Origin of the sequence: Desulfitibacter alkalitolerans DSM 16504 (assembly GCF_000620305.1) — a bacterium.
In the GTDB taxonomy this organism is placed as follows: Bacteria; Bacillota; DSM-16504; order Desulfitibacterales; family Desulfitibacteraceae; genus Desulfitibacter; species Desulfitibacter alkalitolerans.
This window is the reverse complement of the sequence record NZ_KK211100.1, coordinates 845,091-902,761: the sequence shown is the minus strand read 5'-3', so window position 1 is coordinate 902,761 and position 57,671 is coordinate 845,091. Positions and strand designations below refer to the sequence as shown.

The following is a 57,671-nucleotide window of genomic DNA, read 5'->3' as shown; positions in this document are numbered from 1 at the left end:
AGGAGGATGTGAATAGGGTGCTGGCCTGTATTCACAGGATTGCTCTAGATAATTGCCCAATAGAGCCTGTGGAGTTTAGAGTTCGTCATAAAAATGGACAGTGGCGGTATTATGAAACCAGGATATCCATAGTGGAAAAGGATGCCGGACACTTATTGCTTGGTATTGCCCGTGACATAACAGAACGTAAGAAGATGGAAAATGTATTAAAAAAAGAAAAAGAACTTCTTAGAATCACCCTCTCATCTGTGGGAGACGGGATTATTACCACTGACAAAAATGGCAGTATTACCATGATGAATCAAGCAGCCCAAAAGCTTACTGGCTGGAACAAGGGAGAGAGTATAAAAGAATATTTACATGCAGCAGTCCATATTTTTGAAGATAGAGAACAGATAAGCGCAACAAATAAATTTAGTTTTTTATTAAAGAGAGATGCAGCAGAAAAATACATTTCCTGCAGTGCAGCTCCCATAAGGAATGAGCAGGACGAAATTCAGGGTTTAGCCTTTGTACTAAGGGATGTTACAGAGGAAAAGAAAAAGCAGGAGGAAATAGAATTTTTAAGCTATCATGATCAATTAACAGGCCTTTATAACAGAAGATTTTTCGAAGAAGAGTTGAAGCGGCTTGATACAGAAAGGAACCTGCCTCTTTCGGTGGTCATGGCTGACGTGAATGGGTTGAAGCTGACAAATGATGCCTTTGGCTATAAGACGGGTGATAAGCTCCTGAAAAAGGCAGCAGAAGTTATTAAAAGTGAATGTCGGGCTGATGAGATAGTAGCCAGGTTAGGGGGAGATGAATTTGTAATCCTGCTGCCTAAAACCAGTCAAGAAACAGCAGAGAAAATAGTGGATAGAATCAAGCAGTCTATTTCAAATACTAAGATGGAGCTCACTGGCCTATCAGTTTCCTTTGGATGGCACACAAAGGTAAGCACCCATGAGGATGTTAGTGAAACCCTAAAGAACGCTGAGGATTTACTGTTTAGGCATAAACTATTTGAAAGTCCAAGCATCAGGGGAAAGACAATCAGAACAATTATTAGTACCCTGCACGAAAAAAACAAAAGAGAGGAGCTGCACTCTCAAAGGGTCAGCTATTTATGTGAGGCAATGGGGGTGGCAATGCAGCTAAGCAGCAGGGAAATAAAGGAGCTTAAAACAGTAGGGCTGCTTCATGATATTGGAAAAGTATCTATTGATGATAATGTGCTCAATAAAGTTGATTCCCTTACACAAGATGAGTGGAATGAATTAAAGCGTCATCCTGAAATAGGATACAGGATACTAAGCTCAGTCAATGACATGTCTGAAATAGCAGAATTTGTGCTTGCCCATCACGAAAACTATGATGGAAGTGGTTATCCCAAGGGCTTGAAGGGAGACGAGATTCCTTTACAGGCAAGAATTATAAGAATCGTGGATGCTTATGATGCAATGACTAACAATAGAACATATGGTAATATTCTTGATGAAGATAAGGTGATAATTGAACTTCAAGAAGGTGCAGGTACAAAGTATGATGCAGGCCTTGTTTCAATATTTATCAAGCAAGTTTTAACGAATCTAGAGCTTATAAAAAATTTAAATGGAAAAACTTCACAAAATGTTTAAAAATTAATTATTATATTTATGGTAAGCTATAAAGGAAATACAAAATCTTTTAAAGGAGTTGTTTAGTAATGAAGGATTTAAAAGGCACAAAAACAGAAAAAAACCTCTGGGAAGCATTTGCTGGCGAATCACAAGCTCGAAACAAATATACTTACTGGGCCAGCGTGGCCAAGAAGGAAGGCTATGAGCAGATTGCGGGAGTTTTTCTAGAAACTGCCGACAATGAAAAGGAGCATGCTAAAAGAGCATTAAAATTTTTAAATGGCATTGGAACCACAGAAGAAAATTTAGAAAAGGCTGCTGCCGGTGAGAATTTTGAATGGACAGACATGTACAAGCGTATGGAAAAGGAAGCCAAGGAAGAGGGCTTTGATGAAATTGCAGAGTTTTTCCACGAAACAGGAGAGGTAGAAGAAGAGCATGAAAAACGATTTAGAGCTCTTTTGGACAACATCAAAAATGGCAGAGTATTTAAGCGAGACGAAGAAGTAAAATGGCACTGTAGAAATTGCGGCTATGTTCATGTAGGAAAAGAAGCCCCTGAATTATGTCCAGCCTGTGTTCACCCCCAATCCCATTACCAGATCAAACCCGAAAACTACTAGAGGGTCAGGCTTGACAAATTGACAAAAATCTAACTTAATGAATTATTTAACAAAGCAAGCTGTTTAATATAAAAATATAACTGATTAAATGTAGTGAGCTGGGGCATATCTAAATATAGAGGCCCCAGCTTTTAAAATGTTTTGGTAAAAGATGTTTTAAATTTTAGCCGGTACTAATAAAACTGGTATAGGGGAATAGCGAGATACTTGTAAGCTAAGACTACCGAAAAACAACTCTTTTACAAAACCTTTTCCCTGGCTTCCCATTACTACAAGAGAAAGCTCATTATTATTCCTAATGGTATCCATTACAAGATCCACAGGTCTTCCCTTGGGACTGCTCAATTTAACCAGGGTTGATCCAGCAGACTCAAGTCTGGATTTTATAGCCTCAAGGCTGAATTTGACAGTATGTGCTCTTTTTGCAGTAATGTCCTTAAATATTTCAGAATGCAATTCGGGAGCACTCTCGGCAAGCTCTTCCAGTTTATCACGCTCTTGGACATGAAGCAGGGTAACAGGGCAGCCTGTCTGGCGAATTATCACTTCAAGGTAGTCCAGAGCTTTTTCGGCAGTCCTTGAGAAATCTGTTAGGTACAAGATATGATTAAATAGTTTTCTGCATGCGAGAATTACCTTGTCTGCTTCATCAACCTTTACTTTAACTAAAAATACAGGTTTTCTTGCCGTGGTAATTAATTCAGATGACACGCTTCCCCATGTGGCCCTTTTTACTATGTCTTTACCATGGGAGCCCACTATTATTGCTGAAACATTGTTCTTTTCAGCCATTTCATTTAGCACCTTGGCTGGACTGCCTTCTCCAACCTGAATAGAGACACTTAATCCCCCCTGCTCCAAAATGGCCTTTTGTTTTTCCAGCATGTCCAATATATCGGTTGGTAAAGTATCTCTATGGGCGTCTTCGTTAAACCTTACCTCTACTCCTGCAGCGTTAATTGCATGTCCAAGGATAACCTCATGAACGCCAATACCTTTAAGCTCTTGACCACAACCAACTAGAATGTTTGAGGCATCTGAGACATCACTGCAAATTAATACTTTTTGAAACATAAGCATTCTCCTTTATTAGTTTCTAGATATAAATTTAGACTTATAGTTTGTAATACCTTTATGTTCAATGAAAATTAACAAAATATACATAAATATAACAACTTGTTTCTGTTATTATATAATTATGCTGATTAGTTATTCTAGCAAGGGGGCGAAATAATGGATAGGCTAGTGAATTTAAACCTTAGCAGGTACAATCAAAACTGGAATTGGTGAGTAGCGTGTTACCTGCAGGCTCAAGCTTCCCATGAACAGCTCCTTAACAAAACCCTTGCCCTGGCTGCCCATTACCACAAGGGAAAGGTCCTCATTTTTCTTGATAATGTCCATGACTACATCAATGGGCCTTCCATTGGGATAATCCACGCTTACCGTGGAGGAGCCGGCCAACTCTAAGCGCTTTTTGACTTGCTGCAGGTCAGTACGGACTTTCCTGTAATTCTGCGCTTCCACCTCTGCCAGCATTTTTGGATCAAATCCTGGAACCTTGCTTAAATCTCTATAAAGCTGAGCAGTATCCTGAATGTGTGCTACGGTGACTGGAATCTTTGCATACTGAACAATTTGCTCAACATAGTTTAATGCTTTATCTGCTGTTGTTGAAAAGTCAGTAAGATATAAGATGTGATTCAAAAGCTTTTGTCTGCTAAGGACAATCTCGTCAGATTTATTCAACTTTGCTTTAATTAAAAACACAGGTACACGTGCCCTGGTAAGGACTTCTGTAGAGACACTTCCCAATGTGGCTCGTTTCATTATACCCTTGCCATGGGAGCCTGTGACTATTGCCGATACCTTGTACTTCTCAGCAAGTTCAATTATTGCTCGGGCTGGTATACCATTTACAGCTTCCATGGTCGTTTTTAAACCAGCCTCCTCCAGCAGGATTTTTTGCTTTTCAAGCTTGTTCAAAACTTCTTTAATTGCAGGATAATCCTTTTCGAAAATAGCCTGTGTATCCCCGGCGAAAATTTCATTAAAGCCCAAGGGAACATTATCAAATACATGCACCAGTATGGCTTCTTCAGCCCCTATACTTTTTAAATCTCCCACACATGTAAACAAAAGGTTTGATGCGTCAGATTGGTCACTGCAGATCAACAGCTTTTTAAACATTTGGGTCCCCCCTTTTTCCATTAGTATTTTTAATATATATTTATATATATTTTAAAATTATCCTGTATCTTCATAAAAAATTTTTAATATCCACATAATTCCTGTAATATAATCTGTAATTATACTGTATTATATTTTAGTGTCGTTGAAAATCTTGCTGCCTGTAGATAACCTTGCAACTTTTAAACACTACTGCTACAGTGAAATTTAGCAATTAGTGGAGTCATGGGGACGGTTTGAGCGTCACCGCAGCGCAACGAAGGTCCGAAGGTAAGACCATGGAACCTTCCATTGGAACCGTCCCCATGGCAGTCCCATGGCAGAACCAAGTCTTCTTTATGAAGATAATGTGTATATTTAATGATAACACTTGAGGAATTCGGAAAAAAATGTTAATATCATAATACATTCTCTATTGTTTGGCATGATTTTTTATACGCAACATAACTATGGTGCTGTGGGGGAATTTTGTGTGATAGAAGAAAAATGCCGGCTGGATGCTAACAACCTTAATATTATAACCCTGGGTAATTTTAACGTATTTAACTGTGGTCGTAATTTGACAGATGAGTTTAACAGCAGTTTAAAGATATGGGACCTCTTTAAATATTTAGTGACGTTTAGAGATGAATTGGTACTGCCAGAAAAGATCCTGGATTCTTTGTGGCCTGAAGCCGAGTATACTGATCCCAAACGCACATTAAGGGCTCTTATTTTCAGGCTGCGTAAGGTATTAAATGGTCATAATACCAGTGATGCCAACAGTATCATTGTATATTCCCATGGGTGTTACAAGCTTGAAACTAAAAAGGCCTGCGTTATAGATGTGGTGGAATTTGAAAAGACCTTTCATGAAGCTTATTACATATCCAAGGAAGATGCTGATAAAGCCATTGAACAATTTAAAAAGGTTGTGGACATGTATAAGGGTGAATATTTGTCTGGAACCTATGGCCATGATTGGCTGTTACCAGCACGTAACCATTACAGAAGAATTTTCTTGCATAGTGTTTATGAGATGTCGGAACTTTTAAAAGAACAAAAACGTTATCTGGAAATACTTCCAATTTGCGAAAAGGTTTTAAAGCATGAGATGTTTGAGGAAGAGGCTCATTTCAGATATATTGAAGCTCTAGCTGCAGCAGGTAAAATCAAACAGGCAAAAAACCACTATAAATATGTTGAAGATATATTTGAACGTGAAATGGGGGTTAAGCCCTCTGATGCTCTAAGAAAGTTGTACCGACTTTTGTTTGGGGAAATCAGCAAAAATGGAATTGATATATCAACTATTTCAGAAAGCCTGAGGGAAGAGTTCTATTCAAATGGACCCATGTTATGTGAGCCGGACATTTTTAAATTTCTTTATCAGCTGGAAAAAAGACGTTCAGAAAGATATGGCCAAACAGCGTTTTTGGGGTTATTAACCTTATCCATGCCCGACTATACCCTGCCGCCAAAAGGCATGCTGAAAAATGGTGCTGAAGAATTAAGGCAGGTACTTTTATCAAGTCTTCGTAAAGGTGATGTAGTTACGGAGTGGAATGAAGCACAGTTTTTATTAAGCCTGCCTGGACTGAACGTTCAGCAGGCCCATAAGGCTTTGGATAGAATACAAAATAGATTTATGTCAGCAAGAAAGAATATAAATTTAGTTTTGCAGAGAAAAATAGAAGAGGTACTGCCCTCCAGTAATTTTTTTGAAACTAGACCAGGTTAACAGGAATTATATTTTTACTTCATTAAGATTAAAGAGGCCTTCGGGCTTCTTTTTCTTTATGCTGTTATGCAAACCAGCATGTATCCAAGAAATAACTTATAAATAACCAATAAATAACTCCAAAAAAACCATCATATAACTCCAAAAGAACAGTCATATAACTACCAGGTGTTAAATTTATAGTAACTTAAATTTACAGCTTGCCAATACAATTTACTATATAAAAAACCTGATGTTAACACCTTGCTAGGGGGCTAGAATATGTTTCATTCTGATGTCAACAAGTATACATGCAAAATGGGAGGCTCCACTTTTCTCATTAGAATACACTTCAAGCAAAACAGCAACTGGCAGGGGACAATTCAATGGCTGGAGATGAACAAGACCATTCCCTTTAGAAGTGTCTTGGAATTAATATTTCTTCTTAATGAAGCAGTTGAGCAAACCCCATCTGCAAGCGGGGAACTGGACTTTCGTTCCTGGAATAATATAGAACTTGAGAATAGTTACTCAGATGACAATAAATAGCAAAGTGAGGAATTAGGCCATGAGAAAAACAAAACTCGAGAAACGACTGGAAGCGCATAGAAAAAGGGAAGAGACAATGAGAGTTATTAAGGCTACCTTCAAAGGGACACTGAAAAATACATCAGTTTTTGTTATGACAGCGGCACTAATCGCATATCCACTACATTTTCCAAAGACCAGTGCATACTTCACCTCACCAAAAATTCAATCAAATACCATACAGTTTGTTTTTGAAACCCTGAAAATTAATGTATCTGTTCAATTTATTCTCGGCTCATTCTTTGCTCACTTGAATTTTCCAGGATATAACGTAAATGATATTGACTTGACAATAGTAGAACTCAGCTTTAACGGCAAAACAACTTATGCCAAGACCTGGTGGGTTGAGGAGGATAAGATAGTAGTTGAGTTTGAATGGGACGAAGTAGAAAAATGGCTTGAAGAGTTGGGTCCTGAGGAAAGCAATCCATACTTTGAGATTTCTGGAGAAGGCATATATCAGGGAACAAGGTTTTTGTTTAATGGGTCAAACATAGTTCCCTACACTATAGAAGAGCAGGAATTGATTTTATTTATAGAAGGCCCAGACTATATTGAAGTGAATGAAGATGGTGCTGCAGAGCGATACACTGTGGTTGACCAGGAAGGCAATGAGGTTTCTGGAATTGAATGGGCAATTAAAGACCAGATAGATGGAATAACAATCAGCCAAAATGGAGTAGTTACATTGATAAATACCATTTCAGCTGAGGAGTTTATCATAGTTGCATTGCTTATGGAAGAAGGTATTGAAAAGGCAATAGCTGAAAAAACCGTTCAGATTGATATAGTAATGGAAGAATTGTTAGAAGAACCAGAATTATTAGAAGAACCAGTTGAGGAAGAAGAACTAGATGAGGAGTTAATAGACCCAGATCAATTAATTAGAGATGAAGACGGTGAAGAAGTAACAGACGATGGAGAAGGCACAGACGATGGAGAAGTAACAGACGATGGAGAAGGCACAGACGATGGAGAAGGCACAGACGATGGAGAAGTAACAGACGATGGAGAAGGCACAGACGATGGAGAAGTAACAGACGATGGAGAAGGCACAGACGATGGAGAAGTAACAGACGATGGAGAAGGCACAGACGATGGAGAAGTAACAGACGATGGAGAAGTAACAGACGATGAAGAAGTAACAGACGATGGAGAAGTAACAGACGATGGAGAAGGCACAGACGATGGAGAAGTAACAGACGATGGAGAAGTAACAGACGATGGAGAAGTAACAGACGATGGAGAAGGCATAGATGGTGAAGAAGTAACAGACGATGGAGAAGGCGCAGACGGTGGAGAAGGCACAGACGGTGAAGAACGCACAGACGGTGAAGAAGGCACAGACGATGAAGAAGGCACAGACGATGGAGAAGGCATAGACGATGGAGAAGGCATAGATGGTGAAGAAGGCATAGATGGTGAAGAAGAGCCATATAAGCAGACATAAGGGGTGAACTCATGGAAGATAAAAGCAGCATTACACAAATAGCAGAAGAAAATGACCTGATAAAAAATGAGGATGTGAACAATGAAGATAAAAAACCAAAGAAGCTTTGGAAATCAATCTTCAATATAATAGGCAATACGATATTTGTGATTTCTCTTATTCTCATAGGCTTTCTGGTCTTTTCAATGGTGCAGAGCAAGATTTCCGGAGGGCCTCCCACAATAGCAGGGCATCAAATGTATATTGTTGCCGGTGGCAGTATGAGTCCGTCCTTTGAGGCCGGCAGCCTGTCCATTGTAGAGATGGTTGAACCTATTAATTTAGGTGTGGGTGACATTATTACCTATAGAGACAACAATAATGTTGGAATTACCACTCACAGGGTCATGGAAATACACAATGAAAGCGGCAGCCTTAGTTTTACTACTCGAGGAGATGCCAATGATGTTAACGACCCTCATCCTGTACTTGCGGAGAATATTATTGGCAGGGTAAGCTTTACTATTCCCTATATAGGGCTTCTAATGAACTTTGGTCAGTCAAAGACGGGCTTGCTAACCCTGGTGATTATTCCAGGAATACTTCTCATCATATTTGAACTTCGAAATCTCATGAAGTATGCAGCGCAGGCTGAAAAGGAAAAAACCAGTAAAAAAGCCCAAAATACTTTGACCAGCAAAGATACATAATTAAAGGTCTAGGCATCTATGAGATGGCATTTAATATCTGGGTTTTATGAAGGGATGTGATAGTGGAGGAAGATTAAAGAACGTATTATTTAAATTGTCGGCATTTGTACGATGAAAAAGGCAAACTCGTCGAAAGGCGGGGACGCAAAGTCATAGGGCCTTTCTTATATATATGTAGAATGGCAGCCTGACCGCCATTATTAGGAGATGGAGTATTAAAAAAACCAATTTCTAAAAAATGGAGGGAAAGAAATGATTAAAAGTAGAATGTTAGTTAGTATGTTGGTAATTGCTTTAGCGGCTGCTCTTATTGGTGGTGCAACAATGGCGTGGTTTACAGACACAGATACTGCAGGAGAAACTACATTTACAGCCGGCACATTAATTGTGGATGTTAGTAAGGGTTTAACTGCATTTAACAATTTGCTTCCAAATGCATCCAAGCACGGCAACATGAACCCTGGTGATGTTTATGATGAAATAGAAATTATTATTGAAAACGATGGAACCAAGAACTTTGCATGGTTTGGCAACTGGACAGCTACTGCGGTAGATGAAACAAAAACTGACGTTTTATTAGATGCAATCTACATTAAAACCATGAAAATGGAATTTTTAAGGCCTGATGCAACTGCGTGGGAGCCTGCAGATCAGTTTATTACTAACGGCGTTGGCTCTGGACTTTACCCAGGTTGGTATAATACTCTGGCAGCCGGCAGCACATTCGGTGTAGTATCACTTCGCAGCTGGATAGACAATAATGGCATGGGATCTACTCCCTTTGAACACATGGGTGCTTTAAGACCTGGTTACAAGTACAAGTTAACTGTTCAGTTTGGTTTCCACCACCTTGCTGACAATAACTATCAGGGTGATGTAGCCAGTCCAATAAACGTTGGATTTGCTGTAGAAGCACATCAGGTAAATGTGGACGCTCTTAATGCATTCCAGCCAAACTTTGGTACTTGGCATTACAACTGGTTAATGGATCAACTAGCCAAGCAATAGTGTAGGAAATAAACATAGCCCTGTAATTTAAAAATAGGGGATGGTGTGGGGACCATATGGCTTCCCGCACCTACTCCCTAATGTAAGCAAGAAGGGAGGGAAACTAGTGAATGCAAGAAAAGCAATACTAATGGCAGTAATAGTGATAGTACTGGCTGCAGCCATGGTTGGTGGAGCAACAATGGCCTGGTTTACAGATAGTGCTAGTTCAGGAGATGTAGAGTTTACAGCTGGCACTTTACGCATCGATGCCAATACTGCATACTTTTATGGCGTTGAGTATAAAAATCCTGAAAACCAGCGTGGAACCCTTTACGAGATTTTTGTAGACGATGATAATGATACCGTTAGCTACAGCAAATTGTATGACTCGACCAGGACAGCTTTAAATGCCCTTGCATATGATAGGAAAAACAAGCGTCTATATTATGCCGATGGAAACGGGAACCTTTTTTATTATGACTTTAACACAGGTCAAGGTGACAAATCCGCTGGTAAGCTTTTCCCAGCCAACACAAAGATTTTTAACGCTGCTTTTGGCCTTGGATACTACTGGTTTGTCAAAGAAGGAAGCGATGATCTCTACAAGGTAAGCTTCAACTCTAATGGAAGTATCGCCCAGGTAGTCCTGGCCCATGAGAATTTCACTGGTAATCCTAATAGACGTTTTGGTTTTGGTGATATTTCCATGGATATGAGGGATGGGATTATATACGGCAGTACAACAGGTCCCGGCAGTTCTAATAGATTGTTTTTCTCATATAATGTCTATACTCAGGATTATATAGAATATGCAGGAAATGCAAACAGTTTGCAAATCGCCTTTGGTGCAAATGGTGTGCTTTATGGAACAGTGACCAGAGATTATGATTGGTATAGAGTGGACACATCAACCGGTACGAGGACTTTCTTCTATAAGAGTGATCTTATGTTCGGAGATTTAGCATCTAACCATCAAAACAACTGGAACCCTGGAGATTGTGAATTAGTAAATTATGAATTTAAAAACATAGGTACCAAGAATATGGTCTTTAGATTTACCCCCAGTATTGAATGGAGTGGCAATTTAGACCTCAGCAACATTGACATAGAACTATGTGACAATTCTAATGATTGGGTCAGGTTTGGAGATACATTCTATTATGTGGGTGCTCCTCTTGCTCCAGGAGAAAATGCAGCTCTTTGCCTAAAGGTGTGCCTCAGTGGACCAGATACAGACAACGAGTATCAGGGTGCAACATTAACCCTTGGGGGAGAAGTGGAAGCAGTACAATCTTCCAACAATGCTCCATATTATCAGTGGAATCTTGGAGACAGTGGCAATCCAACGCAATTACAGCAGCTTTATGACTATTTACTTCCACAATAACCACTAGAGATAACAACAAAAAAACATGTATTTAGAGTATTTAATTTGAGGAATCCAGGATGCATCTTAAATAACAGATGCGTCCTGTATCCCACATTGTTAAAAATGACAACAACCCCTATGGGATTATATAAATTAAGTTAATAGTGTTTTGTATGAGTTCATATTATAGGTTTATTGGTTATAAAGATAAGTAGAAATTTTTATTGTACTGTTAGAGCTGTTTTCCTTAATACAAGAATAGCTATAAGGAAGGATGAAAATCCATGGAAAAAAGGAATCTATTAATAAGTTTATTGACCATAAGTATTATAGGTTTAATAATTGCTGGTTCTTCTCTTGCCTATTTTACAGACAAAGATAAGAATCCTGAAGTTATCTTTGTTCTTGGGAATGTTCAGATACAATCTATGACAGCTGAAGAAGTCAATCCAGCAAGTGTATTTGAGGAATGCAGAACTGCCCAATGGACAATAAAAAACACCGGCACTAAACAAGCAAAGCTGAGGGCAAGAGTTATCACCAATTGGGATAGGGATAACACAACAGGTGTTTGTTCGTCTGAAAGTGCATGGGCTGTAGATGATAGTATTGTAGATAAATGGCAGGTTAGCACCATTAGCCCACTTTTTGGTCAAGGAAATAGCCAGGCAAGATATAATATTTTTAATAAAGGCGGTACGTTAACCTTAAAGCTTGGTTACGGGGCAAATTACACTAATGTTGGAACAGTGTATATTCGGAATGATGCTAACAAAATATACGTGGAAATAGACACAATAAATGGTTGGGAATTGTCTGAAACACATTTATATGTTGGCTTAACACCACCAACCAATAGTGCTCCTGGACAACTTGGCAATACAAGAGAGCCTAATAGCACCTCATATACTTATGAACTTCCATTGCCTTCAGGAAGTCAGATTTATATAGCACTTCATGCAGCTGTAAGTTCATGTGGCGAAGAAGAAATAAGCACCAGCAGCAATGCTGCTGAACCGGATTATAATATTCAAGTTCTCAGTAATGGATGGACTGAAGTTCCAGACAACAATGGCTGGTATTACTATTGCAGTTCAGTTTTACCTCAGCAGGAAATAGAGTTTAAGGTGAGACTATGTGTAACTGATGAAGACTGGGAAGGCAATTTAGAGCTTTATTTTGAAGCAGAAGCTGTGCAAGCATCAAATAATGCAATGGACCATGAGTGGCCACAAAATTTGTGTAATTAAGCCAAAAACTATAAGAGGATAAAAAAGTAGTTCAGGAGGTAAATATGGATAAATCAGAGAATATTAAAAAATTGATGCTTACCCTTTTTATACTCTTTGCCATGACATTAATAGCTCCTCATGGAGTTAGCGCAAATGTAAATGGTATTAGTATAGAAGGCAATGTTTGTGGGCTTGTAATTCAAGCTTCTGACGAAAAAGTTAATACAGGCAACCTCAACCCTGGGGACCTTAAGAATACAAGTCTTCTTTTAAGAAATACAGGCAGCGTACCTCTTACTCTATACATTAGAACAAACATCCTGAGTGAAGCAACCCTTAATGGGGGTAAACTGGCTGATATCTTAAATCTTTACATTGCAGATGGCAGCAACATAATCAATAACGAACTTTTTAGATCTGCTGCAGGTAGGGGAAACATCCTAATTGGAACAATGCCTGCAGGCTCTGAAAAAACAATTGATTTCAGTGTAGTTTTCCCAGGAGGTGCAGGAAATGAATATCAGGGTGCAACTGTAAAAGCCAACTGGACCTTTACTACTACTTGCTCCACCGGTGGAGGTGGAGGAGGTGGAGGTGGTGGCGATACTGGTGGTGGAGATGACCCGCTAGATGTTCCAGATGATCCAATCCCATTGGGACCTGCTGAAGAAGAACCCTCCGAACCGGAAATTTTAATTACCGTTGATGAAGATGGAATTCCTGCTGGTCCGGCAGCAATGCCTGACACAGGTGAATTATCACCAATATACTTTCTTGGTGCTGGAGCCTTTATAGTAATGCTGGGAATAGTATTAAGAAGAAAATAACAAATATCAGGCTGGGATGCTTTTAAAATCTCAGCCTTTTTACTATAAAAACACGAGGTATAACCTATGAAAAAGAAACTATCAATTTTCATTATACTAATTGGAATAACAGTTGCCCTTTATCCACTAATGGAGCAGGTCTTTGCCTGGTACTGGCAGCAAAAACTGCTGTCAGAGTTGGAAAACCAGGAGGCAATTCAAGACCTTGGTCAGTTAGACGAGCTTCTTTTGATAGAAGAGGAGGAACAAGAGGAAGAGAGAGCTCCACTTACACCACAGGGTGAGGTGTTGGGGGTTTTGATTATAGATTCTATAAAGGTTAGATTGCCAATTATCAGCGGCTTAAATGAAACTAACCTTAAAATTGGCATATCCTTTCTTGAAGACACAACATCCTTTGGTGAGTATGGCAATGCAGTGGTAGCTGGTCATAGGGGACACTCCCATGGAAGGCTGCTGAACAGGCTGAATGAGGTGAAGATAAATGACAGGATTGTTGTCTCTACCAGTAAGGGTGATTATAACTATACAGTTTACAATAAGGTTATTGTTAGACCTGAGGAAATACATGTCCTGCGTACAGATAAGAAAGAAAAAGTTCTCTCAATTGTCACCTGCGAACCTATACGTAATCCAACCCACAGGCTCATAGTCCAGGCGAAACAGAATGACTAGGACCATGGTCCTATAGAAAACAGGACCATGGTCCCATGTTAATGGGATGAAATTTTGATAAAATAATAATCAAAGCAAGGTGTTTTATTTGTTGTAAAAGGTGTAATTTATAACTGAAAAAGGCAAACCTGTCGAAAGGCAGGGACGCAAAGCCACGAGTCTAAAGCAGCAGTGCTATGATGGTCGGGTTGCCAGTAAAGGACAAAATAACAGCCAGTTATGAACACATCTATTTATCCTTATTTGGACAATCCGAATAAGGATTTTTTAATTGTTAAGAAAGTATATATTTTATTATTACAAGTGCAGATTAGTTTGGAAATTCAGCATTAGCTTGTTCTCCTAATGCTCCAAGCAGCACTTGAAAAAGGCAAACCTGTCGAAAGATAGGGACGCAAAGCTTTCGAGTCTAAAGCCCATGTGGGGTGGGCCATGACGGTCGAGCTGCCAGGTTAGTCCAATATTATTGGAATGCTGGAGGTTAGGAAATGAGGAAAATATCATTAATTATTTTTGTTGTATTTTGTGCATTATTATCTGCACCTGCAGCCATGGCGGCTGCAAATACCTATTCCATTGATGCTTCAGAAGCAAGCAATGGAGCATTCTCCATAAGCTACAACATCCAAAATGGTACGAAAGTAAAGGTAATGGTCCAAAAGGATGGGACAAGCCTGTACTATAATATAGCTGGCAGGGGAACTGAAAGGTTTCCTGTTCAATTAGGAAATGGAGCATACACAATAGCCATTCTGGAAAATGTGACAGGCAACCAGTACCGTATTGTTTCCAGAGACACACTTAATATAAACATGAGTAATATATTAAAAACTTTTTTGCATTCTATTCAAATAGTTAAATGGGAAAAGGAAGATGAGGCCATTAGCAAGGCCAGGGAATTGACAGCAGGCATTGAAAGTGATGAAGAAAAAGTAAAAGCTATATATGAGTATATTGTTAGCAATTACAAATATGACTATGCCAAGATAGACAAGCTATCCTATGATTATCTTCCAGATATTAACAAAACCTTAAAAAGTAAAAGTGGAATCTGCTATGATTTTAGTGCTTTATTTGCTTCCATGTTAAGAAGTGTAGGAATTCCTGCAAAGCTTGTAAAGGGCTACGGGCAAAAAATTCAAGGCTATCATGCATGGAATGAGGTTTATATAAATAACAAGTGGGTTACCATGGATACTTCTGTAGATATCCAGTTTGCAGAAAATAATCGAAGTTACACCATGTATAAAGACAGCAAGACTTATGAAAAGGTCAGTGAATTTTAAAGTAATGCCTTTCAATTTCTGCACATTCAGCGTTGATAAATAACAATACCAGCCTTTGGCTGGTATTGTTATTTAGAAGGAGTTATCCTGGACTTTGTAAATGTTTAATTGCTTTGAACTTTCTTAGTTACTGGCTGCCTTAATTCTCAAAATACAAGATTTCATGTAAATCTTCAACTGTTTCTAACCCAATATCAATGTCTCCTGTCTCTTCATTGAAATCTACCCTTTCACCTAATATTTCACTTACAAACCTTATGGGGACAGTAGTTCTGTTATTAATTAACTGGGCAGGTATATCTAACTCATATTCTTCACCATTAACAAGCACAATCCTGGAATCTAGAAAAAGCTCAATTATTTTATCATCCTTGGTAATGGTGATTTTTTTAAGTTCATTGTTCCAATTCACTTCAGCTCCAAGTCCTTCAGTAATTGCTCTAACAGGCACCAGAGTTCTACCTTCTCTAAGTACTGGGGGAACGTCAAAGTCAAGGGTATTGCCTCTTATATAAAGCCTATCTTTTAATTCCCTGTTCCTCATTTCTCTTTTTACCTCATCAGGGAGATTTCTTAGGTATTCCTGATGCTGAATTCTATTCATAATTCTTTCACGTAACTGCATTAAAATCTCTTTTTCATTTGCTTCTACTAATCTTTGAATTCTTACTAGAGAATTGTCATCTATTGTAATGTTTTCATTTGCCAGATAGCTTCGCAGCTCCTTTTCCAACATTTCCAATCTTAAAATTTTTGACTGATATGTGTCTCTGGTATTATATATGTTCTTTAAACTTGCGTAGTACTGCTCTTTAACCTCTTCATCCATGATTCTAGCTATCATGCTTCTTATTTTCCCCACCAGGCTCAGATACTGTTTTTCTATATTTTCCCCTGTGGGTGTATCAGGGGAAAAATTGTTAATAGTTCTCAATAGACTTTCCAGCATGACAATCTTTGTTTCAATTCTGTCCATTGAATTTTCTATAACCTTTAGACGATTTAATAAACGATTTTTTATAGTTTCATCTTCAAAAGCTCTAATTAGTTTTTGGATATGTGTAATAAGTCTTTCGTATTTTTCTAGGTTTTCTTCCTCGAGATTATTTTGGTTTATTAAACTATTTATTTCTCTCAGAAGCACCTCAAGCCTGACTATTTTTTGTTCTATATCAAGTCTTGACTGCCTTATTTGATTAAGCTTTTCTATATATTCAGCTTTTGTGGCTCTATCCTCCAAACTATTTATCTTGGTCTGAATTTTTTGTACTAAGCTTTCATGCTTGACCTGCAATTCATTACTTTCTATATTAGAAGACCTGGAGTTGTCTTCTATAACCTGACTTTTAGAAGAAGATGCATCTCGCGCTTCAGCAGCAAAAGAAATAGTGCTCAATGTAAACATCAAAAGTATTACTAATGAAAGTATTTTTAGATATTTTTTCATGTTATGTTCACTCCTTATATATGTTTTACTTGGAAATAAGACACAAGAACTGTCTACAGAGTCTTTCCAGTCTTTTGTTGGCCTTAAAAAGCTGACTTGAGGGTATGCAGATCTGCTTTTAGCCTTTTGTAAGCATTTAATCTTCGTTCTTGAATTTGGCTGAGGTTATCCAAACGGTTGATAATTTGTGGTTGGTTGCTTCTGGTTAATCTATCTTGTGCCAATTCAATTGTCTGTAAATTTAAATCACCTATAGTGCTTTCTAAAAGGTTTCTGCTGCTTCTAATCAGCCTGATGCTCTCTCTAATTGTACGAATATTTTCTTCTGTCAGAGAGCCAGGGCGATTCTTTAATTCAGAAATCATGGTTCTTAAGTTTTCAAGATCGTTTCGTATTTCTCTTTCAATCTGTAATAGCTCTGCCCTTTGACGTCTAAGCTTTTGAATTCTTTCATTTACCTCATCCCTGTAGTTAATAATTCACCTCAAGTTTGTAGCCAATTCCCCAAATAGTTTTTAGTTTAAAGCCCAAACTATTATTACCAAGCTTTTCACGTAATCTTTTTATATGAACATCCACAGTACGCGTTTCTCCATAGAATTCATGGCCCCAGACCTTTTCCAAAAGCTGGTCACGGGTAAAGACTATATTGGGATTCTTTAAGAAAAAGAAAAGCAGCTGCATTTCCCTTGGCTTTAAATCAATTTTATTATCTTTAAAAAAAACTTCATAGTTATCAATGTTTACTCTTAAGTCTCCTAATTCTATAAGGGGATTTTTTTTAATATTATCAGTTTCTGAAGAGATTCTTTTTAGAAGAGCTTTACTCCTGGCTATAACCTCTTTTGGATCAAAGGGCTTGACCACATAATCATCTGCGCCCAGATCAAATCCCATAAGCTTGTCTTCTAGCCCATCCTTTGATGTAAGCATTAGTATAGGAACATCACTAATCCTTCGAATCATCTGGCACACTTCCCATCCATTAATTATAGGAAGCATTATGTCTAGAATTACCAGGTCAGGTTTAAAATTCCTGAAAGCATCCAAGCCCTTACTTCCATCAGAAGCAAAGGATAAAATATAACCTTCATGGGATAAATACAGCCTTAATAGCTCCAAAATATTTGCATCATCATCTATAACCAGGATTTTATACGTCATGATGTAGACACCCCTTCAATGTAATAATACGTAAATATAGGCCAGTTCACAGCATGCGCGGATTTAGAAATACAGTAGTGCTTTAAACAAATTCAACAAAAAATGCCATTTTCCTTGTAAATCCTCAAAAGCTTAAGCAAAGAATTGATTAATTAATTCTTTACAAATATTAAAATGAAATTAATCAATTATTAATTTATCTATAATAAAATTTAGCTGTAGATAAGGACAATTGTAAACAAGCGAAGTCAAGCAAGTTATAAGCAAGCTAAAGAAGAGAGAACACAAACTTTTAATTAGAAAGGGGTAAAACAATGAAAAAAGTTTTTTTATTGATTATGACATTTATGCTAATTGGCACATTATTTGCTGCTGGATGTACAACTGCTGGAGGAACTGTAAAAGAAGATGGTCCACTAGTTATGGTATGGTATCCAAACGAGTCAGGAGAAGATTTAAAAGGAGCAAGAGATGAAATTGGCAGTGTAATTGAAAAAGCAACAGGCAGAAAGATTGAACATAAACTGACAACAGACTATGTTATTGCCATTGAATCAATAGCTAATGGAAATGCCCATCTAGCATTTATGGGAGCTGCGGGTTATATCGAAGCAAATAAAAGAAACAGCAAGGTGCTTCCCCTAGTTGTAAACAGTGGGGCATCAGGAACCCTTGATGATGCAGTATATTACTCATGGCTTGCTGTGAAAAAGGAAAATGAGGGAATGTATAAAGCTGGACAGGGCTATTCCATAGACAGCATTGCAGGCAAAAGATTTTCCTTTGTATCAACCAATTCCACATCTGGGTTTAGAGTACCAGCTGCTGGGATAACAAATTATTTCTCCAAGAAGAGTGAATGGAAAAGTCTAACTCAGGAGGATTTGCTTGAAGGTGGGCAAGGAAAACTGTTTAACGAGGTATTATATGGTGGTTCCCACCAGGGTGCTGCTGTAAACCTGCTTACCAATAAAGCAGATGTAGCGTCCTTTTGCGATGTTTGTGTTGGCAACTATGTAGAAATTGTTGCAGGAGAACATAATAGGCCGGGTGCTACTTATAAGATAAGCCAGGATGCTGTTGATCCATTTACTAATCTAAGGGGCCAGGAATTTGTTGTAATTGATTCTACACCAGTATTAAATGCTCCATTTGCCGTAAACACCGAGGTAGTTAGCCAGGAGCAGATAAAGGCTATTCTAGATGCCCTTACTAATGAGGAGACTACAAAAAATGAAAAGATTTTTGTGCCCAAAGATTCTCAGTTTAAAGGTTTATGGAAGCAAGGGGAACGCTTTCTTTTAGTAGAAGACTCCTGGTTTAATCCAATTAGAGAATTGTCCAAATAAAGTTTATATATAAAAAAGGAGTTAATAATGACGCTGCTAGCAGTAAAAAGTCTTACCAAGAAATATGATACTGGAACTATAGCCCTGACTGACATTAACTTCTCAGTACTAGAAGGAGAGTTTATATCCATAATTGGCCCATCAGGAGCAGGGAAGTCAACTCTCCTTCGATGTATAAATAGAATGATTGAAGCCAGTAGTGGAGAAATCCTGGTTGACGGTATTAACATATCCAAATTAAATAAGAAAGAATTACGGAATTTAAGAACAAGAATTGGCATGATATTTCAACACTATAATCTGGTAAACAGGCTAAGTGTTATAGAAAATGTGCTGCACGGTCGACTGGGATACAAGTCAACTATTAGTGGAATTATTGGTAATTATACTGAAGAAGAAAAAACATGGGCTATGAATATTATTCATCTGTTGGGATTGGAAGAACAGGTTTATAAAAGGTGCGACCAATTAAGCGGTGGCCAGAAACAGAGAGTGGGAATAGCCAGGGCTCTAATCCAAAATCCAAGAATACTTCTATGTGACGAACCCATAGCTTCTTTAGACCCAAATGCTGCAAAAATTATCATGGATTATCTTCGTAAGATTAATAAAGAAATGGGCATAACCTGTCTTGTAAACTTACATCAGGTTAATGTGGCTTTGGCTTATTCTGATCGTGTTATTGGCATAAAAAAGGGAAATATTGTCTATGATGGTCTGCCAGCAAATATTACAAACGAACAAATCCACGATATTTATGGGTCAGAAGCAGGTGATCTGATTTTTGATGTAGGAGGTAGTCATGGATAAAGAAATTAAAGATATTTTTGTTAAGAGGCGCTGGAATAAAATAATCTTTTTCTCTGTTCTTGCAGCTTTTACTATTGGTTCTATTATTGTTACAAATTTTGATGTTACCAGGGGATTTGCCAGCTTTTTTAAAGCAGTTATCTGGTCTGTTACTAACTTTTATCCCGATGCTGAAGCAATGAAGAGGCTTCCAGATATCTTAATAAAGTTAAGAGAAACAATTTTATTGGCTGTAGCTTCAACAACCTTTGCTGCTGTGGCTGCCCTTGCATTTTCTTTGCTGGGCTCTAATATCACAAAAGTTAATAATTTCTTCAGCCTGATAAGCAGGGGCGTTGCATCTGTATCCCGTAACATACCTGATGCAGTATGGGCCATGATCTTGCTCTTTTCCTTTGGACAAAGTGCTTTGACCGGATATTTTGCATTATTTTTTGTTACCTTTGGGTTTTTATGCAGAACTTTTACAGAAACAATTGATGAAGTTAGCGGTTCATCTGTGGAAGCACTGCAGGCTACTGGAGCAGATTACTTTCATATTGTATCCCATGCTGTAATACCCTCGTCTCTTCCACAAATGCTTAGCTGGATACTCTATATGATTGAAACAAATATCAGAAGTGCTACTTTAATAGGCATGCTAACTGGAACAGGGATAGGATTTAGCTTTGGTATTTTTTATAAGACCATGAATTACAGTGCAGCAAGCCTGGTGGTAATTGTAGTTGTCATAGCTATTTTAATTATTGAATCCATATCCAATTATGTAAGGAGGGTGATCTTGTAATGAGTATGGAACAAGTACTTAAAGGAACCGGCTCAAAATACAAGTATTATAATACTACCAAAAAAATAAACATCAAACCCTTTAATAAAGTTAGCTTGATAATGAATGCAACCCTGATAAGCCTGGCGGTCTTAACTACTTATGGATTTATGACATTTGACTATAAAAATATTAACATTGTTGAAGCACTAGCTCAAACTTTTTATAATTTGCGAATTATGTTTTTTGAACCCCATCTTAAGTATTTTACACTGGGTGAGGCGTTTTATCAGCTTGCAGTTACTTTAGGCCTGGCTTTTTTAACAACTATTATTGGAGCAGCAATTTCAGTGTTTCTTGGGCTCTTTTCTGCAGAAAACTTATCTTCTAGAAAAGTCTCCCATATTATTAAAAACTTCGTGGCTATCATTCGAGCTGTGCCAACAGTTTTATGGGTTTTGATCTTTGCCGTGGCAGCTGGTTTAGGCAGTGTTGCAGCAGTAATAGGCATGACCTTTCATTCAGTTGGTTATTTAGTCAAGGCATACTCAGAGTCTTTTGAAGAAATTGACCATGGAGTTATTGAAGCATTAAAGGCTAGCGGTGCAAACTGGTGGCAAATTGTCTTCCAAGCTGTAATTCCATCTTCTATAACTTACATGCTGTCCTGGACCTTTATGAGGTTTGAAATAAATTTTGCTGTGGCAGTTGCCATGGGTGCAGTTGCCGGTGCAGGCGGATTAGGTTTTGAGTTGTTCATGGCCAGCGGTCACTACTTTGATTTGAGAGAGGTAGGAATGATTACTTACTTTGTCTTAATAACTGCTTTTGTCCTGGAAGCTATATCTACAAGAATGAAACAGAGGCTTAAAGAAAGTATATAACAGGTATAACGGAGGTGTTTCAGTATCAACAATATTATGAACAGGAAAAATAGAACTACCATACTTGTTAAGGGGAATTGGCAGATAGCCGGGTCATTGGCCCAGGAGATAATTTCAAAATATAATGTTAGAACAATCCAAAAGCCCAGCAGGGGTCTAGTTATGATAAAAGTTCGTGAAGGAGCTCAAAATAGTGTTTTTTATCTAGGGGAAATGCTGGTTACCGAGTGTAAGGTCCAGATTGATGATAAACTGGGAGTTGGAATTATCCATGATGACAATCCTGAAATGGCCTATAACTTGGCTGTAATTGATGCAGCATATAATGCCTGTCTTCTTGAAACAAGTACCTGGAAAGCAATTCTATTTGCTGAAGAAGAAAGGATTAGGAACAGGGAAGCAAAAGAAATGGCAGATGTGTTAAAGACAAAAGTCGATTTTACAACCATGGATGTGTAAGGAGTGTCAATATTATGGAATTTGACCAGGTACACCATATACAAAGAGCATACAGAAAATTAATTGCTTGCATCTCTAAACCGGGCACTATCAACTCCCTGAAGGATGTTAGTGATACTCTTAGTCTCCCGCTACCATGTAATAATTCAGTTGTGGTCTTGGCCTTAATGCTTTTGGATACGGAGGTGAGCTTTCATATTTCCGGCAGACACGGGTCAACCCTTTCTAAATACATTTCCCAATTAACCTATTCAAGAACTGCACCTGTTGAAGACGCCGACTATATATTTGTAATGCAGGATAATGAAAAAAACCAGCTTACAGAAATAATAAAAGGATGTAAATCTGGAACTTTAATAAATCCCCATGTTTCAGCTACTCTTATAGTTGAAACCAGGGAAATCAGCAGCGAGAAAATGTACGTTCTCAGTGGACCTGGAATAAGGGAAGAAAAATTTGTTGGTCTTTATCTTAATGCAAAAAATTGGAAAGATTTAAGGAAAGAAAAAAATAGTGAATATCCCCTGGGCATAGATATTTTCTTTTTTGACGAGCATCACAATCTACTAGCACTGCCAAGAACTACAGTTGTCAATGACGCATAATAATATTAACAACTTTAAAGGTGCATAATCTTTGGAAAGAGGTAGTTAAAATGGGGTATATAGCTGTAAAAGGTGGCACGGCAGCCATAGAGGAGTCAATTAAAAGGCTTTGTTATAAAAGGATAAAGGGGAAAAGAATAATTGAAGTAGATACTATAAAAAATACCATGCGTGGTTTAATAGACAAAATCATGTCTGAGGGCAGCTTGTACTCTAAAGACCTGGCTGCTCTGGCTATTAAACAATCTGAAGGCAATCCCGAGGAAGCTGCTTTTCTTATTAGAGCATATCGCTCTACACTTCCCAGAATGCATTACTCCAGGGCTGCTGAACCTGGTGATATGCGGATAGAAAGGCGTATTTCTGCAGCATTCAAAGATATTCCAGGCGGTCAAATCCTGGGGGCCTCGGTAGATTATACTCATCGTTTGTTAGATTTTGGGCTTTATGATGAAGAAATGGCAGACTTGGAACAATGGCTTCGGGAATATGATAAAAACCTAATAATTAGTGATGGTGAGTTCAATACCAGGATTCCCAAGGTTATAGAGTTTTTGCGTAATGAAGGGATTGTAGCTAGAGCAAGTATCAATGATACAGAGCCCAGGGATGTAACTAGAACATCTATAGAATTTCCCACAACTAGATGCGAAAGATTGCAAACCCTAACTCGTGGTGAAACTGGAGCCGTAACAGCTTTGGGCTACGCAGCCATTAGAGGCTACGGTGCTGTCCATCCTACAGTAGGAGAATTAAGGGTAGGTCATCTTTCAGTTTATATTGATTATCCCTTTTCAGGAAGTAATGAACCTGAAGATTCTATATATATTGGAGAAATACAGGTAACTGAGGTAGAAACCTTAATTCCCTATATAGTTGAAAAGCCAGGGGGCAAACAAGAGTTGCAATTTAGTATTGGTTATGGAATTTGTTATGGTCAAAATGAAACCAAGGCTATAGCAATGAGCATACTGGATAATTGCTTAGAAAACTCTCATATTAAATCGCCAGTTCACGACGAAGAATTTGTCTTAATGCACATTGATTGTGTAGAAGCTACTGGCTTTATTTCACATTTAAAGCTGCCACATTATGTGACATTTCAATCAGAACTAGACACTGTAAGAAAGACAAGGTCCCATGGAGGAAATAACCATGAGTAATCCATATAACTTTGCTTTTTTTGATGAAGGTTCAAAAAGGGAAATAAGAAGGGCTACCCTGAAAGCTATTGCCATACCAGGGTATCAGGTACCCTTTGCCTCAAGAGAAATGCCCATTGCTAGAGGATGGGGTACAGGTGGACTGCAGCTGACTCTTTCTTTACTGGGTCAAGATGACACAGTAAAGGTTATAGATCAGGGCTCTGATGAATCAGTAAATGCAGTAAACATTAAAAAACTGATACAACTTACCTCAGATGTAAGAATAACAGACAAGACTTCAGAAGCTACCATTATTCAAAGTCGTCATAGGATACCTGAACATGAACTAACTGAAGAGCAAATTCTTGTCCTGCAGGTTCCTATTCCTGAGCCTCTCAGGTGGGTGGAACCAAGTGAATACAACACTAGAAGGCTGCATGCAGATAAAGACTACAGCGGAATTTGGTTGATGCTTTTTGAACAGATCATGAAATACGAGACCCTTTCCACAGGTGCAGACCATCCAGTAATGGTGCATGGACGATATGTTATGGCTCCTAGCCCCATACCCCGCTTTGATAATCCCAAGATGCATCATTCAAAAGCCTTAATCCTTTTAGGTGCCGGCAGGGAGAAAAAAATATATGCTGTTCCACCATATACCGATGTGGTATCCCTGGCTTTTGATGATTATCCCTTTGAGATTGAAAATTTTGGCAATAAATCATGTCACTTGTGTGGTGCAGCAGGTGTATACCTTGATGAGATAATTGATGATGAAAAAAATGAAAAATATTATCAATGTAACGATACAAGCAGCTGTTTGCATAGGTTAAACGACCAATAAGCTGAGGTGAGGGAAATGGATTCTAATGAACAGCCAGTTTTACTCATAGATAATTTAAATAAACAATTTGGTATGGGCTGTGTGAATTGTGCTAAAGAAAAGGGAAAGCTGAATAAAAACTACTGTCCAGCGTGTCAAACTGTTTATGCGTGTCTGGATGTTACATTTCAACTATACAAGGGAGAGATTCTTGGTGTGGTGGGAGAATCAGGCTCTGGCAAATCTACATTAATGCGCTGCCTGTATTTTGATGAGGATGTCACAAGTGGTGCGGCCTTTATGCTGGATTATGAAGGCTGTAATGTTAATGTTTTTGCCCAAAGCTCTCAGCGGAAGAAATATATTAGGGATAACCTGCTTGGAATGGTCTATCAGAATCCATATTTGGGCTTGCGAATGGATTTTTCTTCTGTGGGTAACATTGCTGAAAAGCTTATAGCCGCTGGCGCCAGAAGGGTTGAGTTTATGAATACAAGAGCAACGGAATTGTTGGACCATGTGAACATCTCTCATTATAGGATGAAAGAGCCGCCAAAAAATTTTTCCGGTGGTATGCAGCAGAGAGTACAAATTGCCAAGGCTTTATCTAATAATCCTCCTGTTTTACTTTTAGATGAAGTAACAACAGGCTTGGATCTTTCAGTTCAGGCTAATGTTCTTGACCTGATCAAGGATATCCAAAGGAAATTAAAAATTAGCATGATTGTGGTTTCCCACGATTTGGCTGTAATTCGTATGCTGGCAGATAGAACCATTGTCATGCTAAATGGAAGAATAGTTGAACAGGGTCTTACTGATCAGATCCTGGAGGACCCTCAACATCCATATACCCAACAACTAGTTTATTCATTGCTGCTATAGTCAGAGAGTAACAAAACGAGAAACTCTTAGGAGGGGAAAACAATGCATTTAATTATTAATGGGCAAATAGTTCTAGAGGATACTATCCTGCATGACCATGAGTTATTAATTGTTGATAAAATAATTGCACTAATTAGGCCTGCGGGAGAAATTTCCCCTGAGGATTTGAATGTTATTGATGCAAATGGGGGGTATGTTTCTCCAGGTTTTATAGATATTCATTCTGATTATATAGAACATATGGCTTCACCCAGACCAACAAGCATTCTGGATTTTAAAATGGCCATCAGGGAAGTGGAAAAACAATTGGTCAACCAGGGCATAACGACCATGTATCATTCTTTATCCCTATTTAAGGATTCCCTATTCCCTAATAAGAAAATAAGAAGTACAGAAAATGTGAAAAGATTAATTGATCTTATTGAAGAGACAAATGGGGCAGGTGGCTTGATACATCATAAATTTCACGCGCGGTATGAAATAGACAATGTTGATGATGTAGAATATATATTAAAGTTTGTTAGAGAAAATAAAATTCATCTGCTGTCATTTATGGATCATACTCCTGGCCAGGGTCAGTATAGAGACCTGGCTATTTATAAAGAAATTATTAAGGGGTACCAGGATATGGAGGACCATGAGGTGGAAAACCATATTTACAATGGTCAAAATGCCCAAAAGCTTGATTTAGAAACAATTATAAGGATTGCTAAAATAACTAGAGAGCACAATATTGCATTAGCTTCTCATGATGATGATACCATTGAAAAGCTAGATCTGGTAAAAAGCTTTGGTACAACTATTTCTGAATTTCCCATAACCATGGAAGTTGCCAGGGCTGCAAGGCAGAGAGGTATGTACACTGTAGCAGGAGCTCCTAACGTTCTGCTGGGTGGTTCTCATTCTGGCAATTTGTCTGCAGTAGAAGCTATTAATGAAGGATGTATTGACGTTTTATGTAGTGATTATTATCCGGCATCGTTATTACATGCTGTTTTCATGCTTCATAAAAAGTTTAAAAAAGATCTTGCAGAAATGTTTAGATTGGTAACAATTAATCCTGCGAGAGCAGTTGGTATAGACAGGGAGTATGGCTCCATTGGTTATAATAAGAAAGCAAATATTATTATCATTGAGGAAATTGAAACCGGTTTTCCAACAATCACAGCGGCTTTTGTCCATGGTAAATTAGTTTCCCAGCTTAATTATCCTCAGAGGAATCTAGCAGTATGATTAGTGAAAAAAGATTATCTGAGGAGCCAACTATCCATGAGGATTAAAGAGCGTTATAATGATTTTCTTTTAGAACCAGAAGCTTTTGTGAATAAATACTATAAAGAATAGGTGAAATTCCATATGGATGAAATAATTAGAATAGAGAACCTAACAAAGGATTTTGAACTCCATAATATAGGCAAAAGAATTAAAGGCTGCAGCAGAATAAATCTTTCGTTATATAAAGGGGAGTTTGTTGGTATCACCGGCAGAAGCGGTTCAGGAAAATCTACAATCTTAAAGTGTATATATAGAACTTATATTCCCCAACATGGCAGTGTGTGGTACCACTCAGATGCTTACGGGCTAATAGATTTAACCATGGCCTCTGAAAGACAGATTATTAATCTGCGCAAAAGAGAAATTGGGTATGTTTCTCAGTTTTTAAATATAATGCCCAGAACCACGGCTAGAGAAATTGTGGAGCAAGCCCTACTTGAAATGGACTGGGATTTAAATCATGCAAAAGGACAGGCACAAAAAATTCTTGAGCATTTTGAATTAGACCAGGAGTTATGGGACATTTACCCTAAATCTTTTTCAGGTGGAGAAAAGCTTAGGTTGAACATTGCCAGGGCAATGGTTAAAAAACCCAGGCTTCTCCTTCTGGATGAGCCTACTGCTTCACTAGATAATGAATCCAAGCTGCGGGTTAAGGTTCTCCTTGAAATGCTAAAAACAGAAGGAACTTCTATCATAGGTATTTTTCATGATCTAGATTTTATGGATGGCCTATGTGACAAAGAGTTTAACATGCAGGCTGGAAAACTAATATGCTAGTGATGGGGGAGAGAGTATGGTATTCCATTTAAGCGAAGCTGTAAACATGGCCAAGTCCATGGTAATTAGAGCTGGTGGCTTATTAAAGCATGCTGCGAGCAGGGAGATAGCATGTAATTATAAAAACCATGATCATAGAGATCTGTTAACTGAATTTGATGAAAGAGTTCAGAGCCTTGTAATTGCAGAGCTTAAAAAAAATTATCCAGACCATAAATTTATTTCTGAAGAAAAACATAATAATGGAGACTTGACAGGTTATGTTTGGATACTTGACCCTATCGATGGAACCACTAATTTTGTATGTTTTAAGAAAAATTTTTCCATATCCCTGGCCCTGTATAAAGATGGCAAGCCTGTTTTTGGCATAGTATATGATGCTGTAAATGACGACCTTTACCAGGGCATATCTGGAGAAGGAGCTTATTTAAATAATAAGAGAATCAACAACTTAACTCGAATCCCATTAAAAAATTGCATTATAAACATTAGTCTTAATAGCATTGAAGAATTATATAATAAATATAGAATTAAAATATTCAATCTGGCCAAAGATGTAAGAGGACATAGATATTTTGGTGCAGCTTCCCTGGAGCTTTGCAAGATAGCTACAGGTGAATTGAATATTTATATTTCAACTAATCTAAAATCCTGGGATTTTGCTGCAGCAGGAATTATTCTTAATGAAGTTGGTGGGTATTATGGGGGTATTGATCATATGAAGTTGGATTTAACAGGTAAGCCAACAGCTTTAGTGGCATGTTCATCGAAAGAGCTTTATCACGTGGTGTTAGAAAAGGTGTTTCAACAACCCTCTCTCTATAAAGGTACAAGAGAATAAACCAGGCTAAGCCTGGTTTATTCTCTTGGCTGAAATGATTGACAGCATGTGTTATCAGAGGTTTCACAAACTCTACTTTCTAGACTTGAACGCACTTCAATATTTGGCGCCTTGCAGCCGCCTACCTGATCATTATATACACATTCCTCTATCTGACAGTTAATGTCATCTGGCATTTCATATCACCTCCTGGTAGTTGTTATTGTTCCGATTTAGCTATTTATATATTCCTGAAAAGGTAAAAAAACAGCCACATTCATTGGAAACTAGCTAAGGGATAGCATGATTTTTTCTATTGAAATGCCGGGCTTTTTTGCGTATGATTAATTAAGTGCATTATAACGGCCACTTAAAGGAGCAATGAATAAATGGAAGGTTCAAAAATAAGTGAAAAAACCCTTGGATTTATCTATGGTCTGCTTGCATTTACTGCATGGGGCTTTTTGCCTTTATACTGGAAAATGTTAAATCAAATTCCAGCTGGTGAAATTCTTGCCCATCGCGTGCTGTGGTCCTTTGTCTTTATGACAGGTATTATCATGGTTTTAAAAAAGCTAGGCTCTTTAAAACAATACCTTTTAGAGAAGAAAAAATTAGTGGTAATTGTCATATGCTCACTGCTTATTTCAATAAATTGGTTCACCTTTATCTGGGCAGTAAATTCTAATTACGTTATTGAAGCAAGCATGGGGTATTATATCTTACCCATTGTATCGGTTTTTCTTGGAGTAGCTTTTTTAAAGGAAAGAATCACATTATGGCAGTGCCTGGCAGTGGGGATGGCTTTAATAGGTATTCTTATAATAACTGTGGAGTATGGAAGAGTGCCATGGGTTGCCCTTGTGCTGGCAGTATCTTTCGGCCTATATGGATTGGCCAAGAAACTTCTTAAAGCTGAACCCATTTTTGGTCTAGTTCTGGAAACTGCAATAATAACTCCCGTTGCAATAGGATATATTATATTCAAACAATTCCAGGGTGTGGGGGCCCTGGGAGAAGCCTCTTTGGCAGTAACCCTTTTACTAATTGGTGCAGGAGTAGCTACTGCCACGCCCCTGCTCTGGTTTGCTGAAAGTGCAAAAAGGATTGAGCTGTCAACCATTGGTTTTATGGAATATATTGCTCCAACAATAAGCCTGTTTCTGGGAATATTTGTATTCAAAGAGGATTTTACCAAAATCCATTTTATCAGCTTTAGCTTCATCTGGATAGCAATAGCAATATACTCCTTTGCCAAGTATTCAGCTTTTAGAAGAATTGAACAACTGCAGTCAAAAGATAAGGTGCTGCAGTCATAAGTGAAAAATTCATAATAATAATAAAAAATTTTCAGGTATTTGGTAGGATTTTACTTTCCCTGTGTAGAAAATAATTATAGCAGGGCATAGAAAACAGGGCTCAGGAACTAAAAGTAGGAGGTGTAATTGGTGACAAAAATTCAAATAATTACAGATAGCATGACAGATGTACCCCAGGATATCAGGGATAGATACCGGATTATGGTGGTGCCTTTAAAGGTCCATTTTGGTGATGAAGAATACAAAGATGGTGTTGATTTGACATATCCTGAGTTTTATAAAAAACTCTCTGAAGCCAGGGACCTGCCTAGAACCTCACAAATTACTCCACCTGAATTTTTGGAAGTATTTCGACAAGGGTTAGCTGAAGGTAAGGAAATATTGTGTATTAATGGCTCTTCCCGGGCTAGCGGCACACATCAATCTGCTGTTTTAGCAAAAAAGGAACTAGATAGTGATAAGATAGACGTGATTGATACTCTGGGTTTGTCCTTTGGTGGGGGTATGCTTGTCTATGAAGCGGCAAAAATGGCTGAAGCCGGGGCAGCAAGGCAGGAAATAGTTGAGCAGCTGAACAGTTTAAGGCCAAAGGTTGACCACATATTTACAGTAGATACATTGGAATATTTGAAAAAGGGTGGAAGATTAAACCCCATGAAGGCTACTATTGCTAACATCCTTAATATCAAACCAATCTTAACGGTAGTTGATGGACTTGTAGAGCCCCTTGACAAGGTTAGAGGAAGTAAAAAGGTCATTCATAAGATGATAGAGCTTGCAAAACAAAGGGGAGGAGACTTCTCTAATAAGACTGTTGCCCTCGCCCATGCCATTATTCCTGAAAAGGTAGAGGTATTCAAGGAGGAAGTTGCAGATGTGTTGAAACCCAGGGAAATAATAGTTGCAGAAATAGGCTGTACCATTGGAACCCATGCAGGACCGGGAACACTGGCAATTTTTTATTATAAGTAATATGCGCCCATCTCATTAAAAACTGAATAAAACTTTGAATATATCGCTGCTCCATAAATCCATAAGGGAGTGAGAAGGTATGCAGTCTTCTTACGATTATAGGGAGATACTTTCAGCAATAAAGCATAAAGAAGGTTTTCCAAAAGGCACTTTTCAGGATATACTCTTTCTATCAGACCTACCTCATTACACTCTGGGACCAAATCCATATATACGGAATTTCATCAACCAGTATGGAAAGCCTTATGATGAAAGCTGTGATAACTATCAAAGCCAGCCCTTTGCCGCAGATGTTGTGGAGGGCAAGAATGACCCTATCTATAGAGCTCACTCATATCACACCAAGGTGCCTTATAAGGCGATAATGAAATATATCCTTCATTATACGGAGCCTGGAGATATTGTCCTGGATTGTTTCTGCGGAACTGGCATGACAGGTGTTGCAGCTCAAATGTGTGGATGCCCTGAAGAGGATCTGGCCAGGCAGATTGAAAATGAAATGGGTACTGTAAGGTGGGGAGGCCGTAATGTTATCTTAAATGATTTATCCCCAGCAGCCACATTTATTGCCTATAACTATAATATTCCTGTAAACATCCCAGCACTTCAACAGCAGGCCAGAGAGATTTTAGAAGAGGTAAAAGCAGAATGTGGCTGGATGTATTATACCAGGCATCTAGTAAACGGCTGCCTGCAGCAGGATGATGCAGGGGAGCCTCTTATGGGCCGGATTAACTATACCATCTGGTCAGACGTATTTATTTGCTGCCATTGCACCAGTGAGCTTATTTTTTGGAAGGAAGCTTTGGATGTAACCACTGGGAAAGTAAAGGCAGATTTTTTGTGCCCCAACTGCAAAAAATCGGTTAATAAATTTAAAATGGAAATGGTTAAACAGATTCCAGCAGCAATCAATTACTCAATAAAGGGAAAAAGATACGAGAAGGAACCTGACAGCCACGACCTGGAAATTATTAGACGTATTGAAGCAATGGAGATTCCCTACCCCTACCCCCAATGCAAAATGCCAGAGGGTCACAATACAGCCCAACCAAGAAAATCCCATGGCTTAATCCATGCACGTGACTTTTATACAAAAAGGGCCCTGTATGTTTTAGCTGCCTTTGCTGATAAAGCCAGGAAGAAATCAAGCAGATTATTATGGTTTGTTACAGCTGTTACTGAGGGCTCATCCAGGCTAAATCGCGAAAGACCGTCAGGTCTTCCCAGCAAGCTCAATGGAACACTATACATCAGTTCAATGATAAGAGAAATTAATGTTTTAGACTTTCTAAGCAGAAAGATAAAAAGATATAAGACCTGCAGTGGTCAGGGTCAGACCATAATCCAGACAGCTTCTGCTACAGATTTAAGCACCATTGCAGATAATAGCTGCGATTATATTTTCACCGATCCTCCCTTTGGCGGCAATATTATGTATTCAGAGCTGAATTTTCTATGGGAAGCCTGGCTTGGCGTATATACCAACAATCATTTAGAAGCAATTATTAATAAAGTGCAGAAAAAGGATTTAAATCAATATCAGCAGCTCATGGAAAGCTCCTTTAAAGAAATGTATCGTGTTCTAAAGCCAGGAAGATGGCTGACTCTGGTTTTTAGCAATTCTAAAAACCAGGTATGGAATGCAATTCAGGAGGCACTGTTTAAGACTGGCTTTATCATTGCAGATGTTAGTATATTAAATAAAAAGCAGGGGAGCTTTATACAGGTTACCACTAATTCTGCCATGAAGGAGGACCTTGCTGTCTCAGCGTATAAACCCAAAATATCTGCTGAAGAAGTAAAACTAAAACCAGGGACTGAAGAAGGTGTATGGGACTTTGTAAGCAGATATCTGGAACGTCTGGCAGCGGAGGAGGCTTCAGGCAGGGCAGTTATAAAAGAACGGCAAAAATATACTATTTTTGACAGAATGGTTGCCTTTCATTTAGAGAACAACCTTACAGTTCCCATGGGAGCAATAGAGTTTTTCAATGAACTGGACCGGAGGTTCATTAATAAGGATGGTTTATATTATAACCTTTTATTCCCAGCAGTGTTAAATTGTAAGAAACTAGGAACAAAACTAACCTAATATCTACTTTTCCATCAATCTGGATTGCTGCCCCCTTATATTAGGATTAGACTTATACTCCCGCCTGGCATACATTATATACAGGGAGAAATGTCGTTTTAAGGGGGATTTTTCATGAATTTGTTGACAAAAAAGTATGCGTTTCCTTTTATCATCACTTTTCTGGTGCTTTTTAGTCTGGCCCTTGCTGGCTGCTCACTTTTTGTAGCGGTAGATGAAGGAGAGGCCGACAAGCCGGGGCAAGAAGAGGCTGGATCAGCAGGAGAAAAGGAGATTGACCTGGAAGAGCAAAAAAGGCTTGAGGAAGAACGCATTAGAGAGGAAAGACGTCTAAGAGAACTGTCATTAAAGGAGGAGCTTGGAGCGTTTTTCGTCCCCCTGCCGCCACTAGAGCAAACAGAAAATCCACCTGTTAAAGCCAGGGGTATTTATCTAACAGGTAATAGTGTTGGTGTCAGTGAAAGGTTTAACAGACTAATGGAGCTGGTAGAAGCAACTGAGCTTAACTCCATGGTAATTGATGTGAAAAATGACCATGGATTGATGAGTTATAGAAGTGAAATTCAGATAGTACAGGAAGTGGGTGCCAATAGATCAGTACCCATTTCTAATATTGCCTCGGTAATGGAAGAGTTAAAGAAACGGGACATTTATCCAATAGCCCGTATTGTAGTTTTTAAGGACCCGCATCTAGCAGAGCAAAGGCCTGAATGGGCAATCCAAAGAAATGGTGGAGGCATCTGGCGTGACAATAAGGGTGTTGCCTGGATAAACCCTTATGAGAAAAAGGTATGGGATTATAATATAGCAATAGCTAAAGAAGCTGCACTACTGGGATTCAGGGAAATACAGTGGGATTATGTTAGATTTCCCGAAAACGCCAGAAGGGTGGATAGAGAGGCTTTTTATCCAGGTGAGGATGGACTTGCCAAGGATGATGCAATCAAGGCTTTTCTGGAATACGCCAGGGAACAGCTTGAAGAATATAATGTACATATAGCTGCAGATACCTTTGGTGTAATAGCCACATCATGGGGGGATTCAGACAGGATAGGGCAAACCTGGGAAAAGGTTGCAGTAAATGTTTATTATAATTGTCCCATGATTTACCCCAGTCATTATGGTCCAGGATACTTTGGCTTTGCAGTCCCTGATGCCCATCCGGCAGGAACGGTAAGAAGGGCACTGACAGATGCCATAAAGAGAAATGCGCCAGTTGAAAATCCAGCTATTATTAGGCCCTGGCTCCAGAGCTTTACAGCAACCTGGATACCGGGACACATTCCCTATGGCGCAAGGGAGGTAAGGGCACAAATAGATGCTGCTTTGGAGCTGGGAATTGATGAATATTTAATATGGAATGCAGGCAATCGTTATATTTCTGAGGCTTTTCTGACAGAAGAGGAGTTTCAAAAGAGAGCAGACGAATATAGAGAGGCCAGAGAAGCAAAGGGCAGTGATGTATTGGGTCGAAATGCCAAAAAAGCACTAGATGATTTTATGAGTGCTGTAAAGAGGAAGGATTGGAGAGAAGCGTTGGTGCTCCATGGTACTGATTTTACCATAGGCTATGACGAGTATAGGAACTGGATGAACAGCTGGTCAGGTGGATTAGTGTCCTATGCTGTTAAATCAGAAGCCCAGGAGGCTGATAAAACCATATATGAGCTGGATGCAGTTGTGACAGTGGATAATACAGACCATGGGCTAGCAGGACAAGTATTCCAGGTCTATAAGGAAAATAACATCTGGAGGGTAAAGCCCCCCGCTGAATTTATCAACCTTTTATCCACCTCCCCAAATAATAACCAAAATAATGGAGAACAAAATTGAAAATTAAATATATGTGAAAATAGGGGTAACCATGTATGTTTTCCCCACATAATATAAAGCAGATTGACATCTTTCTGGGGGTTAGTATGAGTTACAAAACAATTGTTATAGACCCTGGACATGGGGGAACAGATCATGGAACATCATTTGGAAGTATTAGAGAGAAGGACCTGGTACTGGATATATCATTAAAGCTTAGACAAGAATTAGCAAAAACAGGCTATAATGTGGTTATGACTAGAGACAGGGATGTAAGCATCACCCCAGCTGTAAGAATCGGGATAATAAAAAATAGTGGTGCTGCTCTATGTATATCTAATCATATTAATGCTGGAGGGGGTAGAGGTACAGAAATAATTCAAAGCATCCACAGCAACGGTCGGCTCGCTGCAATTTTGTTGGAGAAAATTGTGGAAACGGGCATGACGAGGCGACGGATATACAGCAGGGAATCAACCATGTTTCCGGGGCAGGACTATTACTATATAATAAGAGATGCCAAACCGGTAGAAACGGTTATTGTTGAGTATGGCTTTATTGATAATGAAGAGGATAGGCGACGCCTTATTCAGGAGAGACTTAGACTTGAACTGGCAAAAGCCGTGTCAAGTGGTATAGATTTATACCTGAAAGATATGCACGTTGTAATTGTGGATTTAGATGGCCAAAGCAAGTCTTTTCCCGGTGATAAAAAGCAGCTTATTAATGGACGATGGTATCTAGAAGCAAGAGCATTTACAGAAATGGCAGGAGGCAGGGTAACCTGGGACAGTCAGGAACAAAAAGCAGTGTTTGACTTTAGTAGAAAATAAATTAGCAGAAAAATGTTTTTTGGAAAACTTCCTAAAATGGAAGTTTTTTTATTTTTACCTTCTGTTTTAAGCATAATTCGACAATGGACATGGTATATAATAAAAAAGAAAAAACAGCTAAAGTGGGAAAATATGTCATTTAAAATCTCATATTGGATGAAGTTGGGGGTTTATGAATTGAGGATTAGGAAAAGGATTTATTTAACTCTGGGGGTTATTTTTATTAGTTTAACAGCCATTATTACTACAAACATCAATCATCATATAGTTGAAAATCTTATCTTTTTTCAATTTTTTATGGGAATGGTTACGGTTTTTTTAGTAGTATTCTTCTTGGAAAGAAGTATTCTTTCCCGGCTAATACAGCTAAGCAGGGAAATAAAAGCCATTGGTGAAAGCTATGATCTGGCTAAAAGACTGAGATTTGCCCACATGGATAATGAATTTGGAGTTGTAGCAAGAGAAATTAATAATATGCTCCAGAATATACAGGATTCCCACAGTATGATTAGAGCTAGTGAGGAAAAGTATCGTACCTTGATTGAGCAAGCTATAGATGGAATATTTATTGTAGATGAAAAGGGAAATTATCTAGAAGTTAACAGCAGTGGATGTGAATTAGTGGGTTATACAAAGACAGAATTAATACAGATGAATGTTATTGATTTAATTCCAGAGGAGAATAAAAAAACAGAAATTAACGATTTCAAAAGACTTGTGGAGGGGCATAGTCTTTTCAAGGAATTATGTATTTTAAGAAAGGATGGAACACTGGTTCCAGTGGAGCTATCAGCAAAAAAACTATCCAATGGAAATCTAATGGCTATTGTGAGAGACATTGCTGAAAGGAAAAAGGCAGAGGATGACCTAAGGGAAAGTGAAAAGAGATTTCGACTTATAGCCAGCAATTTTCCTGACGGTTTTATAATTATTCATGATGAAAACTATCGATATCTAATGATCGAGGGTATGGGTATGGAAAAAGCGGCTATTTGTAAAGAGCACCTGGGAAAAACAATATACGAGACTTTACCCCAGGAAAAGTGCAAGGAAATGGAACCCCACCTACAGGCTGCCTTTAATGGAAACCAGTCGTCCTTTGAAATTACATTAAATGACCAGACGTTTCTCAATACAGTAGTACCTTTTCACAGCAAAGAAAAGGTATATACCATAATGAGGGTGGTACAAAATATTACAGAGCGCAAGCTCATGGAAAGTGAGCTTATTAAAGCAGACAAGCTGGAAGCAATAGGTCTGTTGGCTGGAGGTATTGCCCATGACTATAATAATCTTTTAACCATTATGCTTGGAAACGTGACCCTTGCAAAAAAGTATAAGGACATAAATAAGATATATGAAAAGCTTGACAGCATTGAGAAGGTTACGCTCCAGGCAAAGGACTTGACAAAGCAGCTATTTGTATTTGCCAAGGGTGGAGCACCATTAAAGAAAACCTTATGCATTAAAAACTTGTTAAAGGACAATGTAAATATGGCTTTAAGTGGCTCAAATGTCAGCTGCAAGCTTTCCCTGGACCAAAACTTATATCCTGTAAAGATTGATGAGGGGCAGTTCAGCCAGGTTATAAGTAACATTATTATCAATGCTGTACAGGCCATGCCAGAGGAAGGAAACCTGTGGGTAACGGCTGAAAATATTAATATGAAAAACGAGAAGAGAAGCCATTTCATACCCCTTGGGGATGGAAAATATGTTAAAATATCTATTAAAGATGAAGGTATTGGTATTTCCAGGGGTGACCTGCATAAAGTCTTTGACCCCTTCTTCACCACCAAGACTGGAGGTACAGGCCTGGGTTTGGCTACTTCCTACTCAATAATTAAAAAGCATGATGGATTTATCAAAGTAGAATCTGAGGAAGGCAGGGGCAGCAGTTTTTATATTTATCTTCCCATTTCAAGGGATAGTGCCTTTAATAGGGATGATGAAGCAGTTATTTATGGCAGCGGAAGGATATTGTTTATGGATGACGAAGAGGGAATAAGAACTCTTGCTGGTGAAATGCTGTCTACCCTTGGCTATGAACATGAATTTGCTTTATGTGGCGAAGAAGTAGTTGAAAAATATCTCTTTGCCAAGGATACTGGCAATCCCTTTGATGCTGTCATAATGGATTTAACCATTCCCGGGGGAATGGGTGGAAAGAATGCAGTTAAACATCTGCTTACCATTGATAGTACTGCAAAGGTGATAGTTTCCAGTGGATATTCAAATGATCCGGTTATGGCCAATTATAGACAATATGGTTTTAAAGGCATTATAGCTAAACCCTACAAGATAGAAGAGTTTTCAAGGGTACTGCACCAGACTATTTACAATGATAAACAAGACAAGGGGACGGTTCCTCTGTCTTGTTTTGGTTGAATCCCCAATACATTGATAAGGAGGAACAAAATGAAACCTAAAGTATTCATAGCAACACCTATTCCAATTGAAGTTGAGAGATACATAGGAGAGCACTGCCAATATTTTAAATGGGAAGGCAAACACCCTATTTCCCGCGAGGATTTGCTGAAAGCACTAGCTGAGAATAGTGATATTGAGGGGTTGATGCTTAAGTATCATAAGATAGACAGGGAGCTCCTTGACCTTGTCCCCAATCTAAAGGTTATAAGCAATGATGCAGTAGGGTATGACAATTTTGATATTGAACTCATGAAAGAAAAGGGAATAATAGGAACAAATACACCATCTGTCCTTGATGAAACTGTAGCAGATACAACTTTTGCACTAATGCTGGCAGCGTCAAGACGGATTGTGGAGCTTGATAGATATGTTAAGGATGGCCATTGGGTAAAGGGGCCAGAGGAACGATTTTACGGCTATGATGTCCATGGAGCTGTCCTTGGAATTATAGGAATGGGTAGAATTGGCGAAGCAGTTGCAAGACGGGGCAAGCTTGGTTTTAATATGAGTGTTGTTTATAATAACCGTTCCCAAAAACCTGATGTGGAGGCCAGGCTTGGGGTAGAATATAGGCCCTTGGACCAGCTCCTTAAGGAATCTGATTTTGTAGTGCTGCTGACACCCCTGACCCCTGAGACTAAATATTTAATGGGTGAAAGGGAATTTTCCTTGATGAAAGAAACGGCTGTTTTTGTTAATGTGTCCCGAGGAAAGACTGTTAATGAAAAAGCACTTATCAAGGCTTTACAGGAAGGAAAAATTTATGCAGCAGGCCTGGATGTGTTTGAACAAGAGCCGGTAGATCCCAATAACCCCCTACTTAAAATGAAAAACGTGGTAACAGTTCCCCATATTGGTTCTGCAACGGCAAAAACCCATCATGCAATGGCTGCCCTTGCTGCAAAAAACCTGGTAATTGCATGCACTGGGGGAGAACCTCCCAACCTGGTAAAGGAATTCACACTCCCGTCTATATAGCTGCAGCCTATATAGCTATACCGCAGGAGCAATTCATAAGTTAGGGGCCATATCTCCATTATAAAGCATGACCACAAAGGAAGATGTGCCCCCTAACAAGAGTTTTTTACTTTCTTTTTACCATTACACCAGCCTTTTCTTCCAACACCTAGTCATCTCTTTGCCCATCATTCCCAAACCGATAAAACCAATCTGTGTCATAGGAGACCTCCTCTATGTATTATTGATACATTTTACTTTTTACTTTAACTTAACTTTAAACTTAACTTTAAACTTTACTCCTATCTTATACTCCTACCACCATCAACCGGCATGGCAATACCAGTTATAAAGGATGCTTCATCACTGGCTAGAAATAATGCTGCATAAGCTACTTCAAGAGCTTCTCCAAATCGTCCCATGGGGCTTTTAGCAAGGAGGGCATCTATCATTTTGTCTCCTGCTTTTTTAAACACATCCTCAAGCATTTTTGTTTTTATGCTGCCCGGACAGATGCAATTAACCCTGATACCTTTATCTGCGTAATCCATGGCCATTGCATGGGTTAAGGAGACCATACCGCCCTTGCTTGCACAGTAGGCCGCTAAATTAACATTACCCCGGATACCATTTATGGATGAGATATTGACAATTGAACCGCACTTTTGCTCCAGCATATATGGTATTGCATATTTGCTGCACAAAAAAGCACTGGTTAAATTAACATTGATAATTTTTTCATATAGTTTCAGGGGTGTATCTACAACAGTCCCAGATGGATTTATCCCAGCATTATTAATAAGTATATCCACCCTGCCAAAACTCTCAATTGTCCTTTGTACTATTTCTTTGGCTCCGGCTTCTGTAGATACATCAGACTTAACAAAGAGAATATTATCCTTACCTTTAATAAAATCCTTATTTTCTTCAGACAAATCATTAATATCTCCTAAAACTACCTTTGCACCCTCCTGTTGAAATAATAAGCCGGCAGACCATCCAATACCTCCGCCACCACCTGTGATAATAGCTGTCTTATCCTTTAATCTCAAGAAGTTTCCCCCTTTTGAAATATAATATAACTTTCAATCTTATGTAACCATTCTACAGTATAATTGTAACTCCTGCTTTATGTTCAATGAATTAGGTGCCTGCATATATAAGGAATCTAAATGTCGTTATAAATGTTTTTTAAGGGTTTTACATAAAAAGGATTATCACGTGAAGGAAAACCTGGCTGGGAAATAGAATAATATATATCAAGAATAATTTTCAGAAAATTTACACTATGGAGGAGGTTGTTTTATGGAGTGTATATCTTTCCTGCAAAATACGCGACCCTTTATTTCTTTGCCCAAGGTTACCCTAATTCAGATATGCTCGCGGTTAGAATTGAAGAAATATCCCCAGCACAGCTTTATTTTTAAGAAGGGAGAGCCCTCACACAATACACTATATATTGTTTTTAAAGGATTGGCCGAGGTTATTGTCTCTATGGAAAACCAGGATATTGGGGTATCCTATAGGAAACCCGGAGATTTCTTTGGAGAAACTGTTTTTTTAAGCGGCAATACATATCCGGCTTCTGTAAAAGCAGTCGAGGATTTACACTGCTTTTCATTGGATAAGGAAACCTTTGAAGATTTATGCGTAAAGCATCCGTGCTTTGCCAAGCATTTTAGCCATATTCTTTCAGAAAGGATGCGCTCAGTATATCAGGAGCTTGTCATGAATCAGACCTATGAAGTTTCCGGATTAGAAACAAATCTGTTCAGACATTCTCTGAAGGAGATGATGAGCACTCCTGTGGCTACCTGCTATGAAAATGAAAAGGTGCAGAAGATTGCTGAGACAATGAAAAACAAGAATATTAGCTCTATAGTGGTGCTGGATAATGATGATCGATATTTGGGGATTATTTCTGAGAAGGATCTGGTTGGAAAATGTCTTACTGCATGCATGCCACCTGCAAGCTGGCCAACTGCCAAGGAGGTAATGGATGCCCATCCCATTGAGCTTTCACCAGAGGCTTCCTTTCATCAGGGTCTTTTAGCAATGACCAAGAACAAATGCAAGCATGTGCTTATCACAGAAAATGATGAATTAAAGGGAATTGTATCAATGGGGGATATGGTTAGATTCAGGAGCATGGGAGCCTTCAGTATTATAGATGAAATTGAAAGCCAAAATAGTCTTGAGGGCTTAAGGGCTTTAAAACCCCAGGTGGATAATGTTCTAAAGGCCTTAGTATCAGAAAAAGCCCCCCCAGTGGAAATATGTGAATTAATAACAGAGTACAAAGACAGGATTACGAGAAAAATTATAGAATTATGTGAGCAGGAGATGTTTAAGGAAGGGTTAGGGTATCCTCCAGCTGATTACTGCTGGCTTACTTTAGGCAGTGGTGGACGTAAGGAGCAGCTCCTGACCATGGATCAGAACAATGCAGTCATATTTGACAACATATCCTCTGAAAAAAATGGGTTTGTCAAGGATTACTTTTTGAGGCTTGCTGGCAAGGTAGTACAGGGTATCGAGAAAAGCGGCAACGCAAAATTCAAGGGTGACATAGCTGCCCATGATGCCAGGTGGTGCAACAGCCTGGATGGCTGGGAACAAATTGTAAATAAGTGGGCCCATGATTTAAATTCTGGTGAAGTGACGTTAATAACCAATTTTCTTGATTTTAGACCTGTTTATGGAAGAAAAAAACTAGCTGATAAGTTAAAAATGCTGGCAATGTCAGCACTTTCAAAGCCGGAAATGCTCCAGCTTATGTTACAAGAGGAAGTTAACAGTGAAATTCCTACAAAGCTATTTAAAAGGGTATTAATTTCACAGGATGTACACAATACACATGATTTTGAAATAAACTTAAGAACCCAGGCGTGCATGCATGTGGTTAGATGTATTAGAATATTATCCTTAAAAGAAGGTATAGCCGAAACTTCGACTTTAAAAAGACTTCAGCAGCTTATGAAAAAAGGCGTGCTTCCAAGGGAGGATGCTGAATATATTGAGGCTGCATATCAATCTCTGGTAGTTTTTAGGTTGAAGAGCAACCTGGATAAGCTAAAGGAAGGAAAGGAGCCTGACGATTTAATAAGAACCAGTAGGCTCAGTAAAATGCAATACTTGGCATTAAAAGAAGCTTTAATCGCCGTAAGTCAGCTGCAAAGCTTTACAAAGTCCGTTTTCTAGACAAAGAATAGAATTATATTAGGACTTTTATCAAAAAAACCATTAAATCAGGATGAATTTAAGGAGGCTTAAGTGCATAATGATAGAAAAAGACAAAACAGCCAGCAGCCCATATGGAATGGTATCTACTGCATCTGGCCCAGCTACCGATGCTGGAGTTCAGATGCTTGAGAAAGGGGGAAATGCAATTGACGCAGCTGTGGCTGCTGCATTTTGCCTGGGAGTTTCTGAGCCTCAAGCATCTGGCATGGGGGGGCAGAGCATGGTTCTGGTTCATCTTGCAGAAAAAAATAGAACCTTTATCCTGGATGGTTCTTCCAGGGCCCCCTTTGGTATTCATCCTGAGAACATCATTTCTTCTGAAAAGTTAAAATACGGAATTACAGCAACTACAGTTCCTTCAACTCCGGCTGTGTTGGGATATCTCCTTGAAAATTATGGGGCGTTAACTTTAAAGGAGGTTCTTGAACCTGCCATTGCCGCAGCCCAAGAGGGTTTTAGAATAAGCTCTCTGCAGCATACATTAATTAACAGGGAGCTTAAAAAGCTTGCCTGCGACGAATATTTTCGTAAAAACTACTTGAAAAATGATAAACCACCAAATGCAGGAGATATTGTTAGGCAGCCTGAGTTAGCTAAATGCATGGAAAGAATGGCTGTGCATGGATGGCAGGATTTTTATCATGGTGAAATAGGAGAATTAATCTTAAAGGATATGGCAGATAGGGGTGGATTAATATCCCAGGCAGATTTAAGCCAGATACCCATACCCATAGAAAGGCAGGTACTTGAAGGAAGCTATCGAAATAATAGAATTGCTACCTTTCCTCCCCCAGGTGCTGGAAGGGCCTTGATAAAAATATTAAATGTCATGGAAAACTTTCAGCCAGAGGAGCTAGAACCAGAGACTCCCCTGGCCAGCCTAATTTTTGCCCTTACCTTTAAAGCAGCTCTGCGTACAAGGCAGAAAATGCCTGTTGACCCAGATTTGTTCTTCCAACTGGCAAACAAGGTAATGCTTGATAAGGAATATGCCAAAGAAATTGCCAAGAGATTAAAAAAATCCATAACATATTGCTTGCCTGAGATTCCCCATCCTAAAACCTCAGGAGAGACTACCCACTTGTCAGTTGCTGATAAAGATGGAAATATGGTTGGAATTACCCAGTCAATTGAACTAGTTTTTGGGAGTAAGACCACAGCTAGTGGCCTGGGCTTTTTCTATAATAATTATATGAGTGCATATGAGTACAAGGACATGACCCATCCTTACTACCTGCTGCCTGGAGCTCGTCCATGGAGCAGCGTTGCACCTACAATTATATTTGAGGAGGAGAAACCTAAAATTTTGTTAGGCAGTCCAGGCAGTGAACGCATTGCAACAACCCTTGCCCAGGTTATTAGTCGTTTGTTTGATGCCAAGCAAAACCTTTCCATGGCAGTTGTTGGACCAAGGCTTCATTCTTCCAGCAATGGAAAGGTACAGATTGAACTTAAAAGGTTTCCTGAGGAAACCATCAACACCTTAAAAAGGGCGCGCTTTGATATTACAAAGCGTGGAGCATATAGCTTTTATCTGGGCTGTGTACAAGCAGTGCTTTATGACATGGATAGTAATAGGTTTTTTGGGGTGTCTGATCCCAGGCGTGATGGAACGGCAAGGGGACCAAGGTCTGTTGCTGCATTAAAAAGGGGTGATTCTAAATGAAGGTAGCAATAGTATACAATAAAGACAGTCAAGCCGTAATAAATCTCTTTGGTGTACCAAACCGAGAAAAATACGGATTACAAACAATTAATAAAATAAGAGATGCAATTAAGGCAGGGGGCTATCAGGTTAAAACCTTTGAAGGTGACAAGAATATTATACGCAAGCTTGAAGAGTTTATGCCCTCGGTAATATCAGGTGAAAGGCCTGGACTGGTATTTAATTTAAGCTATGGTATTCAAGGACGGTCTCGATATACTCACATTCCAAGCATACTGGAGATGCTGGGGGTTCCCTATGTGGGGTCTGACCCCCAAACCCATGCTATTGCCCTGGACAAGGTAGTCACAAAGATAATTTTAAAGGAAAAGGGACTTCCTACACCCAAATTTGCTGTGTTGGAAAATCCAGAAGAACCCCTTACAGAGGATCTTTCCTATCCCCTTATTGTAAAACCCAAGGATGAAGCTGTTTCCTTTGGACTTCGTATAGTCAATAATGAGGAAGAGCTAAGGGAGGGTGCCAGGGTAATATATGATATGTTTCAGGGAGCGACCCTGGTGGAGGAATACATTGAGGGCAGAGAGGTTAATGTTGGGCTTCTTGGCAATGACCCTGTTGAGGCACTTCCCCCTGTGGAGCTAGTCTTTGGTGAGGGTGAGCAGATTTATACCTATGAGGATAAGGTGAACCGAAGCGGCAGAGAAATTGAAAAAATCTGCCCTGCACCCTTATCTGAAGGGGAAACTAAAAAAGTTCAGGAGTTAGCAATTGCTGCATTTAAGGCAATAGGCTGCTTTGACTGTGCCAGGGTAGATTTTAGACTGGACAGGGAAGGCAACCCATATATTCTGGAGATAAATTCAATGCCAAGTCTTGGCAGAGGCGGCTCTTATGTTTTTGCTGCTGAAAAAATGGGTTTGGATTATGGAACTCTGGTTAATGCACTTCTTGAAACTGCAGCAAAAAGATATTTTGGAACCTCCATAATGACCCCTTTTATAAATGAAAGGCACAATAAGAAGGAAGCGGATATATTTCGTTACCACACCAAGAATAGAGATAAAATGGAAGAGGATTTAAAGCTGTGGACTAATCTACCCAGTTGGACTGATGATGCAGTGGGGTTAAGCACTGTTGTTAGAAGGTTTGAAGAAAGGCTGGCAAAACTGGGGCTAAAGCCAGTGGAAGAGTTTACAAATGGACGTTCTGCCTGGACATGGCAAACTAAAGCAGGCTTAAACTATGGCACCCTTCTTGTTGTTCCTGTGGATGTTCCCAGGGACAGGGGAGGATATCCCGTTCCCTTTCGCAAGGATCCGGAATGGCTCTATGGCGAGGGTATAGGTTCGAGCAGGGCAGGTATTGTGTGTATTCTGCAAACCCTTGAAGCTTTGCGCTCAATTAAAAAGCTTCACACATCAAACCTGGGAATTTTTATTTATTCCGATGAGGGCAGGGGTATGCGCTACAGCAGTTCATTTCTAAGAAAAGCTGCCGGCACAGCCCGTCAGGTTCTAGTGCTGCAGCCTGGTTTCAAAGAAGGCAAGGTTGTGGATCAGCGTAGAGGATCTAGAAAGTTTAGCATCCTTGTTGAGGGAGGCTCTCTTAGGATTGGCTCAAGGGGCAGCCAGCCTGATGTTCTAACGTGGTTTCTGCAGAGAACAGATAAAATAATGGCCCTTAATCAGCCGGAAAAAAAGCTGTCTGTTGCTGTTCAGGAGATAAACTCTGAAAGACACAGTATGCTGTTGCCCCATAGGGTGAGGGCTACATTATATGTTACTTATTTAAATAGTACCCTGGCTGATAGCACTGAGAAGCAAATTGAAGAAATTTTTACAGGAGATACTAAGGGGGTTAACGTGTATATTGAAAAGCTTGAGGATAGAGCCCCCCTATTAAAAAATAAAAACAAAAACCATGTTCTTACAAATCTTAAAGCCATTTGTGAAGAGTGGAAGCTGCCCTTTGGGGTGGAAACAAGCCTGCTTCCATCAGCCGGAGGTGAGGTGCCTTCCAGGGTGCCTGTTGTATGCGGCATTGGCCCCGCCTGCAAGGATCTTTATACTCCAAATGAGGCAGTCCATCGTGGTGAGCTTTTACAAAGGGTTTTACTGCTTACATTACTTTTATTAAAGGATTAAAGCTCTCTTCACCAGTATCTTCTGAAAAGCCGTCATATACAGCATCCTATGGCGGTTTTTTCAATTTCTTTGCATTTATATTAAGAAATTGGAAATAATGGAGAACAAGACCAAACATTAAAAGTGAGAAGGCAAGGAATAAAAACATGAAAAATCCAAGATATTTAAAAGATCCAGGATATGTAGTTTTATTAATTGCAATTGTAATAGTTAGTATGTTATCTACTAATGCCTGTACTCCAAAAACGTATGTTACAGTGTCAGATGTGTTGGCAAAAGGCAAACCGGGTGATTCTGTGAAGTTTTACTCAGCTCAGGTTGTAGATATATCCTATAGTCCAATCATGCAGCAGACTGGCTTCTATTTAAAAACCCATGAGTCCAATGACCTTATAACTGCTGTAGCAGCAAATGCAGTTATAGATAATGGACTTGAAAGAATAAAAGCAGAGGAAAAAGGGTTGATGTTAAATATTTCCGGACAAGTAGCCAACCATGATGTCCTTGGACCATTAATCTTTATTCATGAACTGGAGGTAATTAACTAAGGCTAAAACTCTATTAGCTGATTGACAACTAAATTTACTTCATATATATTTCAAAGTATGAGAGATAGTTTATTGGGGGTGCAAAAATGTCAGATAAGGAGCTCCTGAACAGTATACTTAATGAAGTAAGTTTGACCAGGGATAAAGTTAATTCAATTGACAATGAAATCAAGTCATTAAAAGGCAATGTAGAAGCAATTGACAGTGAAATCAAGTCATTGAAAAACAATGTAGAAGCAGTTGACAGTGAAATCAAGTCATTAAAAGGCAATGTAGAAGCAGTTGACAATGAAATCAAGTCATTGAAAGGCAATGTAGAAGCAGTTAACAGTGAAATCAAGTTGATGAAAAATGATTTAGAATTGATTAAAACTCAGCAAAAAGAAGATCACTTGATATTAAAAGCATTAGAACATAAGGCAGACATAAATAAAGCAGAACACGATCAAATGATTAATAATATTGCTTATATGGAAGGTGCCATCAATAACGTTAAAGAAAATATTGGTGCTATTAAAGAAATTATAGGCAGACATGAGGTAGATATTACAGTATTAAAAAGAAGGCCTGTTTAAAAGATTTACCCCCCATTAACAATTAGTGGGGGGATTATTTATGCTAATCAATAATACCCTATGCCCAGATATATGGAAAAACAATGAAGATTCTATTTTTTGCTGTTCCTTATGATACAATATATACTAGAGTGCCTATCCAAGAAGCAATTCCATTCATCAGGCAGAACTGCATTAATTTATGATGTATTGTTAAGGGGAAAATGTATATGAGACATTTCATCACATTAAAGGATTTTTTTCTAGAGAATAAAAAGGGATACCTGATTGGTGTCTGGTGGTTAGTTGTTACTAACCTGCTGCAGGTGGCAGTGCCAAGGGTTTTAGGTCTTACTGTTGATGTAATTGCCCAGGCTTCTTCACCTGATCTGCTAATTAGATATATTGGTTTAATCTGCATCATTGCCCTGGCCCTGGCTGTTTCGCGGTATTTATGGAGAATATACGTGGTGGGAATTGCCCGCAAGCTTGAATATTATTTACGAAACAGGATTTTTAAGCATTTGCTCCTATTAGACCCTAGGTTTTATGATAACACTAAAACAGGGGATTTAATGGCTCTAGCTTCTAATGATGTGACTGCTGTAAGGATGGCCTTTGCCGGCGGAGTGGTCATGGTTGCTGATGCTGTAATCATTACGGGCTTTGCCGTCATTGTCATGGTTACTACTATTGACCCAAGCTTAACCTTAATTGCCCTTGCTCCACTGCCCATCATAGCCCTGTCAGTTACTCGTTTCAACAAGATAATTCATGAAAGATTTAAAATTGTCCAGGGTGCCTTTGCGGCTCTAACTGATAAGGTGCAGGAAAATATATCTGCCATGAGGGTTGTGAAAACCTTTGTCCTTGAAAAGGTTCAAATAGATAAGTTTAATAAAGCCAGCAGGGATATTATTGAGACCAATATGAGACTGGTAAGGGTTTCAGGATTTTTGTATCCCTTTATTCAATACCTGGCAAGCATAAGCTTCCTTGTAGTCCTGGGATATGGAGGATACCTTGTGATAAATGAGAGGATATCCATTGGTGATTTTATTGCCTTTAACGGATATTTAATGCTTCTTACCTGGCCCATGATGGCCATTGGCTACGTTATTAACCTGCTCCAGCGAGGAACTGCCTCCATGGCAAGAATTAATGAATTATTAGCTGAAAAACCGGAGATTGTTGATGATAAGGTAGTGGATAAATCCATAAGAACCTTTAAAGGCTGTATTGAGTTTAAAAATCTTAATTTTTCTTATCCTGGCACCTCAGAAAGGGTGTTAAAGGACTTTTCCCTGTCAGTTAAGCAGGGTGAAACTGTAGCTGTATTTGGCAGAACCGGTAGTGGAAAGTCCACAATTGCAGATTTACTGCTGCGGCTTTATGATACTCCCAGGGGTAGTCTGTTTATAGACAGCAAAGAGATCCATACCATTCCAATTGAGACTTTAAGAAGGAACATTGGCTATGTTCCCCAGGACAGCTTTTTATTTTCCAAGACTATAAAGGAAAACATAGCCTTTGGGTATCCAGAAGCATCCATGGAAAAAATAGTTGAGGCAGCTAAAGCTGCTTCCATATACCATGATATTATGGATTTCCCCGATAAATTTGAAACAGTTGTGGGGGAGAGGGGTATTACCCTTTCAGGCGGACAGAAGCAGAGAATTGCCATAGCCAGGGCACTTCTAGTAAATCCCTCAATCCTGATACTTGATGATAGCCTGTCTGCAGTAGATACTGCAACAGAAGAAAAGATACTGGGCTTTTTAGATGGCTGCAGGCAAAATCGCAGTACAATCACAATTTCCCACAGAATATCTGCTGTGAAGAATGCAGACAAAATAATTGTCCTGGATGAGGGCAGGATAGTGCAGCAGGGACAACATGATGAGCTTATACAGGATGATCAGGGCCTTTATTATAAGATGTACCAGATGCAGCTTCTAGAGGAAGAAAGAATTGACGAGGGTGATGCCCATGCGTAAAAATACTTTTGCTGAAGAAACCATTTCAGGGAAAATTTATGATTGGCAGTTAATAAAAAGGCTTTTAAAATATGTTCGGCCATACTGGGGATATGTGATATTTTCCTTAATCCTCATTATGGTTGTTTCAGGGGTTGTTGTAGCACGGCCTTATATAGTAAAGATTGCCATTGATAATCATATTTTAGGTGACGGTAATTTTAATAATATTATTCAGCTGGTGATTATATATTTTACCATTATAACCATGGGCTTTGCGGCCAATTACCTTCAGAACTATCTCTTAAACTATGCCAGCCAGAGGATTTTGTATGATATAAGGGAGGCGGTCTTTACCCATCTCCAGGGCTTATCCCTGTCTTTCTTTGACAAAAACCCTGTAGGCAGGCTTGTTACCCGGGTGGCCAATGATACTGCCAATCTTAATGAAATGTTTACCGAGGTATTAATAGGTTTTATCAGGGATTTTATTCTTATAGCCGCCATCATAATTGTCATGCTCCAATTGGATTTGCGGCTGGCAGCAATCAGCCTTATATCAATACCGTTAATTCTGTTTGCAACAAATGTTTATAAAAAGGTGGCCCAAAGGGCTTTTCAACAGGCTAGAGTTAAGCTTGCCGCCCTGAACTCGTCTATTCAAGAAAATATTACTGGCATGAAAATAGTACAAATATTTAACCAGCAGGAGAGCAGATTTAAAGAGTATGAAACTATTAACAAGGAGCATTATGAAGCTGAATTAAAGGCCATTAAAGCCCATGCTCTATTTAGGCCTTCAATAGATATAATCTTTTTTTTCATCCTGGTGCTGCTCATCTGGTATGGTGGTGCAGGGGTAATTCAGGACACTATGCAGCTGGGAGTATTGTATGCCTTTATAAACTATACGGAAAGGTTGTTTCAACCTATAAATGATATGACCCAGAAATACACCCAACTGCAAAGTGCAGTAGTTTCGTCTGAACGGATTTTCATGCTCCTGGATGAAAAAGAAACTGTGAAGGATCCTATTACTCCTATTCCTTTAAAAGAGGTCCAGGGTAAAATAGAGTTTAAAAATGTTTGGTTTGCCTATAATGATCAGGACTGGGTTTTAAAGGATGTGAGCTTTGAAATAAGGCCCGGGGAAACTGTAGCTCTAGTGGGTCCAACTGGTTCGGGAAAGACAACTGTTATAAACCTGATTAATAGATTATATGACGTTCAAAAGGGAGATATTTTTATTGATAACATGCCTATTAAAGAGCTGAGCCAGGCCAGCCTGCGAAGGAGCATTGCTGCTGTAATGCAGGATGTGTTTCTTTTTTCTGATAGTATTATGGCCAACATCCACCTTGATTCCAGCAGGATTCATGAGGAAATTGCAAAAAAAGCCACCGGTCATGTAGGTGCAGATGATTTTATCAGCAAGCTTCCTGGTGGTTATGATTATCAGGTTAAAGAGCGGGGAATTACCCTTTCCACAGGACAAAGGCAGCTTATTGCCTTTGCCCGGGCCCTTGCCTTTGACCCAAAGATTCTAATATTAGATGAGGCAACTGCCAACATTGATTCCCAGTCGGAAGCCATCATTCAGAATGCAATGGAAAAGCTTTCAAAGAACAGAACCACTATAATTGTAGCCCATAGACTATCCACGGTTCAAAATGCAGATAAAATACTAGTTTTTCATAAGGGGCGGATAATAGAGAGTGGAAGCCATCAGGAGCTCCTTAAAAGAAGAGGTATGTATTACAAGCTCTATCAACTTCAATAGGACTACAATAGGCACTGAGATAGCACTACAATAGTGCCTAAAAAGCACTTTACTAGGTCTTAATTATTTTCGTATATACTATGTGAAAATAAAAGAAGATAATCTTCCTGGTGTCTTTTGCATATTATTATTAAAGCTCTGGTTTATTTAAGCGTATTAGATATCTAGTTATCTGATACGTTTTTTTGTTTGTTTAAAAAGCAAAAAAATTATAAAAATTACGTAAATACTAAGCAAATATATGGTATAATAAAAAGCACAATAAAAGGTTTTGGGAGGAATTATCATGGCTTCTATAAGTAGAAGAGATTTTATAAAAAGAACTGCAGCAGCTGCTGCAATAACCACCACTGCAGTAACAGGAGCTGCTGCAGGTCCTGTATATGCAGAAAACTCCAAGGGGCAGTATGCTACAGTTATTGACATGACCAGGTGTGATGGATGTAAGGAGTTTGATACGCCAAAATGCGTTACAGCATGCAGAGTGAAAAATGGGCACAGGTATCCAGAGCCAATTGATAATATTCCAGATTACTGGCCCCAGAAAAAGCATGAGGACTGGAGCGGAAAACGGGATATAACTAATCGCTTAACTCCCTATAACTGGATTTTCGTGCAAAACATCCAGGTGGAGGACAAGGGGAAAACTTATGAATTATCCATTCCCAGAAGATGCATGCACTGTGACAATCCTCCCTGTGCCAAAATGTGTCCCTTTGGTGTTATGGAAAAGACAAGAGAAGGTGCAGTTACCATTGATCACAACTTCTGTATGGGAGGTTCTAAATGCAAGGATGTTTGTCCCTGGGGGATACCTCAAAGACAGGCAGGAGTGGGGATGTATTTAAAGCTTGCACCCAAGCTGGCAGGGGGAGGAGTTATGTACAAGTGTGATCTCTGCCAGGACCTTATATCAAAAGGGGAAAAGCCAGCCTGTGCTGCCGGCTGCCCAAATAATGCCATGACCTTTGGCTTAAGGGATGAGGTGCTGCAATACGCAGAGGATTTAGCCCAGAACATGGGAGGCTTTATCTACGGAGATAAGGAAAATGGAGGCACTTCCACTTACTACGTTTCTCCTGTTTCCTTTGATGTGATTGACAATAAGCTAAAGGAAGAGCAGAATACCTTAAGAATGCATGGTGCTGAAAATCCCCTGGAAAAACTAAATGGCATGGGTAAGGCCATGCTTATAGCCCCAATAGCAGGTATTTTTGCGGCAGCTATTGCATCCTACAAAACAATGAAGGGGGAAAGATAAATGGGAGAGAAAATTTTAAAAAAAGAGAACAAGGTTAAGAGACATTCATTGTCTGTAATACTTGTCCATTGGTCTGTTGCAATTTCCACTTTGCTGCTTTTGTTTTCCGGGTTTGGTCAAATGCCCATGTATCGGAGATACGGTCTTGTCAATGTACCGGGCTTTTCCTGGTCAGATAACTTTGTGATAAACAGCCAGATTCACTATGCAGCAGCCATTGTGTTGCTGCTGGCAGTAACTTACCATATTATCTACCATGTAAGCTTAAAGCAATTTGACATCTTTCCTAAAAGGGGCGATTTAAAAGAGTCATATTTAATTATTAAAGCCATGCTGGGCTTTGGCAAGGAACCTGCGTCGGACAAATATCTTGCAGAACAAAGGTTGGCCTACTTTTTCATAGGGTTGAATCTTTTAATCCTTATTATTACAGGTCTAATCAAGGTATATAAAAACTTTAGCTTTGTTAATGTCAATTACGACTTTATGATCTGGGTAACCCTTGTTCATAACATTGCAACGTTCCTACTATTGTTTGGGATAATTGGTCATCTGGCAGCATTTATCTTTAAAGAAAACAGGCCTCTTTTAAGGGGAATGTTTACGGGCAAGGTGGATTTAGATTATGTCAAGCACCGACATGGATTGTGGTATGAAAAGCTGCTCAAGGGAAGTTCTGCAGTAGACAACGAAAAAATTAGAGGTGCTAATAATAGAAAGCAGGATGCAAAAATATAGTACAAGAGGAATACACCTCACTTTCCACAAACCAAGGGGAGTGGGGTGCTTTTCATTAATTAGATTTTTTGAATAACAAAAGTCCGGAAGTGTCAATATAATACTAGAAAATATGAAAACAACAATGCAAATAAACTTGACAATATTATTGTTATATTTTATAATTTTATTATTAGTAATAATTACTGTTAAGGCGAGTAGGATTTATTAGCTTAATTTGCCTTTCAGTTAAAACGTAGAGGGTGATTTTTATGACGCTAAATGGGAAAGAAGGGATATATTTTATAAGTGTAGCTGCAAGGCTTGCAGATGTACATCCGCGGACCTTAAGAATCTATGAGGAGGAAGGTCTTATCAGCCCTAAAAGAACACCTGGCAACACACGTTTATACTGTGACAAGGATGTAAAAAAAGTAAAATATATTCGATTTCTGACCCAGGAAAAGGGTGTAAACCTTGCAGGGGTAAAAATAATTCTCGAGCTCATGGAAAGATTGGGTGAATGGGAAAAATAGTCTTCATTTACGGGGGTGATAAGAAATGAATTACAAGGACTATTATGAAGCTCTAGGTGTGGATAAAAAAGCTGGTGAAAAGGAAATAAAAAGTGCCTATCGAAAGCTGGTGAAAAAATATCACCCTGATAAAACCAAGGGAGATAAGAATGCTGAAAGTAGGTTCAAGGAAATAGCTGAGGCCTATGAGGTTTTAAGTGATCCAGAAAAACGCCAAAAATACGATGAATTAGGCGCTAACTGGGATAGATTTGGGCCAGGGGAAAACTGGCAGAAGGCTAATACTAATTTTTATGGCTTTTCAAGGGGCAAACAAAATGGCGGCTATAAATTCTATACAAATATGAACGGCCATGATGCTGATTTTAGCGACTTTTTTAAAGTATTCTTTGGAGGCTTTGATGGCATGGATGCCCGCGGATATGGCAACTCCGGATTTGACACTTCTGGATTTGGTTCCTCTGCCAGGGGCAATACAGCCTCAACAGGTAATGATGTTGAATCTGAGATAAGACTTTCTGTTGAAGAAGCATATAACGGGATTACTGCTCAGGTAAACGTTGACGGAAGTACATTGAAAATAAAAATACCTGCCGGAGTAAAAGATGGACAAAAAATAAGGGTGGCAGGTAAGGGGCAGCCTGGTATGAGGGGCGGCAAAAGCGGTGACCTCTATCTTGTTGTAAGGATCAATGAGCACAAGCTGTACAAAATAGACGGTGCAGATATAAAGCTAAATGTACCCATTACTCCCAGCGAAGCCGCATTAGGAGCAAAAATTCAGGTTCCTACCCCAAAGGGCAAAATAAGTCTTACAGTTCCTCCAGGAACCAGCTCAGGTAAAGTCTTAAGATTAAAGGGTTTGGGACTTGGTAGTGAAAAAGAGAAGGGAAACCTTTTAGTGACCCTGGATGTGGCAGTTCCACCTGATTTAACTGAAGAGGAAAGAGAGCTCTATAGAAAACTGCAGGACATAAGTAACTATAATCCCAGAGAAAAGATTATGTAGTATTTTTAATAAGTTTTGTTTAAAAGCAAAGGGTTAATTAAAAATTGTTTTGTATTAAATTATTATAAAAGTTTAGAAATGAGGTGAGATTATGAGACTTGATAAATTAACTGTAAAAGCTGGGGAGGCTGTTCAAGCTGCTCAAAGCCTGGCGGAACAAATGCAGCATCAGCAGATTACACCTGACCATCTTTGTGCTGCTCTGATTGAGCAAAAGGAAGGTGTAGTTTCCAAAATCCTTTCGGGCCTGGAGATAAACCCAGCTGAATTTGTACAAAGTGTAAAAAGAAGCCTGGACAAGGAACCAAAGGTTCAAGGCGGCATGGATGTGTATATCAGCCAGCCCCTGCGTCAGGTATTTGATGAAGCCTGGAAAGAAGCTGTCAGCATGAAGGATGAGTATCTAAGTACTGAACATCTGCTTTTAGCACTTGTTAAACAAGCTCCTGGGGAAGCAGGGCGTCTGATAAAACAAAAGGGAATAACCAGGGACAAGATACTTCAGGTTCTTCAGAATATAAGGGGAAGCCAAAGGGTTACAGATCCTAACCCAGAAAATAAATATGAGGCCTTATTAAGATTTGGTCATGATCTTACTGAACAGGCACAGCTGGGCAAGCTTGATCCTGTTATTGGCAGGGATGAGGAGATTACCAGGGTAATTCAGGTGTTGTCAAGGAGAACAAAAAACAATCCAGTTCTTATAGGTCAGCCAGGTGTGGGAAAAACAGCTATTGTCGAAGGCCTGGCCCAGAGAATGGTAGAAGGCTCAGTGCCTGAAACCCTGAAGGATAAGCGGCTGATTGTTTTAGATATTGGAGCCATGGTTGCCGGAGCAAAGTACAGGGGTGAATTTGAGGATAGATTAAAGGCTGTCTTAAAGGAAGTCAAGGATGCCCAGGGCGAAATAGTGCTGTTCATTGATGAGATTCATACTCTGGTGGGTGCAGGTGCCGCGGAAGGTGCGGTGGATGCTGCAAATATGTTAAAGCCTGCCCTGGCAAGGGGAGAGTTGAGGTGTATTGGGGCTACTACTTTAAATGAGTACAGAAAGCATATAGAGAAGGACACGGCCCTGGAAAGACGTTTCCAGCAGGTTTATGTTGGAGAACCTAGTGTTGAGGATACTATTGGCATCTTAAGGGGACTGAAAGAAAAATATGAGGTGCACCATGGAGTGCGTTTAAAGGATAGTGCCCTAATCGCTGCTGCAACCCTATCCCATCGTTACCTGACAGAACGATTCCTGCCTGATAAGGCTATAGACCTGATTGATGAGGCTGCCTCCAAGCTGAGAATAGAGATTGACAGCATGCCAGGTGACATTGATTCTATTGAAAGAAAGGTAAGACAGCTAGAGGTGCAGGCCGAGGCCTTAAAAAAGGAGAATGATCCTGGAAGCAGGGAGCAGTTAGAAGCCATACAAGGCCAAATTGCCAATTACCGAGAGGAGCTCGCAGGGAAAAAGGCCCACTGGGCACAGGAAAAGGAAATAATCCAGAAAATACGCAGTATTAAAGAAGAAATAGATAAAGCCCGTATCAATGAAGCCAGGGCTGAAAGAGAGATGGATTTAAATGAGCTTGCCAAGATACGCTATGGAATTCTTCCACAGCTTGAAAAGGATCTTGAGGCAGCAAATGAACAATTAAATGAGCTTCAGAAATCCTCAAAAATGCTAAAGGAAGAGGTTGATGAGGAGGACATAGCAGAAATTGTGTCCAAATGGACTGGTATTCCTGTAAGCAGAATGCTCCAGGGAGAGGTGCAAAAGCTTCTTAAAATGGAGGAGCTGCTAAAGCAGCGTGTGGTAGGACAGGATAAGGCTGTTGAGGTAGTCTCTAATTCCATTAGACGCTCAAGGGCCGGCGTGTCTGACCCCAACAGACCCCTGGGATCCTTTATCTTCCTGGGACCAACTGGTGTAGGCAAAACAGAGCTTGCAAAGGCTCTAGCCCACTTCCTGTTCAATGATGAAAGAGCAATGCTTAGATTTGACATGAGTGAATACATGGAGAAGCATTCAGTTTCAAGGCTTGTGGGAGCCCCCCCAGGGTATGTGGGCTATGACCAGGGAGGGCAGCTTACTGAAGCAGTTCGCCGCAGGCCATACTCAGTAATTCTCTTTGACGAAATTGAAAAGGCCCATGCAGATGTTTTTAATATACTCCTGCAGCTATTAGATGATGGTCGTCTTACAGATGGCCAGGGGCAGACAGTTAACTTTAGAAATACTGTTGTCATAATGACTTCAAACCTTGGAAGCCAGTACTTTTCACAGGTTCATGATGATGACGCATTACATGAGAGGATCATGAACACGTTAAAGGGTCATTTCAGACCGGAATTTCTCAACAGAATTGATGAGATTGTTGTGTTCCATCAGTTGTCCAGGGAGCATATTATTGATATAGTTGATATTCAGATACAGCTTTTGGCTGGGAGAATTAGAAGTCTAGGATATGAACTTGAGGTATCTGACCAGGTGAAGGCCTTTCTAGCTGAAAAAGGCTATGACACAGTATATGGAGCAAGACCTTTAAAGAGATTGATACAGCGGATGCTAGAAAACACCCTATCTATTGCAATTCTCGAAGGCAAGTACAAACCTGGAGATACTATTAAAGTAAACCTTGATGAAAGGGAGCAAATAAGTCTTTCATAAGCTCATGAGCAGGGTAATCAAAACTAACAATGGCGCTGTCTGTTTTAATACGGATAGAATGCGGATAGAAAATGTCATATTCCCTCACCTGGAATTAAATTTCAGCAATTCTAAGGCCCATTCCAGCCAAAAAGCCTATGCTTTGCAAACTCGCTTCGCTCAAACAGTGCAAATCATCACGGCTTTTTGGCCTCCATGGACCAACAATTGCTGGGAAATTTAATTAGGGTTCGTTCATATGGACATTTTCTTTACTAAAAGCGTTATTTGAAGGGGTGGATTATTTGGAAAAGCTTACGGTCATGGGCATTGGTGCCCATCCTGATGATCTTGAACTGTTTTGTGGGGGAACCCTGGCAAAGTATGCAGATCTAGGCTGGAGGGTCTTCATGTGTCATGCCACTAACGGAGACAAGGGTCACTTTAATATCCCCCCTGACCAGCTGGGAGAGGTGCGCAGAAAAGAAGCCGTAAACGCAGCCAGGGCCATTGGTGCCGAGGTCATTTTTCTAAACCTGCCTGATGGTGAAATAGAGGTGGATATTAAAACCAGGGCATTATTTATAGATGCCATTAGACAATGCAGACCCCATGTGATAATAACTCACCCTACAGAGGATTACCATGGTGATCATGAAGCAGTGAGCAGACTGGCAATTGCTGCATCTTTTTTTGCAGGAGTAACACACATTAAAACTACTCATGAACCATTTGAACATA

At 39.3% G+C, this 57,671-nt stretch carries 51 protein-coding genes and 3 riboswitches (2 of these 54 cut by a window edge); of the genes, 44 read left to right on the top strand and 7 right to left on the bottom strand.

Annotation, left to right across the window (positions count from 1 at the left end):
* Positions 1-1,619, top strand: the 3' portion of a protein-coding gene (locus K364_RS26200) for a PAS domain S-box protein (protein ID WP_084295698.1). The gene continues 721 nt to the left of window position 1, outside the view; only the last 1,619 of its 2,340 coding nucleotides appear in the window; the start codon falls outside the window, past its left edge; it ends in the stop codon at positions 1,617-1,619.
* A gap of 68 nt (positions 1,620-1,687) precedes the next feature.
* Entirely contained in the window at positions 1,688-2,224 is a 537-nt protein-coding gene (gene rbr / locus K364_RS0110175; protein ID WP_028307941.1) for a rubrerythrin, read from the top strand.
* Positions 2,225-2,380: 156 nt separating this feature from the next.
* Here the strand turns inward: rbr and K364_RS0110170 are convergent, their stop codons facing one another.
* Both K364_RS0110170 and K364_RS0110165 read right to left on the bottom strand, forming a co-directional pair.
* Positions 2,381-3,298 (bottom strand): universal stress protein, encoded by a 918-nt coding sequence (locus K364_RS0110170; protein ID WP_028307940.1) that lies wholly within the window; start codon positions 3,296-3,298, stop codon positions 2,381-2,383.
* A 177-nt stretch (positions 3,299-3,475) separates the two neighbouring features.
* Positions 3,476-4,414 (bottom strand): universal stress protein, encoded by a 939-nt coding sequence (locus K364_RS0110165; RefSeq protein WP_028307939.1) that lies wholly within the window; start codon positions 4,412-4,414, stop codon positions 3,476-3,478.
* 472 nt (positions 4,415-4,886) lie between these two features.
* Here K364_RS0110165 and K364_RS0110160 point away from each other — a divergent pair, with 472 nt between their 5' ends.
* The 10 genes from K364_RS0110160 to K364_RS0110115 all read left to right on the top strand — a co-directional run bounded on the left by K364_RS0110160 (position 4,887) and on the right by K364_RS0110115 (position 15,219).
* Positions 4,887-6,134, top strand: coding sequence for an AfsR/SARP family transcriptional regulator (locus K364_RS0110160; protein WP_028307938.1), 1,248 nt, complete (start codon positions 4,887-4,889; stop codon positions 6,132-6,134).
* A 261-nt stretch (positions 6,135-6,395) separates the two neighbouring features.
* The gene (locus K364_RS23580) at positions 6,396-6,662 is read left to right on the top strand and encodes a hypothetical protein (protein WP_035268508.1); all 267 of its coding nucleotides are present in this window, start codon (positions 6,396-6,398) and stop codon (positions 6,660-6,662) included.
* Positions 6,663-6,681: 19 nt separating this feature from the next.
* Positions 6,682-8,151 (top strand): ICP22 family protein, encoded by a 1,470-nt coding sequence (locus tag K364_RS25595; RefSeq protein ID WP_051533949.1) that lies wholly within the window; start codon positions 6,682-6,684, stop codon positions 8,149-8,151.
* An 11-nt stretch (positions 8,152-8,162) separates the two neighbouring features.
* Positions 8,163-8,840: a signal peptidase I gene (locus K364_RS0110145; RefSeq protein ID WP_028307937.1), complete on the top strand. Its 678-nt coding sequence runs from the start codon at positions 8,163-8,165 to the stop codon at positions 8,838-8,840.
* Between the two features lie 109 nt (positions 8,841-8,949).
* Positions 8,950-9,039: riboswitch (cyclic di-GMP riboswitch) on the top strand.
* Positions 9,040-9,092: 53 nt separating this feature from the next.
* The gene (locus K364_RS25590; RefSeq protein WP_051533948.1) at positions 9,093-9,848 is read left to right on the top strand and encodes a TasA family protein; all 756 of its coding nucleotides are present in this window, start codon (positions 9,093-9,095) and stop codon (positions 9,846-9,848) included.
* Positions 9,849-9,954: 106 nt separating this feature from the next.
* Positions 9,955-11,217, top strand: coding sequence for a TasA family protein (locus K364_RS0110135; protein ID WP_028307936.1), 1,263 nt, complete (start codon positions 9,955-9,957; stop codon positions 11,215-11,217).
* Between the two features lie 266 nt (positions 11,218-11,483).
* Positions 11,484-12,449, top strand: coding sequence for a hypothetical protein (locus K364_RS0110130; protein ID WP_028307935.1), 966 nt, complete (start codon positions 11,484-11,486; stop codon positions 12,447-12,449).
* A 44-nt stretch (positions 12,450-12,493) separates the two neighbouring features.
* On the top strand, positions 12,494-13,258 hold the full coding sequence (locus K364_RS0110125) for a COG1361 family protein (protein ID WP_028307934.1): 765 nt from the start codon (positions 12,494-12,496) through the stop codon (positions 13,256-13,258).
* Between the two features lie 66 nt (positions 13,259-13,324).
* Positions 13,325-13,933 (top strand): class D sortase, encoded by a 609-nt coding sequence (locus K364_RS0110120; RefSeq protein WP_028307933.1) that lies wholly within the window; start codon positions 13,325-13,327, stop codon positions 13,931-13,933.
* Positions 13,934-14,044: 111 nt separating this feature from the next.
* Positions 14,045-14,129, top strand: a riboswitch (cyclic di-GMP riboswitch).
* A gap of 163 nt (positions 14,130-14,292) precedes the next feature.
* Positions 14,293-14,385: riboswitch (cyclic di-GMP riboswitch) on the top strand.
* A 36-nt stretch (positions 14,386-14,421) separates the two neighbouring features.
* The gene (locus tag K364_RS0110115; protein WP_028307932.1) at positions 14,422-15,219 is read left to right on the top strand and encodes a transglutaminase-like domain-containing protein; all 798 of its coding nucleotides are present in this window, start codon (positions 14,422-14,424) and stop codon (positions 15,217-15,219) included.
* Positions 15,220-15,358: 139 nt separating this feature from the next.
* Here K364_RS0110115 and K364_RS25585 read toward each other — a convergent pair whose 3' ends face one another.
* From K364_RS25585 to K364_RS0110100, 3 genes are all read right to left on the bottom strand, one after another.
* On the bottom strand, positions 15,359-16,666 hold the full coding sequence (locus K364_RS25585) for a copper amine oxidase N-terminal domain-containing protein (protein WP_051533947.1): 1,308 nt from the start codon (positions 16,664-16,666) through the stop codon (positions 15,359-15,361).
* Positions 16,667-16,749: 83 nt separating this feature from the next.
* A complete protein-coding gene (locus tag K364_RS0110105; RefSeq protein ID WP_028307931.1) occupies positions 16,750-17,031 on the bottom strand; it encodes a hypothetical protein in 282 nt (93 codons plus the stop codon).
* 106 nt (positions 17,032-17,137) lie between these two features.
* The gene (locus K364_RS0110100; protein WP_028307930.1) at positions 17,138-17,830 is read right to left on the bottom strand and encodes a response regulator transcription factor; all 693 of its coding nucleotides are present in this window, start codon (positions 17,828-17,830) and stop codon (positions 17,138-17,140) included.
* A 314-nt stretch (positions 17,831-18,144) separates the two neighbouring features.
* Between K364_RS0110100 and K364_RS0110095 the strand changes: the two genes are divergently transcribed.
* From K364_RS0110095 to K364_RS23560, 12 genes are all read left to right on the top strand, one after another.
* Entirely contained in the window at positions 18,145-19,179 is a 1,035-nt protein-coding gene (locus tag K364_RS0110095) for a PhnD/SsuA/transferrin family substrate-binding protein (RefSeq protein ID WP_028307929.1), read from the top strand.
* Positions 19,180-19,206: 27 nt separating this feature from the next.
* A complete protein-coding gene (gene phnC, locus K364_RS0110090; protein ID WP_035268504.1) occupies positions 19,207-19,989 on the top strand; it encodes a phosphonate ABC transporter ATP-binding protein in 783 nt (260 codons plus the stop codon).
* Positions 19,982-20,776, top strand: a complete 795-nt coding sequence (locus K364_RS0110085) for an ABC transporter permease subunit (RefSeq protein ID WP_028307927.1) — start codon at positions 19,982-19,984, stop codon at positions 20,774-20,776. Before phnC ends, K364_RS0110085 begins: the two co-directional genes overlap by 8 nt.
* Entirely contained in the window at positions 20,776-21,639 is an 864-nt protein-coding gene (locus tag K364_RS0110080; RefSeq protein ID WP_028307926.1) for a PhnE/PtxC family ABC transporter permease, read from the top strand. Before K364_RS0110085 ends, K364_RS0110080 begins: the two co-directional genes overlap by 1 nt.
* A gap of 36 nt (positions 21,640-21,675) precedes the next feature.
* The gene (gene phnG / locus K364_RS0110075; RefSeq protein ID WP_028307925.1) at positions 21,676-22,098 is read left to right on the top strand and encodes a phosphonate C-P lyase system protein PhnG; all 423 of its coding nucleotides are present in this window, start codon (positions 21,676-21,678) and stop codon (positions 22,096-22,098) included.
* 14 nt (positions 22,099-22,112) lie between these two features.
* Positions 22,113-22,703 carry a phosphonate C-P lyase system protein PhnH gene (gene phnH / locus K364_RS0110070; protein ID WP_028307924.1) on the top strand — a complete coding sequence of 197 codons (591 nt, stop codon included), beginning with the start codon at positions 22,113-22,115 and terminating at the stop codon, positions 22,701-22,703.
* Positions 22,704-22,753: 50 nt separating this feature from the next.
* On the top strand, positions 22,754-23,866 hold the full coding sequence (locus K364_RS0110065) for a carbon-phosphorus lyase complex subunit PhnI (protein WP_028307923.1): 1,113 nt from the start codon (positions 22,754-22,756) through the stop codon (positions 23,864-23,866).
* Positions 23,859-24,695, top strand: a complete 837-nt coding sequence (locus K364_RS0110060) for an alpha-D-ribose 1-methylphosphonate 5-phosphate C-P-lyase PhnJ (RefSeq protein WP_028307922.1) — start codon at positions 23,859-23,861, stop codon at positions 24,693-24,695. Before K364_RS0110065 ends, K364_RS0110060 begins: the two co-directional genes overlap by 8 nt.
* Before the next feature lie 15 nt (positions 24,696-24,710).
* Positions 24,711-25,556 carry an ATP-binding cassette domain-containing protein gene (locus tag K364_RS0110055; RefSeq protein ID WP_028307921.1) on the top strand — a complete coding sequence of 282 codons (846 nt, stop codon included), beginning with the start codon at positions 24,711-24,713 and terminating at the stop codon, positions 25,554-25,556.
* Between the two features lie 42 nt (positions 25,557-25,598).
* Complete coding sequence (gene phnM, locus K364_RS0110050; protein WP_028307920.1) at positions 25,599-26,789, top strand: phosphonate metabolism protein PhnM; 1,191 nt, start codon at positions 25,599-25,601, stop codon at positions 26,787-26,789.
* A 123-nt stretch (positions 26,790-26,912) separates the two neighbouring features.
* Entirely contained in the window at positions 26,913-27,611 is a 699-nt protein-coding gene (locus K364_RS0110045; protein WP_028307919.1) for a phosphonate C-P lyase system protein PhnL, read from the top strand.
* Positions 27,612-27,627: 16 nt separating this feature from the next.
* Entirely contained in the window at positions 27,628-28,452 is an 825-nt protein-coding gene (locus tag K364_RS23560; RefSeq protein ID WP_051533946.1) for an inositol monophosphatase family protein, read from the top strand.
* Positions 28,453-28,469: 17 nt separating this feature from the next.
* On the opposite strand, the gene K364_RS26195 is transcribed toward K364_RS23560, so the two are convergent.
* Entirely contained in the window at positions 28,470-28,628 is a 159-nt protein-coding gene (locus tag K364_RS26195) for a DUF1540 domain-containing protein (RefSeq protein WP_084295689.1), read from the bottom strand.
* Between the two features lie 192 nt (positions 28,629-28,820).
* Here K364_RS26195 and rarD point away from each other — a divergent pair, with 192 nt between their 5' ends.
* The 7 genes from rarD to K364_RS0110000 all read left to right on the top strand — a co-directional run bounded on the left by rarD (position 28,821) and on the right by K364_RS0110000 (position 38,870).
* Positions 28,821-29,750, top strand: a complete 930-nt coding sequence (rarD, locus tag K364_RS0110030) for an EamA family transporter RarD (protein ID WP_028307918.1) — start codon at positions 28,821-28,823, stop codon at positions 29,748-29,750.
* Between the two features lie 129 nt (positions 29,751-29,879).
* Complete coding sequence (locus tag K364_RS0110025; RefSeq protein WP_028307917.1) at positions 29,880-30,722, top strand: DegV family protein; 843 nt, start codon at positions 29,880-29,882, stop codon at positions 30,720-30,722.
* A gap of 79 nt (positions 30,723-30,801) precedes the next feature.
* Positions 30,802-32,817, top strand: a complete 2,016-nt coding sequence (locus K364_RS23555) for a DNA methyltransferase (RefSeq protein ID WP_051533945.1) — start codon at positions 30,802-30,804, stop codon at positions 32,815-32,817.
* 114 nt (positions 32,818-32,931) lie between these two features.
* Positions 32,932-34,650 carry a putative glycoside hydrolase gene (locus K364_RS25580; RefSeq protein WP_051533944.1) on the top strand — a complete coding sequence of 573 codons (1,719 nt, stop codon included), beginning with the start codon at positions 32,932-32,934 and terminating at the stop codon, positions 34,648-34,650.
* A gap of 86 nt (positions 34,651-34,736) precedes the next feature.
* Positions 34,737-35,462 (top strand): N-acetylmuramoyl-L-alanine amidase family protein, encoded by a 726-nt coding sequence (locus tag K364_RS23545; RefSeq protein ID WP_169734752.1) that lies wholly within the window; start codon positions 34,737-34,739, stop codon positions 35,460-35,462.
* 177 nt (positions 35,463-35,639) lie between these two features.
* Positions 35,640-37,850: a PAS domain S-box protein gene (locus K364_RS25575; RefSeq protein ID WP_169734751.1), complete on the top strand. Its 2,211-nt coding sequence runs from the start codon at positions 35,640-35,642 to the stop codon at positions 37,848-37,850.
* Positions 37,851-37,880: 30 nt separating this feature from the next.
* Positions 37,881-38,870: a 2-hydroxyacid dehydrogenase gene (locus K364_RS0110000; protein ID WP_028307916.1), complete on the top strand. Its 990-nt coding sequence runs from the start codon at positions 37,881-37,883 to the stop codon at positions 38,868-38,870.
* Between the two features lie 281 nt (positions 38,871-39,151).
* On the opposite strand, the gene K364_RS0109995 is transcribed toward K364_RS0110000, so the two are convergent.
* Positions 39,152-39,901 carry an SDR family NAD(P)-dependent oxidoreductase gene (locus K364_RS0109995; RefSeq protein ID WP_028307915.1) on the bottom strand — a complete coding sequence of 250 codons (750 nt, stop codon included), beginning with the start codon at positions 39,899-39,901 and terminating at the stop codon, positions 39,152-39,154.
* A 253-nt stretch (positions 39,902-40,154) separates the two neighbouring features.
* Here K364_RS0109995 and K364_RS0109990 point away from each other — a divergent pair, with 253 nt between their 5' ends.
* From K364_RS0109990 to K364_RS0109930, 13 genes are all read left to right on the top strand, one after another.
* Positions 40,155-42,050 (top strand): DUF294 nucleotidyltransferase-like domain-containing protein, encoded by a 1,896-nt coding sequence (locus K364_RS0109990; protein WP_028307914.1) that lies wholly within the window; start codon positions 40,155-40,157, stop codon positions 42,048-42,050.
* 79 nt (positions 42,051-42,129) lie between these two features.
* Positions 42,130-43,758, top strand: a complete 1,629-nt coding sequence (gene ggt / locus K364_RS0109985; RefSeq protein WP_028307913.1) for a gamma-glutamyltransferase — start codon at positions 42,130-42,132, stop codon at positions 43,756-43,758.
* Positions 43,755-45,905 carry a M20/M25/M40 family metallo-hydrolase gene (locus K364_RS0109980; protein WP_028307912.1) on the top strand — a complete coding sequence of 717 codons (2,151 nt, stop codon included), beginning with the start codon at positions 43,755-43,757 and terminating at the stop codon, positions 45,903-45,905. The genes ggt and K364_RS0109980 overlap by 4 nt, the downstream gene beginning before the upstream one ends.
* Before the next feature lie 146 nt (positions 45,906-46,051).
* Positions 46,052-46,453: a hypothetical protein gene (locus K364_RS0109975; protein WP_028307911.1), complete on the top strand. Its 402-nt coding sequence runs from the start codon at positions 46,052-46,054 to the stop codon at positions 46,451-46,453.
* 86 nt (positions 46,454-46,539) lie between these two features.
* Entirely contained in the window at positions 46,540-47,028 is a 489-nt protein-coding gene (locus tag K364_RS0109970) for a coiled-coil domain-containing protein (protein WP_028307910.1), read from the top strand.
* Between the two features lie 209 nt (positions 47,029-47,237).
* Positions 47,238-49,004 carry an ABC transporter ATP-binding protein gene (locus K364_RS0109965; protein ID WP_028307909.1) on the top strand — a complete coding sequence of 589 codons (1,767 nt, stop codon included), beginning with the start codon at positions 47,238-47,240 and terminating at the stop codon, positions 49,002-49,004.
* Positions 48,997-50,763 (top strand): ABC transporter ATP-binding protein, encoded by a 1,767-nt coding sequence (locus K364_RS0109960; protein ID WP_028307908.1) that lies wholly within the window; start codon positions 48,997-48,999, stop codon positions 50,761-50,763. The genes K364_RS0109965 and K364_RS0109960 overlap by 8 nt, the downstream gene beginning before the upstream one ends.
* A gap of 286 nt (positions 50,764-51,049) precedes the next feature.
* The gene (locus K364_RS26675; RefSeq protein ID WP_028307907.1) at positions 51,050-52,024 is read left to right on the top strand and encodes a 4Fe-4S dicluster domain-containing protein; all 975 of its coding nucleotides are present in this window, start codon (positions 51,050-51,052) and stop codon (positions 52,022-52,024) included.
* On the top strand, positions 52,025-52,762 hold the full coding sequence (locus K364_RS26670) for a formate dehydrogenase subunit gamma (protein ID WP_028307906.1): 738 nt from the start codon (positions 52,025-52,027) through the stop codon (positions 52,760-52,762). It begins immediately after the preceding gene.
* A gap of 251 nt (positions 52,763-53,013) precedes the next feature.
* Complete coding sequence (locus K364_RS23535) at positions 53,014-53,277, top strand: MerR family transcriptional regulator (RefSeq protein WP_051533941.1); 264 nt, start codon at positions 53,014-53,016, stop codon at positions 53,275-53,277.
* Positions 53,278-53,302: 25 nt separating this feature from the next.
* On the top strand, positions 53,303-54,286 hold the full coding sequence (locus K364_RS0109940; protein WP_028307905.1) for a DnaJ C-terminal domain-containing protein: 984 nt from the start codon (positions 53,303-53,305) through the stop codon (positions 54,284-54,286).
* 91 nt (positions 54,287-54,377) lie between these two features.
* A complete protein-coding gene (clpB, locus tag K364_RS23530) occupies positions 54,378-56,951 on the top strand; it encodes an ATP-dependent chaperone ClpB (protein ID WP_035268495.1) in 2,574 nt (857 codons plus the stop codon).
* Positions 56,952-57,235: 284 nt separating this feature from the next.
* Positions 57,236-57,671, top strand: partial view of a PIG-L deacetylase family protein gene (locus K364_RS0109930; protein ID WP_028307904.1) — the 5' portion only. 275 nt of this gene lie beyond the right edge of the window; 436 of the gene's 711 nt are visible here — the first part of the coding sequence; the start codon lies at positions 57,236-57,238; the stop codon falls past the right edge of the window.

What these genes read in the sequence shown, in the direction of transcription:
- K364_RS0110085 (WP_028307927.1), top strand. Translation starts at nt 19,982, where the DNA reads ATGGATAAAGAAATTAAAGATATTTTTGTTAAGAGGCGCTGGAATAAA.
- K364_RS0110105 (WP_028307931.1), bottom strand. Translation starts at nt 17,031, where the DNA reads ATGATTTCTGAATTAAAGAATCGCCCTGGCTCTCTGACAGAAGAAAAT.
- K364_RS26670 (WP_028307906.1), top strand. Translation starts at nt 52,025, where the DNA reads ATGGGAGAGAAAATTTTAAAAAAAGAGAACAAGGTTAAGAGACATTCA.
- rbr (WP_028307941.1), top strand. Translation starts at nt 1,688, where the DNA reads ATGAAGGATTTAAAAGGCACAAAAACAGAAAAAAACCTCTGGGAAGCA.
- clpB (WP_035268495.1), top strand. Translation starts at nt 54,378, where the DNA reads ATGAGACTTGATAAATTAACTGTAAAAGCTGGGGAGGCTGTTCAAGCT.
- K364_RS0110170 (WP_028307940.1), bottom strand. Translation starts at nt 3,298, where the DNA reads ATGTTTCAAAAAGTATTAATTTGCAGTGATGTCTCAGATGCCTCAAAC.
- K364_RS23555 (WP_051533945.1), top strand. Translation starts at nt 30,802, where the DNA reads ATGCAGTCTTCTTACGATTATAGGGAGATACTTTCAGCAATAAAGCAT.
- K364_RS26195 (WP_084295689.1), bottom strand. Translation starts at nt 28,628, where the DNA reads ATGCCAGATGACATTAACTGTCAGATAGAGGAATGTGTATATAATGAT.
- K364_RS0110055 (WP_028307921.1), top strand. Translation starts at nt 24,711, where the DNA reads ATGGATTCTAATGAACAGCCAGTTTTACTCATAGATAATTTAAATAAA.
- K364_RS0110045 (WP_028307919.1), top strand. Translation starts at nt 26,913, where the DNA reads ATGGATGAAATAATTAGAATAGAGAACCTAACAAAGGATTTTGAACTC.
- K364_RS0109975 (WP_028307911.1), top strand. Translation starts at nt 46,052, where the DNA reads ATGAAAAATCCAAGATATTTAAAAGATCCAGGATATGTAGTTTTATTA.
- K364_RS0110100 (WP_028307930.1), bottom strand. Translation starts at nt 17,830, where the DNA reads ATGACGTATAAAATCCTGGTTATAGATGATGATGCAAATATTTTGGAG.
- K364_RS0110080 (WP_028307926.1), top strand. Translation starts at nt 20,776, where the DNA reads ATGAGTATGGAACAAGTACTTAAAGGAACCGGCTCAAAATACAAGTAT.
- K364_RS0110065 (WP_028307923.1), top strand. Translation starts at nt 22,754, where the DNA reads ATGGGGTATATAGCTGTAAAAGGTGGCACGGCAGCCATAGAGGAGTCA.
- phnH (WP_028307924.1), top strand. Translation starts at nt 22,113, where the DNA reads ATGGAATTTGACCAGGTACACCATATACAAAGAGCATACAGAAAATTA.
- K364_RS23580 (WP_035268508.1), top strand. Translation starts at nt 6,396, where the DNA reads ATGTTTCATTCTGATGTCAACAAGTATACATGCAAAATGGGAGGCTCC.
- K364_RS0109940 (WP_028307905.1), top strand. Translation starts at nt 53,303, where the DNA reads ATGAATTACAAGGACTATTATGAAGCTCTAGGTGTGGATAAAAAAGCT.
- K364_RS25590 (WP_051533948.1), top strand. Translation starts at nt 9,093, where the DNA reads ATGATTAAAAGTAGAATGTTAGTTAGTATGTTGGTAATTGCTTTAGCG.
- K364_RS0109965 (WP_028307909.1), top strand. Translation starts at nt 47,238, where the DNA reads ATGAGACATTTCATCACATTAAAGGATTTTTTTCTAGAGAATAAAAAG.
- K364_RS0109970 (WP_028307910.1), top strand. Translation starts at nt 46,540, where the DNA reads ATGTCAGATAAGGAGCTCCTGAACAGTATACTTAATGAAGTAAGTTTG.
- K364_RS25595 (WP_051533949.1), top strand. Translation starts at nt 6,682, where the DNA reads ATGAGAAAAACAAAACTCGAGAAACGACTGGAAGCGCATAGAAAAAGG.
- ggt (WP_028307913.1), top strand. Translation starts at nt 42,130, where the DNA reads ATGATAGAAAAAGACAAAACAGCCAGCAGCCCATATGGAATGGTATCT.
- K364_RS23560 (WP_051533946.1), top strand. Translation starts at nt 27,628, where the DNA reads ATGGTATTCCATTTAAGCGAAGCTGTAAACATGGCCAAGTCCATGGTA.
- K364_RS0110165 (WP_028307939.1), bottom strand. Translation starts at nt 4,414, where the DNA reads ATGTTTAAAAAGCTGTTGATCTGCAGTGACCAATCTGACGCATCAAAC.
- rarD (WP_028307918.1), top strand. Translation starts at nt 28,821, where the DNA reads ATGGAAGGTTCAAAAATAAGTGAAAAAACCCTTGGATTTATCTATGGT.
- K364_RS0109960 (WP_028307908.1), top strand. Translation starts at nt 48,997, where the DNA reads ATGCGTAAAAATACTTTTGCTGAAGAAACCATTTCAGGGAAAATTTAT.
- K364_RS0110000 (WP_028307916.1), top strand. Translation starts at nt 37,881, where the DNA reads ATGAAACCTAAAGTATTCATAGCAACACCTATTCCAATTGAAGTTGAG.
- phnG (WP_028307925.1), top strand. Translation starts at nt 21,676, where the DNA reads ATGAACAGGAAAAATAGAACTACCATACTTGTTAAGGGGAATTGGCAG.
- K364_RS0110095 (WP_028307929.1), top strand. Translation starts at nt 18,145, where the DNA reads ATGAAAAAAGTTTTTTTATTGATTATGACATTTATGCTAATTGGCACA.
- K364_RS23545 (WP_169734752.1), top strand. Translation starts at nt 34,737, where the DNA reads ATGAGTTACAAAACAATTGTTATAGACCCTGGACATGGGGGAACAGAT.
- K364_RS0110125 (WP_028307934.1), top strand. Translation starts at nt 12,494, where the DNA reads ATGGATAAATCAGAGAATATTAAAAAATTGATGCTTACCCTTTTTATA.
- K364_RS0110145 (WP_028307937.1), top strand. Translation starts at nt 8,163, where the DNA reads ATGGAAGATAAAAGCAGCATTACACAAATAGCAGAAGAAAATGACCTG.
- K364_RS0110115 (WP_028307932.1), top strand. Translation starts at nt 14,422, where the DNA reads ATGAGGAAAATATCATTAATTATTTTTGTTGTATTTTGTGCATTATTA.
- phnM (WP_028307920.1), top strand. Translation starts at nt 25,599, where the DNA reads ATGCATTTAATTATTAATGGGCAAATAGTTCTAGAGGATACTATCCTG.
- K364_RS0110120 (WP_028307933.1), top strand. Translation starts at nt 13,325, where the DNA reads ATGAAAAAGAAACTATCAATTTTCATTATACTAATTGGAATAACAGTT.
- K364_RS25585 (WP_051533947.1), bottom strand. Translation starts at nt 16,666, where the DNA reads ATGAAAAAATATCTAAAAATACTTTCATTAGTAATACTTTTGATGTTT.
- K364_RS23535 (WP_051533941.1), top strand. Translation starts at nt 53,014, where the DNA reads ATGACGCTAAATGGGAAAGAAGGGATATATTTTATAAGTGTAGCTGCA.
- K364_RS0109980 (WP_028307912.1), top strand. Translation starts at nt 43,755, where the DNA reads ATGAAGGTAGCAATAGTATACAATAAAGACAGTCAAGCCGTAATAAAT.
- K364_RS0110130 (WP_028307935.1), top strand. Translation starts at nt 11,484, where the DNA reads ATGGAAAAAAGGAATCTATTAATAAGTTTATTGACCATAAGTATTATA.
- K364_RS0109990 (WP_028307914.1), top strand. Translation starts at nt 40,155, where the DNA reads ATGGAGTGTATATCTTTCCTGCAAAATACGCGACCCTTTATTTCTTTG.
- K364_RS25580 (WP_051533944.1), top strand. Translation starts at nt 32,932, where the DNA reads ATGAATTTGTTGACAAAAAAGTATGCGTTTCCTTTTATCATCACTTTT.
- K364_RS0110060 (WP_028307922.1), top strand. Translation starts at nt 23,859, where the DNA reads ATGAGTAATCCATATAACTTTGCTTTTTTTGATGAAGGTTCAAAAAGG.
- K364_RS26675 (WP_028307907.1), top strand. Translation starts at nt 51,050, where the DNA reads ATGGCTTCTATAAGTAGAAGAGATTTTATAAAAAGAACTGCAGCAGCT.
- phnC (WP_035268504.1), top strand. Translation starts at nt 19,207, where the DNA reads ATGACGCTGCTAGCAGTAAAAAGTCTTACCAAGAAATATGATACTGGA.